The organism is Streptosporangium sp. NPDC049644, assembly GCF_040675205.1.
GTDB lineage: Bacteria > Actinomycetota > Actinomycetes > Streptosporangiales > Streptosporangiaceae > Streptosporangium > Streptosporangium fukuiense.
In genome coordinates, this window is record NZ_JBFAOJ010000034.1 from 1 (window position 1) to 56618 (window position 56618).

Below are 56618 nucleotides of genomic sequence, written 5' to 3' on the forward strand. Positions count from 1 at the left end.
GTTGTGCCCGCTCAGGTGTATCGGCCCGGGCGGTTTTTAGGCCGCATTACGGGGGGGGCAGCCGTACGGCTGCCCCGCGTCGCAGTAGTGCGGGTAGTTCGCGGTGTTCTGCTCAACGATGTGGACCAGCCCGCCGGTCTCGTGGTTGACGTTGGCGAGGAAGGCGGCCGCCTCCTGCTTCCTGACGGTGTCACTGCCGGTCTTCGCGAAGCCTGGGTAGGCGCTCAGCGCGGCGGTCAGCCCGCTGTAGGTGTAGAAGGGGTTCCGGTTCGGGAACATCTGGTTGAACTGTGCCTGGCTCACCACGAAGCCCGAGGTGGGCGGGTCGGTGGGCGTCGTGCCGCCGCAGGTGTACGGGTCCCAGTACCAGTGGCTGATCACCGGGTCGTAACCCGGGTTCTCGTGCACGGCGATGTAGTACCCGCCGTCGGTGAACCTGACGATGCTGCCGACGGGGTACCAGGTGCCCGCCGCCCAGTTCGGGTGGTCGCAGTTGCCCGTGGGCGGTGTCGTGCCGCCGCCGCAGGTGCCCTTGTCGGTCCAGACGGCGGCGGTACCCGGCCTCTCGTTCTGGGTCCACCACTGCGCGTACCAGTTGTGGCCGTTGTAGGAGGCGGTCGTGCCGCCGGTGTAGACGGCCGAGGAACTCCACGCGGCCGCGCAGCTCTCGGCGGAGGCGGAGGACGTCGGCAGGACGACCGCGAGCACGCCGGTGACCGCCAGGGCGGCGAGGGCGGCCATGATGCGCTGTCTCAACACTTGATCACTCCCATGGGGGGAAACCGGATGGTGTGGGGTGTCCGGACGGTCGGACTTTCGCGCGGTGACGACCCGCGTCATCGCGTTCGCGCAGCTCATGCCTGGATCGGGCGGCTCTGCCGCGAGGCGCGGGATCGCTGACTCGATGTTTCTCTTAAGAAAGTTTCCTAAGAGTTGTCGTGATACTAGCCTTGACAGATCGCTGTCACAACCCGTTCGGACGGTGAGTCCCGCCATCGCGGGCCGGGCGCGTGCCAAACGCGGGAATCTCGCGCGCCGCCGGTTCCCCGGGGCGCGATCCGCCCGGTCGGTCACCGCTCGCGGCTCCTTTGCCGCCGGCAGGCGCGCGACCGGGCGCGGCGCGGGGCGGGGCGGGGCGGCCGTCCGAGAAGTAGGGCGTCGGGGCGGCGCTGACCCGCCCCGACGTGAGGTGCTCGAAGGTTCGGGGCTACGGGGTTGTGATCATCGGCACCGCGAAGAAGACGACCATGGCGATCGCCACCGCGATGATGAAGCCGACCACTTCCCAGGCCCAGTCGTGGTGGGAGACCTTCGCCTGCGCCTTGTGCCTGCGTGCCGCCCGGCGGCCCGCGCGCCTGCGGGATCCGGCCCGTCCGGAAAGACGGACTCCGCTCTCCGCAAGACGGATTCCGCTCTCCGCCGTCCCGGCCTCGCCGGTCTCCGCCTCCGAATCGCCTCCCCGCGCGATCGTCGACTCGCTCCACTGCGCGTCGTACGACATCGAGGTGTGGTCCTGGGGCGCGGTGTAGTTCGGCGGCACGGTGTGGTGCGGGGCGTCTTCCGGCTGGTCGACCCGCATGATCCAGCTGGGCAGGCGCAGCTGGGCACGGCCCGTCGGAGTGCTGAGATGGTCAGGCCGGGGAGACCAGGTGGGGAGGGCCGCCGGGTCCTCGCCCGAGGTCTCGTGCCGGGTCTCGTCGGCCTGGGCGTCTGTCGCGGTGCCGGTCTCGGTGCCGGTCTCGGTGCCGGTCTCGATGCCGGTCGCGGGGCCGGAGGGGGCGGCGTCCGCGAACCAGTCGACCTCGGCGGGCCGAACGGGGTCGGTGGCCCAGCTGGGCATCGGCGGTTGTACCCGACCGGTTTCCGGGTCGGGGACCGGTGCCGGGGTGGCCCAGGTGGGCATCGGCGGTTGTGCCCGACCGATGTCAGGGGTCTCCGCCTGCGCGGCCCTGACGGGGAAGAGAGGCCGGTGACGCTCGGCGTCGGAGAGCGCGTCGAGCTGGTCGGTCTGCAGGGGCCAGCCGGGGAGCGGGTGCGCGGTGGGGTGCGCGGTGGGCATGTCGTCCAGCACGTCCCCCGGCACGGGCCCGGGAGCCGGGACGCTCGCGAGGGGCGTGCGAGGGGCCTCGACGGGTGCGGGGTCGGCGAGTGGATCAGTGGGCGGGTCGGCGGGCGCGGCCTCGGGGCGGGGCGCGGCGGCGACGAGCCTGTCGGTGTAGACGCGGGCCGCCCGCGCCTCGGGGCTGAGCGGGCGGAACAGGTTCTCCCGTACGGGGGGACCGTCGAGCACGTCTCCGGGGATGGGCGCCGACAGCGGCGCCGCCCGGCGCGGTCTGGGACGCTGGAGCCGGCGGCGAGGCCGCAGGCCCGCGGTGTCCAGGGCGGTGAGCACCGAGCCGCCGAGCTTGGGCAGCGGTTCGGTGCTGGCCTCGTGGGTGGAGACCACCTCGGGGTCCCTCGGCGCGAAGGGGTCGGGGAAGCGGTCGCCCGCCGTGTGGTCGTCTGGCACCGGGAAGGCAGGGGCGCCGTTCTCCGGAGACGGTGGCGGCCAGCCGGGTGACGTCGGCCACAGTTGCCTGACCAACGGGGGCGCCGACCGCTTGCCTGCGGGGGCGAGCGGTGCCCGTGGCCCGAGCACGGCGGCGCGCAGCCCGGAGGGAGGAGTGGCCCAGGGGGCGAGGACGAGCACGTCGCGGACCGGGGCGACGGCGAGGGCGCCGAACACCTCGGTCAGGTGCGCGGGGATCCGGGCCGAGGCCAGGGCGGCGCCCAGCGACTGGGCGAACCTGCGGCAGGCGCTCACCGTCAGCTCGTCGGCGGTGTCGACGGCCACGTCGAGCACCCAGGACAGCTCGGCGGCGTTCATCTCGCAGACGCCCGACAGGTACAGCACCTCGCGCTGGTGGGTGCGCAGCTCGCTCAGCACCCGCTCGACGAGGGCGGGGACCGGGTCCAGGCCGGTGACCGGGGGCGAGTAGACGATGTCGCGCAGGAAGATCTCGCGGCGGGCGAGCGCGTACAGCGCGGCGCGCGGAGGGTGGGTGTCCGTGACACTGGACAGAACGGTCACCAGGACGTCGAAGGCCGAGTCCGCGCTGCCCAACTGGTCGTGGGAGTAGGCGTACAGCCCTGCTGCGTGGCGGTCGTAGAGCTCGGCGATCAGTTCGCCGCGCGAGCGTTGACCGAGGAGCGGTTGGGTCACGGGACCGGTTCCTCTGGTGGTTCGTCGAGCGTGGTGAAGAGCGGGGGCGGCTGTGAGGCCTGTGACGTACGGTGCCAGAGGGATCAACTCCAGCAATGTGGGTAATCATGTCAAGTCATGGGCACCTCCCGCACTACTGAATGCCCTTTTGGTGAGAAATACACATGTCGATCTACCTGGCAAAGCCGGGAAGACAGATCGGAGAAGTGGGGCATAGGCTGACCTGAGCCAGATTTTGGGGGCGGTTGGGGCTAGGGGGCCGTAACCCGGCGACAACAAGAGGTTGTGCATGATCACATTCAACGGTGTCACCAAGCGCTACGCCGACGGCACCGTAGCGGTGGACGACCTCAGCCTCGAGGTGCCCACCGGGGAGATCACCGTCTTCGTCGGCCCCTCGGGGTGCGGCAAGACGACCTCCCTGCGCATGATCAACAGAATGATCGATGCCACCGAGGGCCAGATCCTCCTGGACGGCGTCGACGTCAAGACCATAGACCCGCCGACCCTGCGCCGGGGCATCGGCTACGTCATCCAGCAGGCAGGGCTCTTTCCGCACAGAAAGATCGTCGACAATGTGGCGACGGTCCCCCTGCTGCTCGGCTGGGAGCGGAAGAAGGCCCGCGACCGGGCGATGGAACTGCTGGAGCGGGTCGGGCTCGACCTGAAGCTGGCCGACCGCTACCCCTTCCAGCTCTCCGGCGGCCAGCAGCAGCGCGTCGGCGTGGCCCGCGCGCTCGCCGCCGACCCGCCGGTGCTGCTGATGGACGAGCCGTTCAGCGCGGTCGACCCGATCGTCCGGACCAGCCTGCAGGAGGAACTGCTGCGGCTCCAGGCCGAGCTGAACAAGACCATCGTGTTCGTCACCCACGACATCGACGAGGCGGTCAAGCTCGGCGACCGGGTGGCCGTCTTCCGGGTCGGGGGCCACCTGGCCCAGCTCGACGACCCCGCCACGCTGCTGGCCAGGCCCGCCGACGACTTCGTCCGCGAGTTCCTCGGCCGCGACCGGGGCATCCGGCGGCTCTCGTTCGTCTCGGCCGAGGGGGTACGGCTCCGTGCCGACCTGCTCGTCCCGGTCTCCACCGACGCCGCGTCGGCCTCGGCGCGCGCCGCCGGCGAGCCGTGGCTGGCCGTGGTGGACGCGGGGAGCCGGCCGCTGGGCTGGGTCGCGGTCAAGGACCTGCCCGGGTCCGGCACGCTCGCCGAGCTGGAACTCGCGCCGTACGGGACGTTCGTCAGCGGGCGCGACTCGCTGCGCGGCGCGCTGGACGCGACGCTGCTCTCGCCCTCGGGCAACGCCGTCGCGGTGGACGGCGAGGGCCGGGCCGTGGGCGTCGCCACCCGCGAGGCACTGGACGAGGCGCTGGCCGAGGTGGCGGGAAGTGTCGGCGGGTCCGCAGGGGGCAAGGGAGGTGTCGGCGGGTCCGCCGGGAGTGTGGGAGGTTCCGGCGGGCCCGTGAGGGGCGCGGGGAGTGTCGCCGGATCCAGCGGGTCCGCGGGAGGCACGGGGGACGCGGGTGAGTGAGGAACCCCTGGTCCGCTGGGACTGGATCGGCCGCAACTGGCCCACGATCCAGGGCCTGCTGGAGGACCATATCGTGATGGCGCTGGTGCCGATCGTCGTCGGGCTGCTCATCGCGCTCCCGCTCGGGCTGGCCGGAGTCCGCTGGCGCTGGCTCTACCAGCCGACCGTCGGCGTGATGAACGTGATCTACTCGCTGCCCTCGCTGGCCGTCTTCATCGTGCTCATCCCGGTCACCGGCCTCGCGACGCGGCTGACCGTGATGGTCCCGCTCACCTTCTACGCCATGGCGGTGCTGATCCCGGCGGTCGTCGACGGGCTGGGCTCGGTGCCGGACCACGTACGCCAGTCCGCGGTGGCCATGGGCTTCACCCCGCTGCGCAGGCTGCTCCAGGTCGAGCTGCCGATCGCGGTGCCGGTCGTGCTGGCCGGGCTCAGGGTGGCCACGGTCGCCAGCGTCAGCCTGGTCAGCGTCGGCGCGCTGGTCGGCAGGGGCGGGCTCGGCTACCTGTTCATCGACGGCTGGCAGCGGCAGTTCTACACCCCGATCGTGGTCGGCATCGTGCTGGTCGTGGTGCTCGCGGGCGTCGCCGACCTGCTGCTGATCCTGGCGCAGCGCCTGCTCACCCCCTGGTCGCGGGCGAGGGGGTCCGCGTGAACTGGCTGATCGACTTCTTCGGCGACCCGGTCAACTGGTCGGGTCCGGACGGGATTCCCGCCCGGCTGCTCGAACACCTGGAGTTCGCCGGGCTCTCGCTGCTGCTGGCCATGCTGATCGCGCTCCCGCTGGGGCTGCTGATCGGCCACACCGGCCGGGGCGCCCTGCTCGTGGTCTCCATCGCCAACGCGGCCCGCGCCCTGCCGACGCTCGGCCTGCTCGTCCTCATCGTGCTGCTGATGGGGGTCGGCACCATTCTGCCGGTGTTGATCCCGCTGGTGGCGCTGGCCGTGCCGCCCATCCTGGTCAACACCTACGAGGGCATCCGCGGGGTGGACCCGGACCTGCGCGACGCCGCGTACGGCATGGGACTGCGGGGCGGGCAGGTGCTCGGCCGGGTGCTGGTGCCGGTCGCGCTGCCGCTCATCCTGCTCGGCCTGAGGCTGGCCGCCATCCAGGTGGTGGCGACCGCGACGGTGGCCGCGTACGTGGGCCTGGGCGGCCTCGGCCGCTTCATCATCGACGGTCTCGCGACCAAGAACTTCCCGAGCACGATCGGCGGAGCGGTTCTCGTAGCACTGCTGGCGCTTCTCGTTCAGCTCGGGTTCACCCTGGTACAGCGCGCAACGGTCTCCCCGGGGGTGAGCGAGCGCCAGACCATCCGATAGTCTCCATTACCCCCCGTTTTGGAAGGGAATAGCACCATGAAGCGCCTGTTCAGCACCGCGGCGATCCTTCTGTCCGCGGCGCTCACACTTACCGCGTGCGGCGGTGGAGATCCCCTCACCAGCGCGTCCCCGGCTCCCGCCGAATCCGGGTCCGCCTCCGAGCCGGCGGCCGGGGGGAAGGTCGTCATCGGGTCGGCCAACTTCCCGGAGAACGTCCTGCTGGGCGAGATCTACTCGCAGGCCCTGGCCGCCAAGGGCGTCGAGGTCGAGGAGAAGTTCAACATCGGCAGCCGCGAGGTGCTGTACGACCAGGTCAAGAGCGGCGGCCTGACCATCCTGCCGGAGTACATCGGCTCGCTCCTCGGCTTCGTCGACAACACCGCCACGGCGAAGTCGAAGGACGATGTGGTCGCCGCGCTCAAGGAGAAGCTCCCGGCCGAGTTGGAGGTGCTGACGCCCGCCGCGGCCGAGGACAACAACTCGCTGACCGTCACCAAGGAGACCGCGACCAAGGAGGGCCTCACCACGATCGAGGACCTGGTCAAGGTCGCCAAGGGCTACGCGGTGGGCGGCCCGCCGGAGTTCAAGAGCCGCCAGGAGAAGAACTTCAAGGACACCTACGGCCTGGAGTTCAAGGAGTGGAAGAAGACCGGCGACGCCACCGCCGACGCCATCAAGGACGGCACCGTCCAGGTCGGCAACGTCTTCACCACCGACCCGAAGATCATCATCAATGACCTGGTCTCCCTACAGGACAACAAGAGCGCCTTCGCCGCGGAGAACATCGCCCCCCTGGTCAACAAGGCGGGCGTGAACGACACGGTGAAGACCACCCTCGACGCGGTCTCCGCCAAGCTGGACACCGCCGGCCTGGTCGCGCTGATGAAGCGCGTCGCGGTCGACAAGGACGACGCCGAAGCGGTCGCCAAGGACTGGCTCACCCAGAACGGCCTGCTGTAACGATTCCCCCGACCGGCCCCGGACGTCTCGTCCGGGGCCGGTTCGCGTTTCGGAGAACGACTCGGGTGCTGTGTTCGGTGGAAGGGGATTCGGGGCCGCTCATCGATACCGCACCGTACGGAGTGACGGGGTGGGAGAGGAGTGAAACGGGCATGCCGCACCGCGGTATCAGGATGACCTCTGAGAGGCCAAGGTCATCAGGCGTTGCGCGGCGGTTCGGGCGCCATCAGTGCGCACCCCGGCGGCAACGACCCGGGTACGGGCCGCCACGTTCGGTCGGAGAGCGTGCCTGAGGGCACTCGTCAGCGAGTCGGCGGTCGGCGCGCCGGGCGCGTGCGCGGCTCCGATCCCGAGATCGTGGATTCGCCGCGCCCAGTAGTGCTGGTCGTAGATCTGGGGGATGACGACCTGGGGCGCACCGGCTCGCGCGGCCGCGGTCGTGGTGCCCGCCCCGCCGTGGTGGACGACGGCGGCGACCCGCCTGAACAGCGCCTGCTGGTTGACCTCGCCGACGGACAGGCAGTCGGATTCGTCGTCCACCGGTGACAGGCCGGCCCACCCGCGGGAGACGATAGCCCGGTGCCCGAGCGCACGGGCCGATTCGACCATCACCCGGGCGAGGTCCTGCGGCGCGTGCATGCTGCCGAAGCCGAAGTAGACGGGTGGCTCGCCGGCGGTCAGGAACGCCTCCAGCTCAGGAGAGAGCGGCCGCTCATCGGGGAGGATCCAGGCACCGGTCTGGAGCACGGTCCGGTCGGCGGGTTCGGGCCACGGCCCCAACGCCGGGTCGGCGGCCAGCCAGGGCCGGTCGGTGAAGACGTGGCTTCGCACGTCGCCGACCGGGGCCAGACCGGCCGGTGCCCGATGGAGGTTGAGCGCGGCGCCGAACAGCTCGTTGAAGCGTTCGGCGTCCCGAGCCCACAACTCGCGGTTGTCGGCCGTCGCGGGCGGCGGCTGGCCCGGTGCGAGCAGCGGGGGGTGGTGGTGTGGCGACGGCAGAACCGTCGGGCAGTAGGCGGTGAAGACGTAGGGGATCCCCATCGTCTCCGCCACCGAGCGGGCGGCCAGCTGCAGGGCTGTGGCGGCCACGATGACGTCGCAGTCTTCAGCCGCCGACGTGACCGTGGCGAACTGGGCGGCGACCGTGGCCTCCGCCATCCGACGCCGCTGTTCGGGAGAGGGCGGGGCGGGCGGAACCGATGGGGCCGGTCGGCCGACGGCGGTGGCGCGCAACTCGGGACCGACGGGCACGACGGGGATGCCGAGGCCGTCGATCCATTCGCGGAAGTCGGGCGGCACGCACATGCGGACCTCTTGACCGAGATCCCGCAGCTCCAAGGCGAGTGCCACCAACGGCTGGACATCGCCACGCGACCCGATGGTGGACAGCAGTACACGCATGTTGAATTCCCCAGTGACGGCTTGGATCACGACCGACCGGCCGCATGGCGAATGTGAGCCCGAATAGGCGTCCGCCTTGGGCCGGGCCGGCGCACGGCTCCCGATTCTGAGGGACCACCGGGGCCTTGCCGCAAGCCCCCCATCCGGCTATACGTTGAAAGTGGCGACAAGGATGGAGTGCTGCTCCTAATTGGGGGAACCGCCTGCGATCACGCGCCGGGCACCGGCCACCGCCTCCTTCAGGACCTATCTCACCGATCAGCCGGACCCCGGATCGCTGTGTACTCATGGCGGCCCACCCCGTCGCGTTCACAGCTCACCGACGCCTTCAACGGCACGGCGTCCTTCGGGCGCACCGCGCTCGGTGCTCGGTTCCGCACATCGACCATCCGGCGCGCCGCAGAAGGTTCGCGATCAGGTCACGAAGGCGGCCAGGTGGCCTGGCGTTGGCTAGCCTCACCGGCATGCCTCTCGCCTCGATTCCCAGGACGAAGCGCGACATCGACACTCACACCGCGTAACCCGCTCCCCCTTGCCTGGAGTCCGGCCAGTAGTGCGCCGAGCGGCCGGAGGCGGAGACGATGGCAGCACCGTCGAGTTCGACGGTCGTCAGCTCGATGCCGCCCAGCGGCCACTCCACGGCGAACTCGAAGTCCTCGGCCGGAGGCAACGGCCAAAGCCACAGCCCGAAGCCGCTGAATCCGAACTCGCCGCCGCGCATGCCGCTGCCCATCGGAGACCAGGACAGCAGAGGCCCGACCGGCGGATCGCCGGAGGCGCTCTTTGGGGGCCGTGCCCATTCGAGGGCGGTGGCCTTCGTACCGTCGGCGAACCGCACGCCCAGCCGCAACAGCGAGTCCGGTCGCCTGCCGCGCCCGAACGCCTGGGCGATCGGGGCCCCGGCCAGCTGCACGTACCACCAGTCCTCACCGGACAGGTCACCCTGCCTGGACACCACCTCCACATTCAGCATGCAGCCGGTGCTGAAGACCCGGATGGTCGGCAGGAGCACCACGACGTTCGCACTCCGGGCCACCACCCGCTCGACCGCGAGCACCGCTCCGATCTCCAGGGAGGACGGCGCGGACCAGGGCGGGAGCTCGGGGCGGGCGACGGGTTCCTGTTCTGTCGGTACGGGATCGAAGAACATCACTTCACGCTACTTAAAAACCGCCGATGCTGACAGGCGCCTTGTCGGCCCGGTCTCTTGTCGCCGCTCATTCGGCCAGGTCGGGTGAGCCGAGTGCGGGCATCCCGTCCGCTCGCCTGGTGTCACGCTGTGCCGCGACTGTGCCCGCATGCCGGCCACGGCCTGTGCTCGGCCTGCTGGCGGCGCCGCCCCGAACGGCCCTTCTCTGACTCGGCGACCTCATCGGCCGGTCCCTCCCCTCGACCAGTAGCGGCGCCTCTTCCAGCGATGGACCACCGCCCCGGCCGCCTACCCGTACCAAGCTCGGCTGACCGGCCTGGGGGAGGCTTATGCTTGCTGCGGCGAGCCCGGATGATCACGATGTGATCTCCCCGGACGCGGTCCGGACACACAGTGCGGGGCGTCCCGCGGGATACCCCTCCTTCGAGAGGCGGCCATGCGGTCACCGACCTACCTGCACGACCTTCTGGTCTCGACCATCTTCACCGAGGGGCTCGATGCCGAGATGGACCTGTGGGCGCTGGGATTCAGCGCCATGTGGATCAAGGGCGCGGACCTCGACGCCCTCGCCCGAGCCTTTCACCTGGACCTCGCCACCCGGACCCCGTGCCACCTGAGCGAGATACTCGATCACAACATCGACGACGGATCCACCTGGGTGGCCGAGGTCGGAGGCTGGATCGGCATCGTGCCGGCGCATGCCGACAGCGAGCGTCTGCGCTCCATCACCGAAGGCGGCCGGGAGGCCCTCGGCCTCCTCATGGACATCAACGGCAACGCCTACTTCGACTACGCCCGCGACGGGCACATGGTCGTCTCCTTCGACCCGACCTGGCCGGAGAAGCGGTATGGCGACGACCCGCACGCACTCGATCACCTGATGGACGGACTGCGCTTCCAGATCAGCGATGACGACGTCTTCGACAATCTTGTGGAGGATCCGGAGAGCATCAGCTCGGCCCTGGCGCTGATCGGACGCATCACGGAAACCGACATCGCCGCCGACTGGTTCCTGGCGCAGCACTCATGCATCAGACCCACCTCCTGACGGCTCGCGCTCGGGGCAGGATGGCTGTCCTGGGAAACCCCCGTCGTGACCTGCTGGAGACGGGAGAACAGCCGACAGCCTTGGGTTCAGACACACGCGCTTTCCTCGCGTGACTGAACCCATGCAGTCTCGGCGTCACCTGACACACGTTCGCGCGAACATGTGTGCTTTCCTCCATGGGGACGCGTCTGAACCGTCATGTTTCCATCGACTCGCGCAGCCACAGGGGCGACGACACTGACGTCCTGACCCTCTCGCCGTCCGGCATCATCGGAGTCCTCGGCCTCGCCACCGTTGAGCAGCCGTCCGAGTGGCCGTCCCCGTAGTCATGGGAAGCCGGGGGTCATCGAAGTCGAAAGTATCGGCTGGTGCCCGTCCATCTCATCACGAACCACCATTTGACCCCCTGCAGCCGCTGCCGCCTGCTCAACCAATTCGGCAAGCGGGAATGTGGGACGAAGATCCAAATGTCGGAGACGACGGTGCCGGCGTGCTCGCGAACCTCTGGGACTGTGAAGGCCGCGAGTAAGGCTTCGCGGCTGCCCTGGACCGTGGACATCGCGGGCCGGTACATCCTGTTCGCACCCGGTGGGGAACATACGGACCGGCACCGAAGGTACGCCGGTGCCGCCTGTCAAAGTCGCACACGATTTCTGTCGGACCAGCGCGCCAGGATTCCTGCATTCCATCCCCAGAGAGACAGGACTCCGATGAGCGGCTACAACTGGCTCGATGACACCGCGTTCTGCGCGACGTTCGTCCGCGGCCTCACCCCGCACGAGGCGCTGGCGCGCCTCGGCATCGAGGTGTTCGACGGCGACGACGAGGAAGGCGAGATCGAAGAGGGCCTCATCTGTGCCCGCCCGGCCGAGGGCGGAACCATTCTGAGCGAGTCGAACGGCTTCGCCGGCACGCTGGAGGAGGTGCTGCGGCCCCTGTCGGCCGGGACGGTCACGGCGAGCGTCTTCGTCAACGTGAACCTGGTCGCGGACTTCGACCACTACGCCGACGGGCGCAGCATCCTGTCCTTCGACCCGCTGTACCCCGGCGACGAGGACGACAGCGCGAAAGACTACCTGGCCGACCGGATCGAGCTCGGTCTGGTCGGCGACAAGCCGGAGGGAGGGCTCGCCGCCGCGCTGCAACTGGCCGAACGCATCACCGGGGTGCGACCGAACGCCTCCAGCGACATCGTGGCAGCCCACGGTGTCCTCGACTACTGAAGCCTTCCTTAGCATCCCTTTCCACAGCTCGGCAGGCGGCCCCGAAGTCCGTTCCGGCCCGGAACCGCCTACTGATTTTGTTCGCGAGAACGGGAGCCGGATGTCGGTCACTTTCGGCGCCACTTCGCTGACCTACCGCGTGCGAGTGTTCGTGGGGGCGAGCGCCACTTTGTTGACCATGGCCGAGATCCCGGCGAGGCAAGCACACGTCGCCAGGTGACTCTCCGTAGAACTCGGCCGCCGTGATGAACGATGTGCGATGCGCACTTCTGCCGAGATGAGGGTGTACGGCGCTTGACTGCCTCGCAATGCTTAAAGTCCCTAACATGATCTGCTGAATAGATGTTGATCAGCGCCACGACGTGAAAATCAGCTTCGCTCGGTGGAGCACGAGTGAGGCGTGGGTCGTCGACGACCTATGGGATCTGATCGAACCGTTGCTGCCACCCTGGCCCGACAAAGCACCTGGGTCGCGGTCGGCCCCGGACGAGGTCTACGCGCCGACCGTGGGCGGGTTTCTCCCCGGGTTCGCCGCGCTCCCGCCGTCCGCATTCGGGGATTCGGCCGTCGGGGCCGATGCGATCGACGGCATCCGGGCCGTTGAGTCCCGGCTGGCCGAGCTGGAGAAGTCAGCTCAGCGTGGCCGCCTTGCGCAGCAGCACTGAGCGTTCGCGCTGGTTGGCGCACAGCCGGGCGGCCAGCTCCAGCTCGGCGCGCGCCTCCGGTCGCCGGCCGAGGCGGGCCAGCAGCTCCCCGCGTACGGTCGGAACCAGATGCGAACCGGGGAGCCGGTCCGAGGCGATCAGCTCGTCCACGATGGCCAGGGCCTGCGCCGGACCCGAGGCCATGGCCACGGCAACGGCCCGGTTGAGCTCGACCACCGGCGAGGGCGCGACCCGGCCGAGCGCCTCGTAGAGCACCACGATCAGGTCCCAGTCGGTCGCCTCGACCGAGGGCGCCGCCGCGTGGGCGGCGGCGATCGCGGCCTGCAGGCCGTAGGGGCCGAGGCCGCGAGTCGATGCCTTGGCCAGCGCGGCCAGCCCACGGCGGATCGCGGAGAAGTCCCACCGCCGACGGTCCTGGTCCTCGAGCAGGATCGGCGAACCGTCCGGGCCGGTCCGGGCCGGGAAACGCGCGGCCGTCAGCTCGCACAACGCCAGCAGGCCGTGCACCTCCGGCTCGTCCGGCTGCAGCGCGGCCAGCGTGCGGGCCAGCCGGATCGCCTCGTACGCGAGGTCGGGGCGCAGCAGCCGGTCGCCCGACGTGGCCGTCGACCCCTCGGTGAAGATCACGTAGAGGACGCTGAGCACGCCGCCCAGCCGCTCCCGGCGCTCGGCGGCCGGCGGCAGCTCGAACGGCACCCCGGCCGCCGCGATCGTCTTCTTGCCCCGGGTGATGCGGGCCTGCACGGTCGGCACGGGTACGAGGAACGCGCGGGCGATCTCCTCGCTGGACAGGCCGCCGACCACGCGCAGGGTCAGCGCCACCCGGGCCTCGGGGGAGAGCACCGGGTGGCAGCTGACGAACATCAGCGCCAGCACGTCGTCATCGATCTTGTCGGGATCGATTTCTTCGTCAACCGCCAAGTCGGCCGCCAGCAGGGCGTATCGGTCCTGGAGGGTGGTCCGGCGGCGGATCGCGTCGATCGCCCGCCGCCGGGCCGTGGTCATCAGCCAGCCGGCCGGATTCGCCGGAGAGGCGTGCGGCCACGACACCAGCGCCTCGGCCACCGCCTCCTGGGCCGCGTCCTCGGCCAGCCCGAAATCGCCGGTGAACCGGGTCAGCGCGGCGACGATCCGCGCCGACTCGATCCGCCAGACGGCCTCGACATCGGCCGTACCCATCAGATCCGGCCGTTGCTCTCGCGCCCGGCCCAGTCCTTGATGATCACTCGTCGACCTGCGGGACCTCGTCGCTCCCGGGCACCCGCCGGATCTCGATCTTGGACCCGGGGGCCGTCGGGACCCGCTTGGCCCACTCGACCGCCTCCTGTTTCGAGGCGACGTCGAGCAGGAAGAAGCCCCCGAACAGCTCCTTGGTCTCGCCGTACGGTCCGTCCGTGACCACCGGGGCCTCGCCGCTGAAGTCGACCACGACGCCCTGGCCCGGATCGTCCAGCCCTTCCGCCGCGAGGAGAACACCGGCCTTGACCATCTCCTCGATGAACTGGCGGGTGGTGGCCATAATCTCGTCGATGTTGGCCATCATGGCCGCGTTCGACTCGTCGGTGCTCCGCATGATCAGCAGGTACTTCGGCATCGCGTTCTCCTCGTCCGGCGGGGCCGCCTCTCGGCCCTCGCACCCACACGTCGAACGAGCGGCCCGCGGATCGACACGGCCCCGGAGAAATCTCTCGCCGCGACGCAGCCGATTCCTCCGAACAGTTCTGGTTGGGAACGCAGGGTTGCGATGTCGGCCAGGCGGCCGCCTCCCAGGGCGAGGCTGACGGCGAGATCAGCGATGATCTTGCCGGGGTCATGGATTGCGCGGGCTGGTTTCCATCGTTGCAGCTGCTTCGACAGAGCCTGGTCCAGGACGGTGACTCGCAGTGTTTCCAGCAACAGCAGTGCGCCTGAGTGGGAGATGAGCCCGGAGCCGTCGGAGGACATGACGATCTTGGGTCGCGAAGCGATAGTCTTCACGTGAAAAGTGCCTCTTGAGCCGGTGTGGGCGGGACCTTAGACAAGTCCGATCATCCCACTTCAAAGACACTTTTCTCATGTAAATGATCAGGGCTGGCGATATTCACCGTGAAAGCCCCCGGCCGGGCTTGAGACACAGCAGCCCGGCGGCCGATACCAGGCCCGAGCCCTTGGCCGACACCCGCACCACCGGTGTGTGCCCCCGCCGCGCCCAGGGGCGCGGCTCGGCGGCCGGGTCACGTGCCGAGCCGGCCGCGCACCCGGTCCGCGAACCAGCCGGGCCGTTGCAGCGGGATGCCGTGCCCGCAGTCCGCCACGATCTCCAGCTCGCTGCCCGGCAGGGCTTCGTGCAGCACGCGGGCCGACTCCCGCATCAGGCTCCGTTCACGCCCGCCGGCGAGGATCAGCGCCTCGCGGGGGAAACGCGACCACGCGGGCGGCGGCGTGAAGCGCAGGTTCTCGCCGACCGCGGCGAGCAGAGTCTGCTTCGAGACGCTCGCGGACGTGCGGACGTAGTCGTCGAGCAGCGGGCCGGGGACGAACAGCTGCTTGGCCTGCAACCTGGCGAACCACCGCTGCCGGGCGAGCCCGGCGGTGGCACCGAGCAGGCCGAGGGTGAACCCGGCGGCCGCGATGGGCTTGGCCTGCGCGCTGACCACGACCACGCGTTCCACGAGTTCGGGCCGGTGTGCGGCGAGCAGGACCGTCAGCTGCGCGCCCAGGGAGAACCCGGCGACGGAGACGCGACCGCCCACGTCGTGCAGGAGCTTCGTCAAGGCTTCGACGGTGCAGGCATGGGAGTGATACGTCTCGTCAGCGCTGCGGTCGTGGCCGGGCAGGTCCGGGACGATCACCCGGTGGTCGTGCGCGAGACGTTCCCGCACCGGCTCCCACATCCAACCGGCGACACCGCCACCGTGCAGCAGGAGCACGGGCGGCGCGTCGGCGGGACCATACGTCTCGACATGCATCTGGAACCGCTCCCGTCGCGTCGGCCGATGACCATGGTGGCAGAGGGGGGTCCGTCCGGCCGACGGCGCCCCAGATCAGGACGCCGACGGCGATCCCGATGGACAGCACATCCCTGACGCGTTTCCTGTCGATGTGGCAACAAAGGCTTGCCTGACCGATGGTGTCTTGGTGTCATCCAGCACATATGTGCTTTCCAGGGTTTTCGTGGAAATTCTTCTCCTGGTGCTCGCTCAGCAACCCGGCGCCGCCCCGGTTGAGCGGAGTTCGAACCAGATGACGGTTCCGGTGGAGTCGCGGTGAAAGCCCCAGCGGGTGGCGAGGTCGTTGACGAGCATGAGTCCTCGGCCGCCGGTGGCCTCTGGGCAGGGCTTCCTCGTACAGGGAATCTCTGAGGCGCCGGGGTCCTGGACGGTGATCAGTACGCCGTGGGAGATGAAGGACACCGTGACGACGAACTCTCGTGGCGGGTCGACCGGTCCGGTGTCGAGCGGTCGGGCATCGACTGGTCCGCTGGAGTGCTCGACGGCGTTGGTGGCGAGTTCGCTGGTCAGGAGTACGGCGTCGTCGCGGAGCGGGTGGTCGTCGCCGAGGAGTTCGGCGACGAAGACGCGCGCGGGCCTGACCTGCTCGGGAGTGGCCGCGAACCGCTGGGAGATGACGGGCGTGTGGCCCAGGGGTGCCGACCAGCCGGGGATCCGTCCCAGGTGCGGTGACCGTACGGCGCCGTCGGCCGTTGTGCGGAAGCGGTCAGCGAGCACGCCGACGAGTACGGCCAGGAGTCGTGCTGCCATCTCGGTCACCTCCCATGCTCTCGTCGCTCGGGACTGGGGCGTCTGTCCCGGGGCGGTAGTTCTCGATGTTCTGTATCTGTGCGGCGAGTTCGGCGGGGGTGTCGGCCTCGATCAGGCCGATGTGCTCTCGGCACCAGGCGGGGGAGAGTGCCCAGTAGCGGCCGGTGGCCTTGCCGTACCAGAGGTGCCACCCGGTGAACCGCAGCGCCGGCTTGTGCAGCGCTCCGGTCTCCTCGACGGGCTCGTGCCGAGAGGTGGTGTCGACGGAGATCATGCCGTCACCGCCCTGCGGCGTGGTTCGCGCCTGCCTGGTCCGGGCCGTACACCCGGCGGCGATTCTCGTTCGTACGGCGGGGCGGCCGTCGTCGAGGCCGGTCGCGCGTGGCGTCCACGGCTGAGGAGAGAGCCCGTGAGGGGGCGGTTCGGCGGGCAGGCGGCGATGGTGGGAGCGGGCAGCCGACCGCAGAGTCCGAGACGACGCCGAGCCGTCATGCGGGTGCGGACCTGGGCGGCGGTGGGCTGTTCCCACAGGTGACCGGGCCGATGCGGCAGGCTGTCCGCGTCATGGGCGTACGGGGGATGGCCGCACCAGCGGCAGCCCAGGGGCGAGGGCGGCCGCTCGGCCTGCCGGCGAACCCGGATGATCTTGCAAGCTCTACTAGGGTTGAGCACAGTTCGCACCTCCAGTGTGCGGGCGAGGCTCTGCCAGGCGACGTCACTCGCCTGGTAGGGCCGTTTTTATGGGGTTTTCGCGGCTTGCTTTCTGCGCTCAGCTAAGGCGGCTCCCTCTGCGTGGGGGCATCTGCTTGATGGCCGATCAGAGTGTGCGGAGGGCAGAGGTATCTCCTGCCGCCGCTCACGAAAGGTGACGCTATGAACGCGGAGAGGCACTGACATCAATGCCGCTGATACTTCGGCGCAGAGGGGGGTCAAGCCGGTCGCGCCGGGTTACCTTGAGCCCATGGCCTACTCAGATCCGGCGGCGGAGAGCGTGGGAACCCGTGTGCGGCGCGCTCGTAAGCGCGCGGGCATCACGCAGAACGAACTGGCGCGGCGCGTCGGCCGAGCCCAGTCCTGGGTATCGGCGATCGAGAACGACAGCCTTGCCCTGGACTCCATCGCGCTGGTCAACACCCTCGCCAAGGCCCTGCGCATGCACCCCAACGAACTCACCGCGCGCCCCTACCGAGGCGACAACCCGAGCCAGGACCGCGGGCATTCGGCGATCCCCGAGATCCGCCGCCAACTGGAACGCTACGACCTCGCCCCTGAGTGGGCCGAAGCGGTACGGCCACTGCCCGAACTTCACGCGGCGACCGAACGCACACGTTGGTTACGGCGGGAGGCGCGATATGCCGAGTTGGCTGAGGAACTACCGGCTCTGCTCTCCGAACTACAGGCAGCCACCCATCTGTACGCGGAGCCTGATCGGAGCGCGGCGTTCAGACTGCTCGGACTGACTTACCTGGCAGCCGACTCGGTGGTCTACAACCTCGGCTACGCGGACCTCTCCCTGGCCACCACCAATCGGGTCCGCTGGGCCGGGGAGCAGGCGGGCGACCCCTATCACGAGGCCGTGTACACCTACCTGCGAATACGCAGCCTGTGGGCCAGTACCTCGTGGAACGACGCGCTCACCCTGCTTGACAAGGCGTGCGCGAACATCGAGGACGACTACACGGCAGGCCAAGCCGAGGCACTGGCCGTCTGGGGCGGGCTCCAACTACGGGCCGCGATCACCGCAGCGCGCAAGAACGACGCCGACGAGGCTTGGTCACGCCACCGGCTCGCGGCCGAGGCGGTCGCCCGGCTTGGTTCACGCCAGCGCACCAACTACTACGACCTGTCCACCAACCAGGCCAACGTCGATATCCACGGGGTCGCCGTGGCTGTCGAGTTGGGGGACGGGCCGAGGGCTGTGCAGCGCGGAGAGGCGATACGGCTCCCTAAAGATGTGCAGGCCGGCCGCGCAGGTCACCACCATCTCGACCACGCCCGAGGACTGCTGTGGTGCGGCAAGCGCGACGACGCCCTGGCCGCACTCGAACGCGCCGAGAAGATCGCCCCCATGCTCATCCGCAACCACCCGATGGCCCAGCAGGCCGTACGGACCCTCCTCGACCTGGAGCGCTACAGCTACCGCGAACGCATCCGCCGCCTCGGCACACGCATGCACATCCTTTGAGACGTTCGATGTAAGAGGCGGCGGCATCCATGAGGAACAGCGGCTAAGCCCCGGTTTTGGACATCCGCTGATAATGGGACATCGCTCCGTCAGTGACCGGGTGCGGTGGGGAGATCGTGGCCGGAAGCGGTCATGGTCGACCCCGTCCGGTGCCGTCCGCTGTCCTGCCTGGTGAAACCCTGGTCGGGTCTGGCCTTGCCGGGCGGATGCTCCACCTCCGCCCGGCTCCGGGATGATTGCCGCATGAACGAGTTCGTCGAGGCCATGGCCCAGGTGGTGACCGGGGTGACGATCGTCACCGTGAAGGACGAGCGGGACGACGTGGGGGTCACGGTCGGCACGTTCACCTCGATCTCGCTGGACCCGCCGCTGGTGATGGTGAGCCTGGGCAACACCGGATACCTCAACGAACTGCTGCTCCGGCACGACCGCTGGGCCGCCAGCGTGCTGTCGGCCGGGCAGAAGACGATCGCCAGCCGGTTCGCCGCGGCGGGACGTCCCGGTGCCAGACTGTTGCTCGCGGGCATGCCGCATCACCGGGGTGAGCGGAGCGGGGCCCTCGTCGTGGACGGCGGTGTCACCGCGCTGGAGGCCGAGACGGTCAAGGTCGTCCCGGCCGGGGACCACACCCTCTTCGTCGCCAAGGTCCTCGGGGTCGACTACGTCGACGCGTCCGTTCCGCCGCTGACGCGCTACCGGAGCCGCTACCGCTGAGCGGAGCCGTTACCGCTGCCCCGGTGGTTCGTCGCTCGTTCTTTCCACGCGGGAGACGAACGCCGCCCCTGTCGATCTGATCGCATGGAGCCGGGCGACAGAAGCCACCCGGCTCGGGGCGGCCCCAGCCGAGGCCACCGCGCCGGACGTCTCGTCCGAACGCGGCGGCTTACTCACCGGAAAAGCGTGGTCAGCGGATCGTCCAGCTGCCCGGCAGGATGAGCGGCCCGTACGAGGGCAGGCCCAGCTCGCCGGCGAGATGGGCGAGGGGGCCCCACGCCTCCACGCGGACCCGGGCCAGCGCGGCGGCCTTGTCCTCGCTGGACTCCGCGGGGCGCAGCCGCTCCAGCGGGTTGAGCTTGGGGTAGGCGCGCACCGGGGCGTCGGCGGGCAGGCCGGCCTTCCTGCGGGCCACGGCCAGCGCGTCCTCCAGGCCGCCGAGCTCGTCGACGAGACCGTTCTCCAGGGCGTCGGCCCCGGTCCAGACCCGGCCCTTGGCCAGCTCGTGGGCGCGCTCGCGGGTCAGGCCGCGCCCCTCGGCGACCTTGTTCACGAAGTCGTCGTAGACCCGGTCGAGCCAGGCGTTGATCCGCACCCACTGGGCCTCGGAGAAGGCGTTCGTGGGGGAGAACATCCCGGAGTTGGCCCCCTCGCCGACGATCTCCGAGGTGACGCCGATCTTCTCCAGCAGGCCGCCGATGACCGCCTTGCCGCCGAACACGCCGATGGAGCCGGTGAGCGTGCCCGGCTGGGCCACGATGACGTCGGCGGCCATCGAGACCATGTAGCCGCCGGAGGCGGCCAGGTCGCCCATCGAGATCACGATGGGCTTGCCGGCCTTGCGGGTCAGCACGACCTCGCGCCAGATGGCGTCGGAGGCCACGTACGAGCCGCCGGGGCTGTCGACCCGGAAGACGACCGCCTTGACGCTGTCGTCGCGGCGGGCCGCGCGCAGCGCGGCGCAGATGGTGTCGGAGCCCATCGCGCCGCCGCCGCCCATCGGGCTGCGGCCGCTGCGGCCGAGCCGGATCGCGCCGTTGCCGCGGACCAGCGCGACGGCCTGCTCGCCCGGGTGCGGGAGCTTCTTCGCGGTCAGCGCCTTGGCGTAGCGGCCGACGTACAGCAGCAGCGAGTTCTCGCCGACCTCGTGCTTGACCTCGTCGTAGACCTCGTCGCGGTAGGCCATCCGGTCGACGAGCCCGGCCTCGACGGCCTCGGCGCCGATGAACGGGCCCTGGTCGATCAGCTCGCGTACCCTGGCGGGCTCCAGCCCGCGTCCCTCGGCGACGCCCGCCACGACCTGCTCGGTGACCGACTCGGTGATGCGGCCCATCGACTCGCGGTGGGCGTCGGTCATGTGGTCCTGGGTGAAGGTGTTGGCGGCCGTCTTGTACTCGTGCCGCTGGCCGAGCTGGTACTCGACGCCGAGCTTGCCGAGCGCGCCCCGCAGGAAGCGCTGCTCCATCGCGACGCCGGTGAGCCCGACGTCGCCGGACGGCTGGAGGTAGACCCGCTCGAAGGCGCTGGCCAGGTAGTAGGGGACGGTGCCCCCGCTGAACTCGCCGAAGCTCTCGGCGAACGCGACGGTCAGCTTGCCCGAGGCCCGGAAGAGGGCGACGGCCTGGCGGAGCTCCTGGACGACCGCGAGTCCCGGTGACTGGGTGCCGATCTTGACGATCAGGGCCTTGACCCGGTCGTCCTTCCTGGCACGCTTGAGCCCGGCCAGCACGTCGGCCAGGCTCGTCTTGCGCATCGCGAGGATGGCACCCAGCGGATCCGCCGGAGGAGCGTCGGTCAGGCCCTCGGTGAGGTCGAGTTCAAGGACCAGCGGGGCGGTACGCCGCTGCTTGAACCGGTCGACGGTATCGATGATCACCTTGGTCGCGTCCATGCCCTTCACCCTAAGCGACACATACCGGGCTTATGCGGATCGGCGAAGGTTCGACTGCTTTCTGGGGAGGCAGGGTGGCGGGGCTCGCCGGTGTCCCGCTTTCGTCGGCCCCGCCGGGCGTTCGCCTGCCTGCCGGGTACGTGGTGGACGATCCCTCACCGGCGGTGCCGGTGTGGCGAGGTTCACCTGCCTGCCGGGTACCCGGTTCCTGCTGCACGTCGGGTCAGCTTGCTATTTCGTATTAATCCGAAATAGCATCGCCGTCGTGATCGAGCCGGATGATCTCGACGAACTCCTGCGCGCCGTGGCCGGCAGGCACCGTCGGCGTATCCTCTCCGAGGTCTGGGAGCGTGAGCGCGGCGCGGGAGAACTGGCCGACGAACTCGGCCTGGCCCCGGCCAGCATTTCGGAGCACCTGAAGGTGCTGCGCAAGACCGGCTTGGTCACGATGAGAGTCGACCGGACGTATCGGCTCTACCGGGCCTGCCCCGAACGGCTTCACCGGCTTGCCGACCTGCTCGTGCAGGCTTTTCCGACCACCGTCCAGGCCCGGGACGGCGAAGAGACCCAGGAGGACATGACATGAACGAACAGACTGCGCGCCCGGCGAACGCGGTGGCGCATTTCGACATCAGCGGCCCGGACGACGCGGGTCTGCACCGCTTCTACGGCGATCTGCTGGACTGGCAGATCGACCGCAAGGGGCCGGGGTACGCGCTGGTTCGGACGCCCGGCGGGCTGGGCGGGGCGATCGTCGAAACCGAACAGGCCGGCGTCGCCCTGGGCGTGGTGGTCCCGGACCTTGAGCAGGCGGTCCGCCGCGCGGCCGAACTGGGCGGCGCGGTCGCCATGCCGCCGACCGACAACGGCTGGGTGGTCAAGGCGCAGGTCAAGGACCCGGCCGGCAACGTCCTCACTCTCATCCAGGCATGAACAACCCGGTGGCGCCGGCCGGATCGACGTGGTCGGTCATGGTCGGCCTCCTTCGTGTTCCGAGTGATACGGTCGCGCTTCATCACCGTTGTGACCAGCGGGAAGTCGTACGTTCACCGCCGGCCGCACTGATGGACTCGGCCGATGGGCGCTCACTGCCCGACCTTCACGCCGGGTTGTCCGTGGATGTACTCCAGCGGCCTGATCGCCCGGCGCCCGGGAATGTTGGCCGCACGGCTGTACCGGCCGGTCGGCAGCACCGTACGGCCGAAGCTGGACTCGAAGATCAGCGCGGTGGCCGTGTAGAGGGCGATGCAGGCGCCCACCACGAACAGCCATCCGCCGATGATGACCGGCCATGTGGAGCCGGCGAAGAATCCCGCCGCGATGAACCCGGCCCCGACGGCCAGGACCGCCAGCAGCAACCCCACGGTCGCGTTCTCCGCGAACGCCGCGATCGCCGTCAGGCCGGTGACCAGGCACAGGACCAGGAACCAGAACGCGAAGCCGGGGTTGCCCACCCCGATCACCGGGGTGAGCGCGATGGGCATGGCACCCACGGCGACCAGGCCGAACAGCAGGCCGAACGCCAGCCAGAAAGTGCCCCACAGGCCGTGTACCGCCGTAGCCAGCCCGTCCCGCGCCCGGTAGGACCACATGGCCGCGAGGAACTGGGCGAGGCCGCCGAAAGCCATCACGAACGGGAAGACGATGAGCGGCGTGACCGCGGTGCCGTACCAGCGGGCCAGCCAGGCGCCGACGATCAGCGTCGCACCGGCCAGCCCGAACAGCCCGAGGATGGACGGCGCCGCGATGGGCTGCAGGAAGATTCGAGCCCTGTTCTCCCAGGCCGCGTAGTCCTGTAAGTCCTCCTGCTGCACCGGGGGACCGTTGGAGCCGGAGTACGGGTGGAAGTCTCTTGGCTGGGACATGACGTTCTCCCTTCGAACGGACTCACCTCACGGGTCCCCTACCCCCGTGCACCCGGCGCGAGATCCTTCACTCATCCCACTTAGGCCATATGTTGTGAAATGAATCGCCACCTCACCTGAGGCGGTGGGTATCGTTATGTTTCGTGAAACGGCGTTGGAGCCGTCGTACTCCCCCTCCGGGATCCCCGCAGTGCCTTCTCACGCCGCGGTCTGCGCCTTGATCAGGGGAATCTGCCCACCGGCGAGCACCATCGCGATCTGGCGGGGGGAGAGCCGGTGGCGGACGACGACGTCGGCGCCCATGGTCGTGTCGCGTACGACGATGTCTCCGCCCCTCTCCAACGCGGCCCTCAGGTCCCGCAGGGACAGCTCGTCGCCCTGGCCGACGCGCTCGTAGTCCGCCGGGTCGGTGAACTCCAGGGCCAGTACCCCGAAGTTGGCGAGGTTCTGCCAGTGGATGCGGGCGTAGGATTTCGCGATCACCACGCACAGGCCGAGGTAACGAGGTGCTATCACGGCGTGTTCGCGAGACGACCCTTGACCATAGTTGGCGCCCGCGACGATGACGTGCGGTCCGGCTCGGTGTGCTCGGGCGGGATAGCTCTCGTCGATCTGGCCGAAGGTGAACTCGGCGAGCCGTGCGACGTCGCTGCGGAAGGGCAGGACACGGGCCCCGGCGGGCAGGATCTCGTCGGTGGAGACGTCATCGCCCAGTTTGATCAGGACGGGGCCGCGCAGCCGGTCCGGCAACGGATCGAAGTCGGGCAGTCTCCCGATGCTGGCCGCCTTGACCAACTCGACCCGCCGCGCCTCGGCAGGGGCGAGGGGCGGCTCGAACATGCCCTCGGGCGCACCGGCCCGCGCGGGCGACGTCAGGGCGGGATAGTCGATCCCCAGCAGGCCGGGCAGTGTCCTCGGGTCCGTGATGCGCCCGGTCAGCGCGGCGGCCGCCGCCGTCTCCGGAGAGCACAGCCACACCGAGTCCTCCTTCGTTCCCGACCGGCCCGGGAAGTTACGCGGTACGGTGCGCAGGCTGTTGCGGCCGACCGCGGGCGCCTGCCCCATGCCGATGCAGCCCATGCATCCGGCCTGGTGCAGCCGCGCGCCGGCCCTGATCAGGTCGAGGGTGGCCCCCATGCGGGTGAGGTCGGCGAGGATCTCCCGCGAGGTCGGATTGACGTCCACCGACACCTGAGGATGCGCCTGGCGGCCCGCCAGGATGGCGGCGACGATCGCGAAGTCCCGCAACCCCGGATTGGCCGAGGAACCGATCACGACCTGGTGGACGTCCTCGCCGGCGACCTGGCGTACCGGGACGACGTTGCCCGGCGAGGTGGGCGCGGCGATCAGTGGTTCGAGGACCGACAGGTCGATCTCCTCGCGAACGTCGTAGCGGGCGCCGAGATCGGGAAGGATCTCGGCGAAGTCGCCGGCTCGCCCTTCGGCGGCGAGGAACGCGCGCACCTGCTCGTCGGCGGGGAACACGGACGTCGTCGCGCCGAGTTCCGCGCCCATGTTCGCGATGACGTGCCGGTCCATCGCCGACAGCGCGGTCAGCCCCGGTCCGTGATACTCGATGATCCGGCCCACCCCGCCTTCGACGCCGTGACGGCGCAGCATCTCCAGGATCACGTCCTTGGCCGACACCCACGGCGGGAGCGTGCCGGTCAGGCGCACTCCCCAGATCTCCGGCATCGTCAGGTACAGCGGTTGCCCCGCCATCGCCATGGCGACCTCCAGGCCGCCCACGCCGACGGCGAGCATGCCCAGCGATCCGGCGGCACAGGTGTGGGAGTCGGAGCCGACCATCGACGCGCCCGGAACTCCGAAGCGCTGCATGTGCGTCGGATGCGACACGCCGTTACCGGGCCTGGAGTACCACACCCCGAAACGATGGCAGGCCGAACGCAGGAACAGGTGATCGGCCATGTTCCGTTCATCGGTCTGCAACAGGTTGTGGTCGACGTACTGCACCGATGTCCGGGTGCGAACCCGGTCCAGGCCGAGCGCCTCCAGCTCCAGCATCACCATCGTCCCCGTCGCGTCCTGCGTCAGGGTCTGGTCGATGCGCAGCCCGATCTCTTCCCCGGGTGTCATCACGCCGTCCACGAGGTGGGCGCCGATCAATTTCTGGGTGACGTTGAGTCCGGTCATGGCTAACCTCTGTGAGCGCAGACCTCAGGTGCGACCGAGTGGCTCGTCGATCCCGGCGTGCCCGCACAGCACGCCGCCGTTGCCCTCACAGCCCACTGTACGGCGAGGTCGGAAACGGACGGGTCGAGGGCCGCCGTGTCACTTCCCTGGCCGCATGGGACGCGCTGTCTGGTCCGTCCAGTGCGACGTCCCTCACCGGAGGTACAGATCCACCTCGGTCCCGGCTCAGGAGGGCAGGCCTGGCGATCTCGGTTTCCCCGCAGCGCGTTCGCGACCTCCGTTGAGAACGGAGCACTAGGCGGCCCGGCGGGCGTTCACCTTCTTCTTGAGCAGCGAGGTGGACGCGGCGGGAGTGGTGCCCTTCAGGCGCTGCTTCTCCACCGAGGTGAGGACCGTCTGCAGCGTCGCCGTCTCCTTGATCTTCGCGGTGAAGTTCACCCCGCCGTTCGCCCAGTTCAGCCAGGCGGCCAGCAGCTCGCCCTCCAGCTTGGCCTTCGACGTCTTCTTGGCAGGCTTGAGCACCTTGTACGCGGTGCCCAGGGTGGAGGCGCGGGTGACCTCGGAGAAGACCTTGCTGGCCTTGCTCACCAGACCGAGGTAGCAGCCGAGCGTCGCGTCCGGGATCGTCCCGGAGCCCCGGCTGATCTCCGTCGCCCACTGCGCGGCGGTCAGCGTCTTCGTGGACTTGCCGCGCGTGCACACCGTGGAGGCCGCAGGGGGAGTCGTCGGGGGGACGGTCACCGTCACGGTGACCGTCACCGTCGGCAGCGGGATCGGCGTCGGCACCGGGTCGGTCGGCGTGGGTGTGGGCGTGGGACCCGAACTCGGTTCCGGACTGGGCTCCTCGGACGGGTCCTCCGACGGGTCCTCAGGGGAGTCGGAGGAGTCGGGGGGAGGGGTCTGGGTGATGGGATCGCCGGGGGTGCCCCCGGCGATCGCGGCGTTCAGGTCGAGGCGGGGGGTGGTCACGCTGCCGTAGGTGATCGGCCGGCCCGCGGTCTTCAGCGCGGCCTCCAGCGCGTCCGGGGTGCCCGGCGCCTTCTGGGCCACCAGTGCCAGGGCGCCGGTGACGAACGGGGTGGACATCGAGGTGCCGCTGTAGACCTGGTGGCCGCCGCCCGGCACCGCGGAGTCGATGTCAAGGCCGGGAGCGAAGAGGTCGAGCACGGAGCCGTAGTTGGACCAGTAGGGGATGTCGTCGTCGTCGCCCGTCGCGCCCACGGTCACCGCGCCGGAGAGACAGCCGGGAGCCCCGGCGCCGGACAGGCCCTCGTTGCCGGCGGCGGCCACCACGGCCACGCCCTTGGCACGGAGGCCGTCGATCCCGCCCTTCAACGCCGACACCTCCGGCTCGGCGTCACACGCGTTCTCGTAGAGGCCGCCGCCGAGGCTGAGGTTCACCGCGGCGATGTTCCTGCCGCCCTCCCTGAGCTTCGCGACGTGCTCCAGGGCGAGCAGGATCGCGGAGTCGAACGCGACCAGGCAGGCCCCGCCCGCCTCGCCGCAGTCGTTCAACCTGCTGAAGACCTGGATCGCCACGATGTCCGCGTCGGGGGCGACGGCGTGCGCGATGCCCGCCACATGGGTGCCGTGGTCGCAGAGGTTGACCTGCTCGTGGACGCAGGCGGGGGTCTCGGCGTCGGCGGATCCGGGGTCGCTCGTCTGCCCGTTCGGGCACAGCGACCGCGTGCCCCCGTCCGTCGCGGAGAAGCAGGCCTGCTCCACGACCTTGCCCCCGAAGTCGGGATGGTCGGCGTCGATCCCGGTGTCGATGATCGCGATCGTCTGGCCCGCCCCCTTGACCCCGGCGGCGTGCGCCTTGTCCGCGCCGACCACCTGCAGGCCGGAGGCCAACGAGCCCAGCGAGGTCAGCGAAGTCAACGCGGCGGGGGAGTAGACGCGGTCGCGGCGGATGGACAGGACGCGCGGGTCCTCGGCCAGCTTGGCGAGCGACTCGCCGCTGCCCTCGACCACGATGAACGAGGTGTCGGAGGGTTCGAGGACGACCTGGGCATCGGGGAGTCGCTCCGCCTCCCCGGCGACCGGCGCCGCCGCCTCGGGGGCCGCCAGCTCGACGATCACCCGGGTCCCGTCGCTCTCCGCGGCCAGCCCCGCCTCCAGCTTCGGCTGGGGTTCGCCATCACCGCCGCCATCGGGCGGAGCCTCGCCGTCGGCGGGCGGGGCCGGTACGTCGGCGGGCGCGGTCTCATCCGGGCCGGGGGACGGACTCGCGGAGGCGCCCGGGGGAGCCGGAGGGTTCTCGGCGAGGGCGGGTACCGCGGGTGCGATGGTGAGGACCAACGCCAGGGCCACCAGGGCTCGAACTCGCACACGTCCTCCGGGGGGATCAAAGGGCGTTTCGGAGTCTAAACAGCCATATGCGACGCGTGAATACTTTGCCCCGGATTTTGAGGATCTTCTCAGAAACTGCTCGACCCCCCGCGGCCTGACGCACACGGAGGGTCGAGTGATTGGGATATTACTTGAGACCGTTGGACATGGCGGTGATGAGCTCACCGTTCGCGGTGTCGCCGCTGGTCTCCCAGAAGAACGCGCCGCCCAGACCCTGGTTCTTGGCGTAGGTCATCTTGCCGGTGATGGTGGCGGGGGTGTCGTAGCCCCACCACTGGCCGTTGCAGAAGCCGTAGGCGGTGCCGGCGACGGTGCCGGTGGCCGGGCACTTGGTCTTGAGGACCTTGTAGTCCTCGTTGCCCTGCTCATAGGTGCCGGGGGCGGGGCCGGTGGCGGTGCCACCGGGAGCCGCCTGGGTCACGCCGGTCCAGCCGCGACCGTAGAAGCCGATGCCGAGCATGAGCTTGTTGGCCGGCACCCCCTTGCCCTTCAGCTTCTGGATGGCGGCGTCGGAGTAGAAGCCGGGCTTCGTGGGGTCGGGAAGGGCGGTGAGGGGCGAGTGCGGAGCCGTCGGGCCCTTGGCGTCCCAGGCGCCGAAGAAGTCGTAGGTCATCGGCATGAGCCAGTTGAGATTCGAGACCGCGCCGGCGTAGTCGGCGACGTCCATCTTGCCGCCGGTGGAGCCGTCGGCGGTGATGGCCGCCGTGACCAGGTTGCCGGTGCCGAACTTGGCCCGCAGTGCGGAGATCACGTTCTTGAACGCGTTCGGGCCGCTGTTGTCACAGGTGAGACCGCAGGAGTTGGGGTACTCCCAGTCGATGTCGATGCCATCGAACACGTCCGCCCAGCGCGGGTCCTCGACCAGGTTGTAGCAGGAGTCGGCGAACGCGGTCGGGTTGGCCGCGGCCTGGGTGAAGCCGCCGGACCAGGTCCAGCCGCCGAAGGACCAGATGACCTTGATGTTCGGGTAGGCCTTCTTCAGCTTGCGGAGCTGGTTGAAGTTGCCACGCAGCGGCTGGTCCCAGGTGTCGGCCACGCCGTCGACGCTCTGGTCCGCGGTGTATGCCTTGTCGTAGTCGGCGTAGGAGTCACCGATGGTGCACCGGCCGCCGGTGGTGTTGCCGAAGGCGTACAGGATGTGCGTCAGCTTGCTCGCCGAGCCGCTGGTGACCAGGTTCTTCACGTGGTAGTTGCGGCCGTAGACGCCCCACTGGGTGAAGTAGCCGATGAGCTTCTTGGCAGAGGGGTCGACGGTCGGGGTCACGGTCGGCGTGGGGGTCGGGGTCACCGTCGGGGTCACCGTCGGGGTCGGCGTGGGGTCGGGGCCGCCGGTGCCGTCGCAGCGGGCGCCGTTCAGCGTGCAGTTGAGCACGCCGGACACTCCGCCGGGTGCGCCGTTGAAGCCGAAGCTCACCGAGGCGCCCGAGGCCAGCGCGCCGTTCCACGACTTGTTGACGAAGGTGTAGTGGTTCCCGCTCTTGGTCAGGTCCGCGTCCCAGGCCGTGCTGATCGACGAGCCGGTGGGCAGGTCGAACTCGACCTTCCAGCTGGTCAGCGCGCTCGTGCCGGCCTTGACGACGACCTTGCCCTCGAAGCCGGAACCCCAGTCGGTAACGGTCGAGTAGGTCGCGGTGGCGGGTGTGGCGGCCGTGGCGTTGCCGATCCCCAGCGGGATCAGCAGCGCCGCCGCTGCGATGAAGGAGCCGATGGTAATTCGTCGCAAGGGTCGCTCCAGGTCAGAGAGTGCCTAGCCCCCGTATTCATAGGAAAGTTTCCTATTAATTTCTTGAGCGTAGGTTCTCCTTCGTCGACGGTCAATGCCTCGGTCGCGGATATAAGGCCGATTTAAGGTTTTGGGAGAAGTGATGGCGGGGTGGGTGCGGCGGGAGGGGGGTCTGTGCCGGAGTGTCGCGGAACGACTGTGAAATGCGAAACGGATTTAAGGCATTAAATAGACATAAAGCGGGCCGGTCACACAGCGGCGTGACCGGCCCGGGTAATCATGTTCGGCGAGGTGAATCGCCCCCCTGGGGTGCCTCCTGGGTTCGAATGGACACTCTCACGGGGAGCGAAGAGAGCGCGGAGAAGGGCTACCTTGCCCGGTTGACGTGCTTTTGCAGGTATCCGGTCGCGGCGGCGACCTGGACACCGGTCGCCTTGCCGTTGAGGCGCTGCCTCTCCGCGGCGGCGATCGCGCTCTTCAGCGTGGTGGTGCCGCGCACCCTGGAGGAACCGTCGTACGCGCCGTGGGCCCAGTTCAGCCAGGCGGCCAGCAGCTCACGGTCGAGCGCGGCCTTGCCTGCCCTGCCCTTCAGGACCCGGTAGGCACTGCCGAGCGAGCCCGACGCGGTGACCTCGGGGAAGACCTTGCTGCCCTTCTGGGCCAGGCTCAGATAGCAGGAGAGGGTGAGGTCCGAGAGCCTCCCGCTGCCCCGGCGCAGCTCGAAGGCCCACCGCGCGGAGGTCAGCGCCTTCGTGCCGCCGCCTCGCCGGCAGGTGCCAGCCTCGGGGAGCGGGTCCGGGGTGGTCGGACCCGCGTCCGTGCCCGTCGGGTCGGGCGACGGCGTCGTGGCCGGCGTCGTGGCCGGCGAGGACGTGGCGGGTGCGGTGGTGGGCGTCGCACTGGGCGACGGCGTGGCGGTGGGGGTCGGGCTGGGGGTCGGGGTGGGGGTCGGGGTGGCGGACGGTGCCGGACCGAGCGCGGCGTGCACGTCGATCCGTTTCGTGGTCACGTCGCTGCCCCGGTTGCGGTAGGTGACCGCCTTGCCGGTGTCCTGCAGCCGCGCGAGCAACTCGGCCGGGCTCGCCTCCGGCGAGTGCTCCCTGAGCAGTGCGAAGGCACCCGCCACGTGCGCGGCGGCCATCGAGGTGCCGCTCCGGGTGGCCCAGCCGCCGCCGGGGACCGAGGACCTGACCCCGACCCCCGGGGCCAGCAGATCCAGCAGGATTCCCCGGTTGGAGAAGGGTGCCATGGCGTCATGGTCGTTCGTGGCGCCCACCGTGACGGCCTTGCGGACGCAACCGGGGACGCTCACCCTGCCCTCGTACCCCCCGTTGCCTGAGGCGATGACGGTCGGGACGCCCAGCTTCAGCAGCTCGGCGATCTCCTCGCTGACAGGCTCGACGTCGCACGTCTCGTTCTCGTCGTACGGGTTGTCGCCGGGCTGGCTGACGCTCATGGTGGCCGCGGCGATCCGATGGGTCCTGGTGAGGTCGATCACGTAGTCCAGCGCACGGAGCTGGTCGGAGGCCCAGGCCAGCACGCACGGGGCCTTGCCCTTGCCGCACTGCTCCTCGTCGAGGAAGCGGCTGAACACCTGGATCGCGATGATGCCCGCGCCGGGGGCGACGCCGTTCGCCTGTTCCTTCCCGAACCGCTTGCCCGCGGCGATCCCGGCGACGTGCGTGCCGTGGCCGCACAGGTTTCCGCGCGGGCCCACGCACTGGGCCGTCTCGGCGTCCGCCGAACCGGGGCCGACCTGCCTGGTGCTGCCGTCGGGACAGAGCGTGCGGCTCCTCCACTCCTCCGCGTTGTGTGAGAAGCACGCCTCGGCCACGATCCGGCCCGCGAGGAACGGGTGGTCGCGGTCGATGCCGCTGTCCAGGATGGCGATGTTCTGGCCCGCTCCGGTGGCGCCGGCCAGGTACGCCCTGTCGGCGCCGATCACCTTGGTGGTGGAGGCGAGCGCGGGAGCGCTGAGCCGGTCCTCGTGGACGGACGCGACGCGCCGGTCGCCGCCGAGCGCGGCGAGCGTCGGCCCGTCGACGTTCATGACGAAGAACGTCTCGGTGCCGGAGCCGGGCAGGACGCCGGTCTCCGGCGAGGCGGCCTCCGCGCTGCGGGCGACGGAGGCGACGGACTGCCCCTCGGCCACGCCGACGATGGCGCGGACTCTCTCCCCCGAGGCGACCCCGGTTGTGACGGCGGGGTCGATGGCGGGACCGGCCGAGTGCGGCGGTCCTGCCGCGAGAGCGGAGACGGGGGTGGCGACCAGGGTCGCCCAAACGGCGGTGAGCGCGATGGCGCCCGCCGTGAGACGTCGAAGTCTCACTCAACCTCCAGGGAAGGGGGCGCCCGCTGCCGCGCACGCCCGCTGATCACTTGGCGGGCGGGATCGAAGATCACCACGCCTCGCGATCTTGAGGGTAGAGGAGTATTCGATACTGTGTGCGAGTGTTGTTGAGTTGTGATCAGGCCGGTTCGGCCTCCTCGCGCTCCTCCGGCTCGTCGGCGGGCGACTCGGTCGCGGCCCGCCTCTCCGGTCGCTCCCGTACGATCCGCACAGCGCGCTCGTCCGCCGCGGGCTCCACGGTGGACTCACCGGGGTGGCGCAGCCAGAGGGCGCCCAGCGGCGGGACGCGCAGTGTGGTGGAGTACGGCAGGCCGTGGCGCTGCTCCTCGACGGCCTCGACGGCGCCGAGGTTGCCCACGCCGCTGCCCGCGTAGTCGTAGGCGTCGGTGTTGAGCACCTCCTCCCAAGAGCCGGGGAAGGGCAGGCCGAGACGGTAGTTCTCGTGCGGGGCGCCGGAGAAGTTGGCCACGCAGGCCACCGCCGAGCCGTCCTCGGCGTAGCGGAGGAAGGAGAACACGTTGCCCTGGGCGTCGTCGGCGTCGATCCAGCGAAACCCTTCGGGGGAGGCGTCCACGCTCCACAGGGCGGGAGAGTCCTTGTAGACCCGGTTGAGGTCGCGGACCAGCTGCTGCACCCCCCGGTGCCCGTCGAAGTCGAGCACCCACCAGTCGAGCCCGCGCTCCTCCGACCACTCCGACCCCTGGCCGAACTCGCCGCCCATGAACAGCAGCTGCTTGCCCGGGTGGGCCCACATGAAGGCGAACAGCGCGCGCAGGTTCGCGAACCGCTGCCACTCGTCACCGGGCATCTTGCCGAGCAGCGACCCCTTGCCGTGCACCACCTCGTCGTGCGACAGCGGCAGCACGAAGTTCTCCGAGTACGCGTACATCAGCGAGAACGTCATCTGGTGGTGGTGGTACTGGCGGAAGACCGGCTCGTGCCCGAGGTAGGCGAGCGTGTCGTGCATCCAGCCCATGTTCCACTTGAACCCGAAGCCGAGCCCGCCCAGGTGCACGGGGCGTGAGACGCCCGGCCACGCGGTCGACTCCTCGGCGACGGTGACGATGCCCGGCGCCTCGCGGTAGGCGACCGCGTTCATCTCCTTGAGGAACTCGACCGCGTCGAGGTTCTCCCTGCCGCCGTACTCGTTCGGCGTCCACTCGCCCTCGCGCCGCGAGTAGTCGAGGTAGAGCATCGAGGCCACCGCGTCGACGCGCAGCCCGTCGATGTGGAACTCGCGCAGCCAGTACACCGCGTTGGCGACCAGGAAGTTGCGCACCTCCCTGCGGCCGAAGTCGAAGATGTAGGTGCCCCACTCGGGGTGCTCGCCCCGCGCGGGGTCGGCGTGCTCGTACAGCGGGGTGCCGTCGAACCTGGCCAGTGCCCAGTCGTCCATCGGGAAGTGCGCGGGCACCCAGTCGACCAGTACCCCGATGCCCGCCTCGTGCAGGCTGTCGACCAGATGGCGGAAGTCGTCGGGAGAGCCGAAGCGGGCGGTCGGCGCATAGTAGGACGTCACCTGGTAACCCCAGGAACCGCCGAACGGATGTTCGGCCACCGGCATGAACTCCACGTGCGTGAACCCCATGTCCACCACGTAGTCGACCAGTTCGACGGCCAGTTCCCGGTACGACAGGCCGGGGCGCCAGGAGCCGAGGTGCACCTCGTAGACGCTCATCGGCTCGCGCACCGCGCCGCCGCCGGCGCGGCGCCGCATCCATTCCTCGTCCCGCCAGCTGTACTCCGACTTCTCGATCACCGACGCGGTCGCGGGCGGTGTCTCGGTACGCCGGGCCATCGGGTCGGCCTTGGCCCGCCAGATCCCGTCCGAGCCGAGGATGCCGAACTTGTAACGGTCGCCGGGGCCGAGACCGGGGATGAACAGCTCCCACACGCCCGACCTGCCGAGCGAGCGCATGGGATACGCGGTGCCGTCCCAGTGGTTGAAGTCGCCGATGACCCGGACGCCGCGGGCGTTGGGCGCCCACACGGCGAAGGCCGTGCCCTCGACGTCCTCGTGCCGCATGACCCGCGCGCCGAGGGTCTCCCAGAGCCGCTCGTGGCGCCCCTCGCCGATCAGGTGCAGATCCATCTCGCCCAGCGTGGGCCAGTGCCGGTAGGGATCGTCCGTCTGGTAGGGCTCGGCATCGGGGTAGGCGATCCGGAGCCGGTAGTCGGGGATCTTGTCGAGGCCGGGGATCGTCACCGCGAAGACGCCGTGGGCCACGTGCCTCATGTCGTGGGCCCTGTCGTCCACGAGGGCCTGGACCTGCTGTGCCAGCGGGCGCAGCGTCCGTATCGTCACGCCCTCGGGACCCTGGTGCGCCCCGAGGATCGAGTGCGGATCATGGTGCGCTCCGCCCGCGAGCCGGTCCAGGTCCAAGTGCGCGTTCATGAGTCAACTCCCGTAGATCGATAGCCCCTACCTTGCCCTACCCGGGTCTCTCAACCCATGCCCTTGTCCACTATCACCATGCGTGTGAGGAAAAGGTGCGGAGCCGAATGGGAGAAAAGTGACGATTGCCGACTATGTGGAGCGTGCCGGAACCGGGCGTCAGTACGGGTTCTTGGCGGTGACGTCGCGGGGGGTGATGCGGAATCCCTGCCAGTGACTCGGCATGGGATCGGCGTCCTCGTCGCGGGGGACGTGGTGGTAGCCGACGTTGACCCACAGGACCGGGTCGGTCAGTCGCTCGCCGTTGGTGTAGCGGTCGACGGACTTGGCGCACCGGGGAGTCGGGTTGACGCTCGCCAGGCGCTCGCAGGAGCGGTAGTCGGTGACGTAGAGATCGGCCCGGGTGAAGGCCTCGTCGGCGGGGCCCCGGTACTGGGCGCTGTCGGAGTTGTTGATCTCCCAGGAGACGCGGTGCCCGTCGGCGTTGCGCACCTTGCGGTCCACCACCCGCCACCAGCGCATCGGCCTGCTGACGGCCTTGGCCTCGGTGCCGAACGTCGTCCGCTCAAGCCGCCGGTTCGCGGTGCCCGAGCCGCTGAAGTCGTACTGCTCCACGACGTCGTCGGCCCGGCCCGCCACGTCGAAGTCCAGGCGCCAGAAGATGTTGTGCGTGTGGCTCGCCTCGAACCTGTCGTCGCCCACCCCGATGGGCCAGCCGTGCTCCGGCGTGGTGGTGAAACCGGCGAGCGACCCGGTGGCCCCCACCCGCGGGGTGATCGCGCCGTCGTCGGAGAAGGCCCATTCGGCCAGGTAGGTGTACCAGCCGACCTGGAAGGCGGCGAACACCACCAGGTCACGCCCCTGGGCCGTCAGGTTCGGCTGGTCGGGGACCGACTTCAGGTACGCGTGGCCGCGGGCCCTGGTCGTCACGCAGACGAACTGCTCGCGACGCTCGCCGAGCGGGCAGTCGGCCGCCCGGAGCGGGATGGCGGTGTAGCCCAGCGACCCGATGTCGTGGTAGCGCGGCCGGCCCCTGTCGTAGGGCACGTGGATCTGGGCCAGCGAGGTGCTGCGCAGCACGGCGATCGCCCGCTGGTTCCTCGGTGTGTAGACGACCCTGGTCAGGGTCAGCCCCTCGACGTTGCGCATCTCCCAGCAGAGCTGCCAGCGCGCCCCGTTGGGCAGGGTCTTGTCGATCCGGTACGGCGCGTTACACGGTGCCGTCGCGGGCTGCGCGGCGGTCGTCTCCGCCGTCTCGGCCGGGGCGCCGGACGGTGCGCCGGGCGAGGGGAGCGGCGGTATCGGCGCGGCCTGTGCCGGTGCGGCCTGGGGGGCGGTGAGGGTTCCGGCGAGCAGGGCGCAGGAGAGGGTGAGGCGGAGGAACACTGATTACCACTCCAGGGTATGGATCTTCTTGGCGGACAGGTCGACGACGAGCCGGCTGGTGTCCAGCCAGGTGCCGTCGGGCAGCCGGACGAACAGCCGCAGGCACCGGTGGACCTCGCACTGCCTGGCCGGTCCCCTCTCGCCGGACGGGGTGAAGATCAGCCCGCGCAGCCCCAGGTCCGCCGCCGACCCCAGCCGCCCGCCCCCCGCCCCGGCGTACGCCTCGCGCGCGACCTTGCCGTATCCCGCGTGGGCCAGCAGGAGCCCGGCGGCCGTCGTCTCCTCCTCCTTCGACGGCGGCGGCTGCACCCCCCGCGCCACCGTCTCCCGTACGACGGTGCCCCGGCCGAGGTCGACGGTCCGCACGATGAGCCGGTCACTGCCGTAGTCGTAGAGATACGCGTCGGCACGGCGGCGGTCCGAGACGTCCTTGTCGTCGTCGCGCTCCACGTAGAGCAGCTTGATCCGCCCCGCGGCCAGGTGCGACCTGGAGCCCGCCGACGCGATGGCGGTGGCCTGGGCGACCTCCTGACCGGTCAGTGGATCCTCCCGCGCGGGCATCCGCGGGGCGGACCGCGCCGCCTGCGACCCCTGCTCGCCGGAGACGAACAGCAGCGCGCCGGCGACGACGGCCACCCCCGCCCCCGCGATCGCCGTCACGATCAACCTTCGCCCCATGAGCGCCCTCTTTACTCACCGTTGACTTTTCATTGCGAAGGGTAGCGATCGGGAAGGGGGAGGGCGGGTCTAAAGGCGTATTGCGTTTTTGGTGGGTGTTACCGAGGTTTGCGGAACTTGACGGCCTTTTGTTCCGCGAGGTTTTGGGGAACCGTCCCGGCCGCCCGGGGTGCTTCACCGGCGGGCGCCGGTCCGGCCGGCGGCGGGGGCGGCGGGGTGCCGATCGCCAGGATCGCGCCCGGTTGCGATAGCGACATATGGCCACTAATGGTTGCAAACCACCCAAACGCCCATCAATTACGTGATGTACTTACTTGACAGGCTATTGATCTTTGCTATATATCACAGTTCTGGGCTGAATGGCATAAGTCATATATAACCTTCATGTGAATATTTGCTTACAGAATTTAAGCACGCCTGATATGCCGTTTTGGGGCCTTGACGAATATTCGACCTCTAGCGAGGATTCTTGCCAATTGCGCACTTCATTCCAGAATGACCAACTATCTGGGGTGTGCGCGAACTGGAGGAGTTTTTCATGAGGAGCCCCCTCAACGGGAGGAGAGCCGGTCGCGTCGCGGTCGTACTCGCCCTGCCCCTTGCCCTCAGCCTCAGCGCGATGCCTGTACTGGCCGATCCGGCACCGCAGGCCAGTGAGGTCGCCCCCGACCGGCAGTCCAGCACAGAGCAGAACGGCGTGGCGCTGCTGCGCGTCATCGTCCCCGACCAGGAGGCCGTCGACCGGCTCAACACCATGGGCGTCGACCTCGCGGAGTACAAGAGGTCCGTCGACGAGGGCCTTGAGGTGCACGCCGTGCTGAGCCCGGAGGAGGCGCAGGAGTTGCGCGTCCTCGGCTTCGACGTGCGCGGTGCCATCTCCGACCAGACCGACGTGGCCGAGAACAGGGCCGCACGGCAGGAGGCGCTCACCAAGGCGGCGGAGGCGGCCGCGGACACCGACACGCTGACCCCGCTCCGCGCCGAGTGGTTCACCAGCCTCGACGGTGAGTACTTCCTCGCGGTGGAGGTGAAGTCGAGCGCCACCGACGCGCAGACCGTGCTCACCGCCACCTGGGACAGCGGGAAGAACACGGCCCCGGACTCGGGCGGCACCACGACGATGTCGCGCTTCACCGACGCCGGCCAGTACATGTACCACCGGTTCAACTCGCCGCTGGCCCTCACCGCGGTTCCCACCAAGGTCACCGTCACCAGCAACCGGGGCGGCTCGGTCACGGTCCCGGTGACCAAGTGGCTGGGTGAGAGGCGCAAGGCGCCGAGCAAGCACTACGTCGCGGACTTCGTCGACCGCTACATGGACCCCACCGAGCTCACCGGCCGGATCACCGCCCTGGCCGCGGAGTTCCCGAAGATCAGCCAGATCGTCGACCTGCCCAACAAGACGAACGGCTACCGCCGGGCGGCGCAGGCCCAGTTCGGCACGGTCGCGGCGAGCACGCTCTACGTGAGCTCGAAGGCCTACGGGCACGAGGGCGGCAACGACATCAGCGTCGCCCTGGTGAGGCCGGACGCCGCCTCGGCCGCGCTGAGCGTCTCGGTGAGCGGCAAGGACGTCGTGGTCAACCTCGGCACCGACGGGTCCGGTGCGATCAACAGCACCGCCGTCCAGGTGGTCACCGCGCTCAACGGCGACGCCGCCGCCTCCGCGCTGCTGACCGCCGCCACCTACCGGGGCAACGCCGGCGCCGGCCTCGTCGCCGCCGCCGCGGCGACGAAGCTGACGGACAACCTCAAGGCGCCGGCCACCGTCTCGCGCGACCCGTTCCAGATGAAGGCGCTGCGCATCGGCAAGAAGCGCGACGGTTCGAAGACCGGCGTGTTCCTCTACTGCCAGGAGCACGCCCGCGAATGGGTGACCCCGCTGGTCTGCCTGGAGACCGCCGAGCGGCTGCTGCGCAACTACGCCCGTGACGCGGAGACCAAGAAGCTGGTCGACGACCTCGACATCTTCATCCTGCCCACGTCCAACCCCGACGGCGGGCACTACAGCATGTACGACTACAACATGCAGCGTCGCAACATGTTCAACCACTGCGACGTGAACAACGGCGACCCGGCCCGGCGCAACTCCTGGGGCGTGGACCTGAACCGCAACTTCTCGGTCGGCTCGGTGTTCGACGGCTACAGCGGCGCCTCGACGGTCTGCACCAGCGACACCTTCGCGGGCCCGGCCGAGCTGTCCGAGCCGGAGGCGCGCAACCAGGTCTGGCTCACCACCCGGTTCCCGAACATCAAGTTCGCGATGAACACGCACTCCTACGGCGGCTACTTCATGTGGCCTCCGGGCGCCTACAAGGCCGCCGGGCGCGAGCTGCTGCCGCGGGTCGACTACGGCACGGAGAACTTCTTCTGGAAGGCGTCCGACCACATCCTGTCCGCGGTCCAGTCCTGGCGCGGTACGGCGATCTGGCCGGGCCGCACCGGTCCGGTGCCGGACGTGCTGTACTCCGCGGCCGGCAACAGCGCCGACGAGCACTGGTTCAACCGGGGCATCATCGGCTGGGACTTCGAGGTCGGCGCGGACGTCTACAACCCGGAGACCAAGCGCTTCCAGGCGGTCGGCTTCCAGCCGCCGTTCGAGGAGGGCCACGAGGAGGCGATGGAGTTCGCCGCCGGCCAGATCGGCATCCTGGAGGTCGCCAGGTCCTTCTCCGGCGACAAGAAGCAGCCGAAGTCGGAGCTGAGCGTGACGGGGCAGACCGGCACCTCGGCCACCTTCACCTTCAAGACCGACGAGCCCGCCAACGTGTACTACACGCTGGACGGCAGCCGCCCGACGCTGGGCTCCACCAAGCTCGCCGCCGCGGGAATGCGCGAGAGCGCCCAGCAGATCACGATCGACAAGACCACCGAGATCCGCTGGTTCGCCGTCGACATCGCCGGCAACGTCGAGAACAACTACAAGCCTGACGGCAACGGCAAGAACTACCGCAAGGAGAAGGTGAAGGTCGGCGACGCCCGCTGACCCCGCCTGACGCCCGCACGGCCGCCGGTCCCCCGACCGGCGGCCGTCGCCCGTTCACAGGCCGTTGGCCGCCTGAGAGAACAGCCGACCCTGCCCGCTCACAGGCCGTTGGTCGCCGAAGACGAACGGCCGGCCCTGCTCGCACGCCCGCCGCGAGATCGACCGCCTTCGCCAGGGGCTCCCGCGTCCCCGTCCGCGGCCGGAGCCCGTCTACTCTCCGGGCACGCCCGGCAGGAGATCCCACTCCTGCCAGGAGATCTCCCTGCCGGGCCAGCGGACCGAGGCGTACGGCCACGCCTCGCGCAACCAGGCGCGGACCACCGGCTCCAGTTCCTCCTCCAGGCCCGTGCCCTCCTCGTCGGCCCGCACCCAGAACGACACGTCGGCGTCGGCCCCCTGCCTTTCCGGAGGATCGATGTAGACGCAGCCGAGCAGCCGGGACCCCTCCGGGTCCAGCACCGCGTAGTTGAACGATCTGCGCAGCAGCGCCTCCTTCTGGTGCCAGGCCAGATCGATCAGGTTGTCCTCCAGTGTCATGTCGTCGAGCGGCCAGCCGCCCCACAGCGGGAAGCGCTCCCGCAGCCGGGCGGCGCTGCTCATCACGGCGTCGAAGTCACGCACCGCGTCGTGCACCGTGATGGGCCGGATGCGGAACCGGTCATGCTCCACACCTGCGGGAATCTCATGGGTTCTTGGTAGGAACGACATACGGAACAGCCTGACGCGCCCGTCTTGGCACCTGCTGAACTCCCGCTTGCCGGAACTCGGGGCCGGGTCCGGACGGCCTTCCCGGGCGGATCGGCCGGGCCGTCTCCACCGCCTGCCGGCGCGGGCAGGCAGGCGAGTCCAGGGGCGCCGGGCTGGGCGTGTGCCTGTTTTCGCTGGTTGGGCTATGGTCGGCAGCATGGCGACCTCGTGGCGAACCCCACGTGAGTCCACCGCCCTGTCCGTGGTGGTGGGCTTGGTTCTGGCCGCCCTCCTGCTCGCCGCCCTGGCCCCGACCTCGTACGGCGGCGGCCCCGCCCTGCGGTCCCCCGGAGCGACCGGCGACGTCTGGGAGCCCGGACACTGGCTCGAACAGTCGTCGACCATGCCGCGGGCGTCCGCCGGCGCCTTCGAGCACATGCCGGCCCTCCGGCGGCTGCACCAGCGCTCCGCCTCCGATCTGGCGAACCTGCTACCGCTCCTGTCCCCCGCGTGGCGGGATCCGGACATGGTGCGCAGCCCCCAGCTGGCCACCCACCGGACCTCGGGCTCGCGCAGCCCGCCCCTGATCTAGCCGATCCATTCCCCTTCACCTGTCGGGCCACGCGCTCGACCGGCGGGTGGCGTACGCGCGCCGGTGTTCACCGAACGCCCGGGGGCGCGCATCGCCGTCCGCCGCGTCCGCGTGTCACCGGACAGAGCCGTGGAACGGCCGCGACTCTGTGCACACCCCCGCCCCGGCCGATACCCCGCAGGTTCCGTCGGGCCGTACCCCGGCCCGTTTCACGCCATGTCCGCGAGGCCGTGACCAGGCCCCGCCGGGCGAACTCGACGACGAGCGCGGCCAGCTGCGCCGCTTGGCGTTCTCAGCTTTGGAAAGGACTTCCGATCATGTCAGTCAACAGTGAGGGCACCCGTCTCAGCAGCGTGCAGGCCCGGATCATCCGCGAGGAACTGGACGAGCAACTCCTGTGGCGTACCACCCGGGTGAACGAGCTCGAAGCCTCGGTGGAGGACGGGGAGGTCGCGTCCCGGCAGGACGAGCTCGTCGCCCTCGCCGCCGCGGGCCGCGATCTCGCGGAGACCAGGCGGGCCCTGGAGAGCCTTGACGCCGGTACCTACGGCCGGTGCGCCGGCTGCGACGCGGACATCCCCTTCGAGAGGCTGAAGATCCGTCCGCTCGCCCGGTACTGCATCGCCTGCCAGCGGCGCCACGAGGCCCGCTGACCCCCGGCGGCCCCGCCCGAAGCCCGCCACCGGACCGGGCGGGGCCGCCACACCGGCTGGGAGATCGGCCGGTGCCGGATCACCAGGTGATCCGGCGAGTCCTTCACATGATGTCTCGCCTGAGCGGTGCTGCGACGGCGACGGCGGTGGCGATCAGGGCATAGGCCAGCAGTACGGCGGCGCCGAGTGGCGCGGAGAGCAACGCGGTGGCCGAGGTGCCGGTCTGGCCGGCGATGGCGTCGGCCAGGTAGGTGAATCCGGTCAGCGCGGCGGTCGCGCCGCCCGGCAGGTAGGGGTAGACCGCCTTGACACCGGGGATGAGCATGAGGACGGTCTCGATCATGTACAGGTAGGCGCCGACGGCGACGAGTGCCGCCACCTGGTTGCGCAGGATCGCGCCCACCGCCGCGCCGAGCAGGGTGTGGACGGCCATGGCCAGAGCGATGCGGGCCAGGAGCGCCAGGACGGTGCCCGTGGGCAGGCCAAGGGCGACACCCTTGAGCGCCGCCGCGGCGAAGAGGGCGCCGGCGGCGACGGTGCAGGCGATGAGGCCGTAGGCGAGCCCGCCTCCGGTGTAGGTGAGGAGCTTGGCCACCAGCCAGGTCCACCGCCGGGGGGCGAACAGTGCCGTGGTGGTGATGGTCCGGTGCCGGTGTTCGGTGGTCACTGCGGCCGTCCCGAGCAGGGCGGGGACGAACATGGTGAACCCGAGCAGGCCGAGCACGACGTGCACGCCTTCGGCCGTGTCCAGGCCAGGCATGGGCGGAGTGAAGTTCTCCGGCCCGATGAGCGCGAGCAGCCCGGTGAAGGCACCGCTGCCGAGAGCGGCCAGCAGACCCCACAGCCACAGTCTGGTGCCGGTCAGGCGGCTCCATTCCGCCGCGATGAGAGCGATCATCGGTGGTCTCCGGTGAGATTGAGGAACGCCTGCTCAAGGGTGGGGCGTTCGGGGACGATCTCGTGCAGTGCGATGCCGCGGTCCGCCGCGGCGGTCGCGACCTGCGCGGTGGTCATGTCGTGGACGCGCAGGGTGTCCGGTCCCAGGACCTCGGTGGGGACCGTGAGGTGACTTCTGAGCCGGTCCGCCTGCGGTGACCGGACAAGCACGGCCGTCCTGCCGTACAGCTCGGAGATGGGGCCGGTGGCGATCAGTCGTCCCTGACGTATCACCACGACGTGGTCGGCCGTCTGCTCGATCTCGCCGAGGACGTGGCTGGAGATCAGGACGGTGCGGCCCTCGGCGGCCAGGTCGCGCAGGAAGGCGCGCATCCAGGCGATGCCCTCGGGATCGAGGCCGTTGCCCGGCTCGTCGAGCAGGAGCACGTGGGGGTCGCCGAGCAGGGCGGTGGCCAGGTTGAGGCGCTGGCGCATGCCGGTGGACAGGGTGCGGGTGGCGCGGTCGGCGAAGGCCGACACCCCGGTCAACTCGGCGACCCGCAGGGCACGGGCTTCGCTGTATCCGCCCATGCGGGAGTAGATCCGCAGGTGGCGCAGGGCCGTGTGGGCGGGGTGGAATCCGGAGCCGTCCAGCACCGCGCCGACGGTCGCCGACGGCCTGGCCAGGTCGGCGTAGCGCTTTCCGTCGATGGTGGCGGTGCCGGAGGTGGGCGCGACCAGGCCCAGCATCATCCGCATGGTGGTGGTCTTGCCCGCGCCGTTCGGCCCGAGGAAGCCGGTCACCGTGCCGGGGACGGCCCGGAAGGTGAGGTCGGTGACGGCGGATACCGGGCCGAACGTCTTGGTCAGGCCGCGTGCCTCGATGCTCACTGTCGCACCCGCGTCAGCCGGCGCCGGATCTCCTGGGCGTCCTGGACGCTGAGGATCAGCTCGTCGACGCCCGCCACCCTGTGCTTCAGGACGATCCGCACGCCCGGAACGCCTCGGCGGGCGGCCACCAGCCGCTTGACGCCGCCGAAGGACGTCCACGTGCCGACCTTGGTGTAGCCGCTGACCACCAGCCCGGAACGCAGCCCCTTGGCCGCGGCGAGCGGCCGGTCGAGGTGGTGTACGTCGGCGATCGCCTCCAGGGGCACGTCCACCTGGCCGGTCTTGACGAACAGTCGCGTCCACGACGGAAAACGCACGCTCAGCGTTCCGTCGTGAATCCGTACCTGGATCATGCTGCCTCCTCGACGAGTTGTATCTGTTCTATTAGTTGTATATCAGATAGGATGTCGATGTGCACCTGACACTTGACCTGGACAGCGAGGTCCCGATCTACCAGCAGATCAGGGACCGGGTCGTGGAGGCGATCGCCCGCCGGCAGGCGCGCGAAGGCGACCCACTACCTTCGACGCGGCAGCTCGCCGCGGACTTCGGTATCAATTTCCATACCGTGAACAAGTCCTATGACCTGCTACGACAGCAGGGCGTCATCCGGATCAACCGGAAGAGCGGCGCGGTCATCCGCCGCGATGCCGACACCGGCCCGCCCGAGACCGGATTCATCGACGACTGGGAAGAGAGAATGCGGGTACTCCTGGCGGAAGCCACCGTCCACGGCCTGGACCGCGACGACGTGATACGACGCTGCGCGGCGATCGTGGCCGGCTTCGGGACACGGCCGTGACGCTGTCCGTCGCCGCCGACCTGGCTCTGGTCGCGCTGGTCACCTGCCTCATGCTGGTGCTGCCCGCGCTGGCGCGGCCGACGCTGCCGTTCGGGGTGCGGGTGACCGCCGAGCGGGCGGGCGACCCGGCGATCGTCACCCAGCGGCGCACCTACGCCCGCCTGGTCGTCGTGGTGGCCGTCGTCGCCGCGGCGGCCTCGATCCTCACAGGGCGGCCGGCGGTGACACTCGGGGCACTGGTCGCCGTCGATCTGCTGCTGTACTACCGCGCCCACCTCAAGGTCCGCGCCGCCAAGAGCGGTGGGGGATGGGCGGGCGAGCGGCGTCAGGGCATCACCATGGACACGACCTTCCGCACCGACCCGGTCCGCGTGCCGTGGGTGTGGGGGGCGCCCGCCCTGGCGGTCGTGCTGCTCACCGCGGGGATCGGCTGGTGGTCGTCCGGCACCGTGGCCGGATGGCTCGAACCCGTGTTGACCCAGGTCGGGCTCACCCTGCTGGTCGTCGTCGTGATCCTGATCGTGTTGCGTGCCCGGCCCGACCTCGACGCGGCCCGGCCCAGGTCCTCGGCTCGCCGCTACCGCGTCTACCTACGCGGTGTGGCCGCCTTGTCGCTGCTGTCCGCCGCCTGCCTCGATCTGAGCCTGCTCGTCTGGGCGTTGCGGCAATGGGGGGTCGTCGGGGATACGGCCGGGTGGCTGGTGGCCGGGTGCCTGCCGTTGGTCGCCCTGATCGGCGGATGGCTGGTGTGGGAGACGAAGGTCGGCCAGGCAGGGCACCGCCTGCCCGCCCTGCCCGGTGAACAGCAGGAGGACACCGGGATGGCGCAGCGCGACGACGACCGGCACTGGTTCCTCGCGGGCACGATCTATGTCAACCGGCGCGACCCCGCCCTTCTCGTCCACGCCCGGCTGGGCTCCTCCAGCTGGACGCTCAACCTCGGGCACCCCGTCGCCTGGCTGCTGCTCGGCCTTGTCGTCATCGGCCTCGCCGGGCTCGCCCTGGCCACCGTGTTCGGCGGCATCGACCTGCCACAGAGGCGCGGCATCCGCTGACCGCCGAGCGGGTCGCCCGCGCACGAGTGCAGGCGTCGGAGCTGGAAAGCGCGCCATGGGGCCCTCGTCCGAGACACGGAACCGCTCTCTCTCCATGCCGTTCGGGACCCGGGCATCGGGCGGTACGGCGTCTTCGGCGGGCCGGCCTGGCAGGAGGCGGGGGCGGGCCGAGGCGGCCGCCTACCTGATCCCCGCCGCGCTTTTCGGGCAGATCTCGCGGTAGGACGATTCAGGGATGAGTCTCGTCCACTCCTCCCTTGAGAGGGTGGTCCCCACCCGGGCGCACAGGGTGGCGACGGCCTGCTCGGGGTCTGTGGGAAAGGCGGAGATCCAGGTCTCCTCGTTCTCGGTCCTTCCGGTCGTGTACAGGACGGACCCATCGGGGGCGAAGGTCACGTCATCTCCCGGGGTGGTCAGCAGGAGACCCAGCTGGTGCCGGCTCGCGACGTCCCAGATCCGCACGCCGTCGTCCGCCGCGACGGCGAGCAGATCGTCTCGGCTGGAGAAGGCGAGCGAGTCGACGCCGTTCTTGTGGCCACGGAGGCTGAGCCCGACCCGGCTGAATGTGGTCGCGTCCCAGAAGGTGACCTGGCCGTCGTTGCCGCCGACGGCGATCAGGTCGCCGCCGGGGCTGAAGGCCAGCGTGCTCGTCTGGTTCGTCTCCGGGCCGAACCTCTCGGGAAGGATCTCGCCGGAGGTCAGGTCGATCGCGTGTCCGGGGTAGGTGCCGAGCGCGAGCAGATGGCCACCCGGTTGGAAGGCCAATGCCCCGGTGGGCCTGTCGATGTGATCGACCTTGATCGAGTGGAGCTGCCGCCCGGTCGCGACGTCGTACAGCAGGACCGTCTGCCTGGGCTTGGTGTCGTCACCGGTGACGAAGGCGATGCTCTTTCCGTCGGGGCTGAACGTCATGCTGTGCAGAAAGTACTGCCAGCGTCCGTACGGCGCTTTGCCGGGTAGCTCGAAGACCACCGGTGCCTGGCCCGCGGGTTTGGTCAGCGTCACGCGGGAGCCCTTCTGCAACGCCACGATCCGTGCGCCGGGTCCGACTTCCAACGTGTCGAAGGCGTCGTTGGGGATCGACCCGATCGGTTCGCGGCTGCGTGAGTCGAGCAGGGTGGTGGTTTCTCCCATGGAGACGACCGTCGAGCCGTCGCGGCTCAGCGACGCCTCCTTGACGATCGCCGGGTGGGTGTCGGCGCGCAGGTCAAGAGTGAGTACGGCACCGCCGTCGCCCACGAGCCTGAGCGAGGAGGCGTCCGAAGTGAACCGGAAGTCGAAGACCTCCTCGTAGGCGGGCTTGTAGCGCTGGAGCAGGGTGTGATCGGCGACGCGCCACAGGCACACGGCTCTGTCGTCGTCGAATCCGGCGAGGAAGCGCCCATCGGAGCTGAAGCGCAGCATGGCCACGCCGACCCCGTCGTAGTCGTTGACGCTGTAGCCGTCAACGCCGTACCTGTCCTGGAAGACCTGCCCGGTGTCGAGGTCCCACAGTCGCGGGCCGCTACTGTGGCCGGCAACGGCCAGGTACTTTCCATCGGGGCTGAAGGCGATTCCCAAGGTGTCGGTGTTTATCGCCTCGCTTCCCGCCGACCTCGTCCCCAGAGTGCGACGTTTCTTCGCCGAGACCAGGTCCCAGACGACGGTGTCCGAGTCCAGGCCGAAGTAGGCCGCCAGCCGGTCGTCGGGGCTGAACGCGACCAGTCGCCGACTTGAGTGGGTTCTGTGGAGCACGACCTGCCGGGCCACGTCCCAGACCTCCAGATCGAACGTCAGCCATTCGGGCTCTCCCCTGTCGAGAACCAGTCGTCTTCCGCCGGGACTGAACTCCACCGCCTCGACCCCGGAGCCGAACTCGGCGCCCACCTGACGGCCTGTTCCGGTGTCCCAGAGTCGTACCCTGCCCTTTTCGGTGACGACCGCCAGCGTGTGGCCGTCCGGACTGAGCGTGACGGTCTTGAACGACCTTCCCGCTGAGGCGCCCCTGCTCATCGGCACGGTGACGTCCGGTCCGGAGCCGCTCAGCGTCCGCAGCCGCCTGCCCGTGGCGGCGTCCCAGACGCCGCCGCCGTCCGGCCCGAAGGTGACGAGTTCCGTGCCGTCCCGATTGAGCTCGTACACGACCGCGCCGGGGACGGTGACCACTGACCGTTCCAGCTGATCCAGCGCCTCGTACAGGCTGCCCCTGGCCTCGGGAACCTGCCCGAGCCGCCAGGAGGCGATGCTGAGCAGGGTGGCGTTCACCGGGTCGGTGGGCCGCAGGACGCCTGCGCGAGCGGCGACGAGGCTGGCGACGACGCGATCTCGCTGGGCGACCGCCTCGGTGGTCTGCTCGTCGGCCACCCGACGCTGGCTCTCGGCCAGACCCGCGGCCGCCAGGGCGACGACCAGCAGTCCCGACAGAACCGCCAGGATCAGCCGGCGCTGCCGCCCCTGCCGCCTCATCAACGCCGAACCCGCGTCGAGGAACGCCTGCTCGGTCACGGTCAGCGTGACGTGGTGGCGCAGGGAGTCGCCCTCCCAGCGGGTACGAGCCTGCTGAGCCGCAAGGAGACGGGTGCCCTGGTAGAGGAAAGCGGGATCGCGGTCATGCCCGGCCCACTCGCGGGCGTCCTCACCGAGCTGCTGAAGCACCAGCAAGGTGGCGCGGTCCTCCTCGATCCAGAGACGTAGCTGGGGCCAGGCGCGGATGAGGGCCTCGTGGGTGAGCTGCACGCTGTCCTCGTCGACCGTCACCAGCCGGGCGTGGACGAAGTGGTCGAGGACCTGCCGTGCCTCGACGTGCCCCGGCGAGGCGGCCGGTGGAAGCAGGTCGGCCAGAGGGATCGTTCGCCGGGTGCTCTCGGTGTCCTCGCCGAGCCGTACCAGGCGGGGCAGGAGCCGCCGGGCGATCCGATGGCCCGCGGAGTCGAGGCCCCGCAGGGTGGTGTCGGCGGTCTGCGCCAGCGACCTGGCGATTCCCCCGGTCTCGCGGTATCCGGCCAGGGTCAGCGTCCGTCCCTCCCGGTTCTGCCAGGTCGCCAGCAGGGCGTGGGAGAGAAGGGGGAGAACGCCTCCCATGCCCATCGCGCTGAGCTGCGCGCCGGTCCCGAGATCCTCCAGGAGGAGGTCGACGAGCCCGTCCTGGAGGATCAGCCCCGTCAGCGCGGCCGGTCCTTCGACCGCCTCGCTCAGCTGCGCCGTCGTCATCGGGCCGACGACCAGGGGGTGATCCAGGGCGGACAGGAGTTCCGGGTGGGCCGTGCAGTGTCCGTAGAAGTCGGCCCGCACTCCGATGACGACCACGGCCGGGGCGTCACCCTCGGTGCCGACGGATACGGAGTGCAGTGCCTCGACGAAGATTCGACGCTGGTGTTCGTCGGGACAGGCGGTGAAGACCTCCTCGAACTGGTCGACGATGATGACCGGACGTTCGGTCCGGTCGCCGAGGATCCGCACGAGCGCCTCACGGAGATGACCGGGCTGATCCTGGAGCCGTCGCCGGAACTCCTCGGGAGATGAGTCGCCGAGAACGGCGAACCGCTTGGCGAGCGTGCCCACCGGATCGTCACCGGGGTTCAAGATCATGAACCTGGTGCCGGTCTCGCCGGAGTGCGATCCTCGCTGGAGGGCGGGGACCAGACCGGCGCGGAGCAGCGACGACTTGCCCGACCCGGACGGCCCGATCACCACGAGCGGCCCCGTCCGGGACGGATGTCCGGTCACCCGGTCGACCAGGGCGGTGATGAGATCGGTACGGCCGAAGAAGAGTCCGGCGTCCTCCGGGCCGAACGCGGCCAGCCCCCGGTAGGGGCTGAAATCTCCCACCTGTTCTCTCGGGTCTTCGGGGGATCTGCTCCGGTAGGCGGGATTGGGGACGATCGGCTGCCGGTCTCCGTAGTCGGCGGCCTGGCGCCGAGGCCGGGGAAAACCCCGCGCGGGAAGAGTGCGCGACAGCGACCTGTAGAGATCGTCCAGGGTCAGCAGTGGCGGGGCCGTGGGGTCTCCATTGGTCAGCAGGTGGATGAGGGCACCGGTGAAGGCGGTGTGCCGCTGCCCCTCGGGCGCCCACGCGGCCTCGTTCCTGTTGGTGGAGGTCAGCAGATACATGCCCTGCCGGGCGGTGTCGAAGACCTGATCGATGTCGGCGCGGCCGGTGGTCCCCTGTGCTCGTCCGGCGAAGCAGCAGTCCAAAGCGATGAGCGTCAGACGGGCCGGGGAACCGGCGACGACCTCCCGGACGACCGAGTACGGCAGGGCCTGGTGGCTGGGAATCCCCTCGGTGAGATCGACCGTCGAACGGGTGGCCAGATGCAGATCGTTGTTACTGCCGACCAGGCCGTGGCCCAGGTAGTAGACGAACAACACGGCTCGCGCCCGCTGTGCCGCTCGGACCAGCGCGGCGCCGAACTCCTGCGGGCCGGAGGGATCGATCAGCACGGTCAGATCGGCCGGGTCCAGCCCCGCCCTGTCGACCAGGCACTGTCCGAGATCGCTGATGGTGCCGGGGACGGCGGGAACATCGGGCAGGCGGGAGCCGGTCGGGTACGTTCCCGAACCGACCAGGAGGACCTGGGTGCCGGGTGCGGCGAGCAGCAGGCCGAGAGGTGGTTCAGTCGCCGCCATCATGGGCCTCGGTGCTCTTGAGCACCTCGACCAGTTGCGTGGTGAGTGCCTGTGTCTCGACCAGATTCAGAGCTTTGACACCCTTGGCGGTCATCTCCACGCGAGTCTCGTTCTCACTGCGGGACAGGGTCAGACTCACTTCTCCGCCGCGCGTTCGCAGCCAGGCGATCAGCACACCCGCCAGCGAGGCCCCCACCCCTCCCGTACCAAGGGCGACCTGCAGCCCGTCGACCACGGGACCGAGAGCATCGGGCGGCGGGTCACCCTCCCTGACCCGGACCTGTCCGCGCAGCTCGGGCTCTTCCTGCAACCAGGAGTGCAGGTTACGGAGTTCGTCCGCGGAGTTCTCGGCTGTGACAGTCACCAGCACGTTCAAATTGGCACTCCAGAATTCCTGGGCCCCCGCACCGCTACTGCGACCACCGCGTAACTCGACGCGATTTCCTCTAGGTGGTATGGCCACCAGTTTGACCTAGGCGCCTATGGAAAGTCACCGCCTTCGGCATTTTTAGCGGTTCTCAATCGAGGTCAAGTCTCCGGCACAGGAGATCATGCGGGGGCGCCACCCACCTCTCGGCCGGGTACTCCTGGCGAGCTCGCACATCGGGCCGCGAGGATCGCCGCCGAGCGGGCGGTGAACGAGCGATGGGAGCGACGTGGCGATGTGCGGGAGGGCCACACCGGCGGCGCCGATCCGGCGCGCCACGCGTGAGCCGATGCGGCCAGGTCAGTCGGCGAGGGCTGCCGCGATCAGCCGTCCGGTGCCGGAGAGCGGGGTGATCAGTTCGTCGGAGAGGCCGTAGCGTCGCTGCCAGTCGGCGGGGTCGTGGTGGCTCACCCAGACGCGTTCCCGGTCATCGGCCCAGACCAGTGCCTTCGACGGCAGTTCCAGGCCGAACAGCGGATTGGCGACCATGGCCGGTGTGCCCGCCCGAGGGGGGCACACCGGCCAGGGTGGCCACGCGAGCCGAGCACATCATGGCGCGTCGGAGAGATCGCCACCGAGGAACAAGCGAGATCATCTGACGTGTTGGCCGATGAAGGACCTGACGACCTGGAGGTTTTCCCATGAGCAGTGAGACTCCGAACATCGGGCGGTACGGCGTCTTCAGCGGGTTGGCCTGGCAGGAGGCGGGGGTGCGGGCCGAGGCGGCCGCCGAGTTGGAGGAACTCGGCTTCGGCACGATCTGGCTCGGTAACAGCGGTGTCGAGAAGGCCGCCGACGTCGTGGGTGCCACGTCCCGGATCGTGGTGGGCACCTCCATCCAGAGCATCTGGCACCACGACGCCGCCGACACCGCCGAGCGGTACGCCGAGCTGGAGGCGGCCCACCCCGGGCGTTTCCTGCTGGGTCTGGGCGTCAGCCATCCCGAGGCCACCGACGTCTACCGGCGCCCGTACGGCGCCATGGTCGCCTACCTCGACGCCCTGGACCGGGCCCCGGCCCCGGTGCCGCAGGGCCGCCGGCTGCTGGCGGCGCTGGGGCCGAGGATGCTGGGCCTGGCCCGGGACCGGGCGGCCGGCGCGCTGCCCTACCTCGTCACCGCCGAGCAGGTCGCGGCCTCCCGCGAGGTCCTCGGCGAGGGGCCGCTGCTCGTTCCCGAGCTGGGAGTCGTGCTGGAGACCGACCCGGAGCGGGCCCGCACCCTGGCGCGCGGCGGGCTGAAGCTGTACCTGGGGCTGCGGAACTACGTCAACAACTGGCTGCGCGGCGGCTTCACCGAGGACGACCTGGCCGGCGGCGGCAGCGACCGGCTGATCGACGCGCTCTTCGCCTGGGGCGACGAGGAGCGGATCCGGGCGCGGGTCGAGGACTTCCACGCGGCGGGCGCGGACCAGGTGGCGCTGCAGGCCATCACCGCGTCGGGTTTCGACCTGCCCCGCGAGGAGTGGCGCCGCCTCGCCGGGATACTGCGCTGAGGCTTCCTCACGCTGTCGGCGTGAGCCCGGCGAGGCGTCCGGTCAGGAGGAACGTCGGCTCGTCGTGGAGGTGGCCGAGCATGCCGGCCACGACGGGAGCATGTGCCTGGAGGGCGAGCCGCCGGACGGCGGCGGACCGGCGATGGGGACGGACGCTCTCCGTCGCCCGGGACAGGTGGTCCGGTATCCGATGATCACGAGCCCGTCCAGGCCCCGCAGGTGCCGACGTAACCCGTCGGGCCCTTGTTGCAGGCTCGGAAGTGCAGGTCGGAGTACAGGCCGCTGGGAAGAGCACTCGTGGTGAACCCGGTCGTGTGGTCGTCGGCATCATAGGTCACGAAGACGGTTGCGGAGTGGTAGGTCCACGTACTTCCGGAGTACCGGTACCCCTTGAACTGGAGTGCGCCGCCGTAGTTGTCGTTGTAGCAGTCGATGTCGTAGTCCGACAGCGACCCGTTCAGATACACGTCGTACGCCTTACGGCCATTGAAGGTGTTGATATAGGTATAGGTGTAATCGAACGATGCCTGCGTGCAGTCGTTGGCGCTCCTGATCACGAAGTATGTCAGGGCGGAGTGATTGGCGGACGCCGAGGCGGGCACGGCGAGCGCGCCGATGAGGGTCAGTGCGGCGGCCAGCGGGGCGATCCTGCGGGCGAGGCGAGTGCGGAGGGTGGGCATGCGAGACTCCGTACGTGGATGGTGAGGTCCGACTGGGACATCGCTTTCTGGTGCAGAGCAAAGTTAGGTCGTCGTGGCGCGCGGGATGTGACCGCCAGCGCACGTTCCTATGGAGATCAGTGCACTACCCGCCGTTGTCCCGCGTGTGCCTGTAGTCACCGGGCGAGACGCCGTAGGCGGAGCGGAAGAGGCGGCTGAAGTGAGTGCGGTCGCCGAACCCCCAGCGGGCGGCGATCATGTGCAGGGGCAGGCTGTCGAACCGAGGGTCCGTCAGATCGCGGCGGCAGCGTTCCAGTCGGGCCTGGCGGATGTGGGCCCTGACGGTGGGGCCACCGCGTGACTGGAACAGCCGATGCAGGTAGCGCAGGCTGATGTGGTGCGCCGCGGCGATGACCTCCGGGCTCAGCTCCGGGTCCGAGAGCCGCCGCTCGATGAAGTGGTCGATGCGCTGGAGCAGGACCTGCAGGTGGGTCTCGGGGGTGAGCGCGTCGGACGCGTCCAGGCGGTGCGCGAGGGTGGCCGCCACCAGGTCGAGGGTGATGCCGGACAGGGCGGTCTCGTCCGCTCCGGTGTAGCCGTCCGTGTCCCTCATCAGCTGGGACAGGTGGGCGGCCAGCACCGCGCCGATGCCCCTCCGGGTGCAGATCGGCACCGCGGCGAGCCGATCGACGTTGTCGGCGGCCAGGCCCGGCAGGGCGCGCGGGAACTGCACGACCAGTGACCGCGCCGGCTCTTCCTGCGAAGATCGCCATCCCTGGCTGGGGTGGGAGGTGCCGCAGAAGGCGAACTCCCCGGCGCGGTAGAGGATGGAGCGACCTCGGTAGGCGAGGCCGGCCGAGCCGTTCAGGTTGAGATTGAGCAGATACATCTCCGGATCGTTCTCGCGGATCAACTTGAGAGTTCGGGCCACCTGGAGTGAGGGGTAGGAGAGCAGCGACACCTGGACCTCGCCCAGTTGCCACACGCGCATCGTGGCCGCGAAGTTGTCCTCGTGTTCGCTGCGGCCCCAGGCGCGCACGTGCGTCCGAGTGACCATCTCGAACCAGCAGGGGAAACGGTCCCTGGCCGGCAGGTCGTGGGTGTGGAAGGTCATCGCACTCAATGGCTTCTTCTTCCGGCCGTGCCGCCGCTCCCTGCGGCCTCGGGGGAGACGCGTCAGAGTATCGACTTCCCGCTGGGGAACCGGTGGAATCATCATGGCGGTGTATGGTCGCGGGCCGTCGACTCGTTCCTGTTCGCGGTGATGCCGCGCAGGGGGACCCGCGGCTCGGGGAAGCGTCGAGGTTCGTGTTCGAGACAGCGGACGATCATTCCTGCCCACGTGCCGCCGGACCGGATCGGTGTGAGCGCGGACGGGCGGAGCTCGTCGAACACGCCGGGAGCCGGCGGTTCGCTCACCGGCGCCACGGTATCCCCGTGGTAACCACCGCTCCGGATAGCGTCCGGGTCGGCGGCCGGAACCTGGGATCCGGCCCTGACGACAGGAGTGTTCCGATGAGCGAGATCGTGATTTTCGGGGCCGGCGGCCGGGCCGGGCGTGCGGCCGTGGCCGAGGCGCGCGGGCGTGGCCACCGGGTCACCGCCGTCGTCCGTGACCCGGCCGAACACGGAGACCTCGCGGCCGAGGGCGTACGGGTCGTCGCGGGCGATGTCACCGACACGTCCGCCATCGCCAGGATCGCCGCGGGTCACGACGGTGCGATCAGCGCCGCCTGCGACATGGGCGTCGACCCGCACGACTTCTTCACCGGCTCGGCGCGGGCCCTGGTCGACGGTCTGGGACAGGCCGGAGTGGGGCGGCTGGTGGTGGTCGGGCTGGCCTCCGCCCTGGAGACCTCCTCCGGGGTGAAGCTGATGGACACCCCCGGCTATCCCCAGGAGTACCGATCGTTCTACCTGGGACACGCCGCCGGGACGGACACGTTGCGCGCGGCCGAGACCACTCTCGACTGGCTGGTCGTCAGCCCGGCCGGCGACTTCGACCACGGCGGTACGCGCACCGGCCGGTACCGGACGGCCCCGGCGGACGCGGCCAGCCGCATCTCCTACGCCGACCTCGCGATCGCGCTGCTCGACGAGATCGACACCCCGAGGCACAGCCGCACGCATCTCGGCGTCGAGGAGGGCTGAGGGAGACAGTCCGGACGACTGGGTGCCCGGCTTCTGGAAACCGGAGGCCGGGAAGTCCTGGCAGGCGCACGTCGAGCCGGGCCCGCGGACACCTCGCCGGAGCGGCGGCCCGCGTTTCTCGGGAAAGACAACGGGCAGCACCCTAATATGCGCCCTAAAATGGATAATTCGGTCACGGTGACTCTCTGTGAGGACGGGCCGCTGTTGATCCGAGGGGTGTTCACGCTGATGACTCAGGACGGGGCCGTCATCGACCCGGGCCGGGCGACGGTGGCGCTGTGCCGCTGCGGGCGTTCGGCGGCCAAGCCGTTCTGTGACGGCTCGCACAAGCGGGTCGGTTTCCGGGCGGCGAGCGAGCCCGACGCGGCGGCCTGAGCGCGCGCCCTGAGCCGGCGGGAGGAGTGCGCGGCGGTCCGCATCCGATGTCCGGCGTAGGGGACCCCGCCGCGAAACAGACGGGCCGCCAGTGCCAGCCAGCTGCACACGGCCCTCTCCAGCAGCCACACCGGGGCGAACAGCGCGGCGGTGAAGGGGAAGACCCGCCGCCCGCCGCCCCTGCGGCGGCCGATCTCGGCCAGCCCCACCGCCAGCCCGGCCGATACGGCGGCACCGGCCAGAACCTTCCGGGAACGCCGGCGTGGCAACCCGGCGGCCAGGGCGGGAACGACGGCGAGGAAGAACGCCATGCGGGCCGGTTGGGCCAGGTCGTCGTAGGCCTGCCGGACGCGCTGGGACCAGAACCGGTGCGGCTCCGGCGGCAGACGGCGGACGTAGAGGTCCAGGGGGCGACACTCGCGACCGCCGTGGGCGCGGATCGTGCGGATGAGTTCCAGGTTTTCGAACAACACGTTCCCGTCGTAGCCGCCCATCTTCAGGAAGGTGGAGCGGCGTACGCCGAACGTGCCGGGGTAGTCGGCGCCGAAGCCGCGGTTGAGCAGGGTCCGGGCGGTGTCCCAGCGGGCGTGCCAGGGCAGGGGGGCGAAGTAGTTCTGCGGCCGGACCAGGTCGGCCCCCTCCAGCAGGGTGTCCAGCCTGGACAGTTCGGCCTCGCCGTAGCGGACGTCGTCGTCGGCGATGACCACGTGTTCGGCGTCGGCCCGGCGCATCCCGGTGATCACGCCGTTGACCTTGCCGTTGGCGAAGCCGAGATCCTCGTCGGGCCGCAGGTGCCACACCAGGCCGTTCCACCGGTGCGCGTGCCGGTCGAACAGGGCGGCCGGGGAGCCGTCGACGACGATGACGCGGACGCTGCGGCCGAGCCGGCGCAGGTAGGCGGTCAGCTCGTCCAGGCCGGAGTCGTCGTCCCAGCGCAACGGCAGTACGTAGTCCAGGTCCATCATCGGCTCCCCGCCACCAGGCCCGCCTCCCGCAGGGAGGAGGCGCCGCGCCGCCAGTTGCCCATGACGTGCTCGGCGAAGAGCCGCTCCAGGGTGAGGGCGCAGGCGGTCCCGTACAGGACGTCGCCGGCGCGTGCGGGGTACTGCCGTACGAACCCGCCGCACATGTCGTGCGCGGCGATCTGCTCGTGGACGGCGTCGGCCTGCACGTGTTCGTCGTAGAAACGCCTCGCCTCCTCGTCCCCGCCCAGTCTCCGCAGGCCCATGGAGTAGCGGCGGTTGGGGATCGAGGAGGTCATCTCGAACGCCGCCAGGTGGCCCAGCAGCGCTCCGAGGTGCCGCCGATGGAGTCCGAACAGCGACATCGCGTTGGAGACGGCCAGTGTGATCGCCGGGACCCGGTCCAGGTAGGCGCCGTAGGAGTCGTCCATGCCCAGGTGGCGCATAGTGGTGCGGAACAGCTCCGAGTGCATCCGCCCGGCGTGCCCGCCGCCGTACTCGTCCGCCTGGATCTCGACCAGGGCCGCCTTGGGGCCACCGTGCAGCCGGGGGATCGCCCAGGTGTGCGGGTCGGCCTCCTTGAGATGGTAGATCGACCGGTGCGCGACGAACTCGCGGAACTGCGCGAGGTCGGCCTCGCGCTGCAGGAAGCCCGACAGGTCGGGCCCGGTGGCGGCGGCCGTCAGCTCGGCCAGGGCCCGGCGAATGGACGCCGAGAAGGTGGGAACAGGGCGCGGCGCCGCCCGCGCGAGACCGTCCTCGAACCGCCGCTCCAGCGCCCCTCTGACCGCCAGCAGCGACGGCTCCCACTCCCACTCCTCGTCCACCTCCGCGAAGCCGCGATAGTGCAGCTCGTAACAGGCGAAAAGCGCGAGCTGGAGATCCTCGTCCTCCAGGGCCGGTGTCCTGGCGGGCACCGGTGGCGGGCCGAACTCATGAGGCGGGCACGCCAGCCGCTCGAAGAGAAGCGCGGTGAGGGGGCCTCGAGGCGCGGGCAGTTGCATCCTGGTCTCCCGAAGGTCTCCCGAAGCGACGATGGATCAATGAAGAACCGGCGAATGGTTCAGTTGAACAAATTGCATCCCTTTTGTGGTAATAACACCCTCTTTGGGCGATAAGTTGGATTTTTAAATGTTCCCTCATCTGCAGAGAACTAACGCGGCCGCGCGGCGGGTTCGCGCCATGTGCCGGGCGGAGCCGGTTGTCTCAGGCGGTGGCCGGCGGGCAGGATCGCACCGATCTCGTCTCACCGGTTTCACCCGGCGGGTCGATGGCGGGCAGCCGGAGCACGAAGCGGGCACCACCGGCCGCGGAGTCCTCGACATGGATGGTGCCGCCGTGTGCGTGGGCGATCTCGCGCGTGATCGCCAGGCCGAGCCCGGCACCGCGCGGGTCGACGCGGCGCGACTTCTCGGACCGGGCGAAGCGCTCGAAGATGTGCTCCCGCTCAGCGGGCGGGACGCCGTCGCCG

The 56618-nt window shown here is 69.9% G+C and carries 50 protein-coding genes and 2 pseudogenes (1 of these 52 running past the window's edge); 20 read left to right on the plus strand and 32 right to left on the minus strand.

Annotated elements, in window-relative coordinates; genetic code table 11:
• Positions 1-36 precede the first annotated feature (36 nt).
• Together AB0J58_RS20360 and AB0J58_RS20365 are read right to left on the minus strand one after the other, a co-directional pair.
• Complete coding sequence (locus AB0J58_RS20360; protein ID WP_364217716.1) at positions 37-759, minus strand: glycoside hydrolase family 19 protein; 723 nt, start codon at positions 757-759, stop codon at positions 37-39.
• A gap of 448 nt (positions 760-1207) precedes the next feature.
• On the minus strand, positions 1208-3202 hold the full coding sequence (locus AB0J58_RS20365; protein ID WP_364217718.1) for a hypothetical protein: 1995 nt from the start codon (positions 3200-3202) through the stop codon (positions 1208-1210).
• Positions 3203-3491: 289 nt separating this feature from the next.
• On the opposite strand from AB0J58_RS20365, the gene AB0J58_RS20370 reads away from it, so the two are divergent.
• From AB0J58_RS20370 to AB0J58_RS20385, 4 genes are read left to right on the plus strand one after another with little or no spacing between them, the layout of a single operon-like run.
• On the plus strand, positions 3492-4730 hold the full coding sequence (locus AB0J58_RS20370) for an ABC transporter ATP-binding protein (protein WP_364217720.1): 1239 nt from the start codon (positions 3492-3494) through the stop codon (positions 4728-4730).
• Positions 4723-5385 carry an ABC transporter permease subunit gene (locus AB0J58_RS20375; protein ID WP_343973111.1) on the plus strand — a complete coding sequence of 221 codons (663 nt, stop codon included), beginning with the start codon at positions 4723-4725 and terminating at the stop codon, positions 5383-5385. The genes AB0J58_RS20370 and AB0J58_RS20375 overlap by 8 nt, the downstream gene beginning before the upstream one ends.
• Positions 5382-6053 (plus strand): ABC transporter permease subunit, encoded by a 672-nt coding sequence (locus AB0J58_RS20380; protein WP_343973108.1) that lies wholly within the window; start codon positions 5382-5384, stop codon positions 6051-6053. Before AB0J58_RS20375 ends, AB0J58_RS20380 begins: the two co-directional genes overlap by 4 nt.
• Before the next feature lie 36 nt (positions 6054-6089).
• The gene (locus AB0J58_RS20385) at positions 6090-7013 is read left to right on the plus strand and encodes an ABC transporter substrate-binding protein (RefSeq protein WP_364217722.1); all 924 of its coding nucleotides are present in this window, start codon (positions 6090-6092) and stop codon (positions 7011-7013) included.
• A 168-nt stretch (positions 7014-7181) separates the two neighbouring features.
• Here the strand turns inward: AB0J58_RS20385 and AB0J58_RS20390 are convergent, their stop codons facing one another.
• On the minus strand, positions 7182-8414 hold the full coding sequence (locus AB0J58_RS20390) for a glycosyltransferase (protein WP_364217724.1): 1233 nt from the start codon (positions 8412-8414) through the stop codon (positions 7182-7184).
• A gap of 508 nt (positions 8415-8922) precedes the next feature.
• Entirely contained in the window at positions 8923-9564 is a 642-nt protein-coding gene (locus AB0J58_RS20395; RefSeq protein WP_364217726.1) for a hypothetical protein, read from the minus strand.
• Between the two features lie 436 nt (positions 9565-10000).
• Between AB0J58_RS20395 and AB0J58_RS20400 the strand changes: the two genes are divergently transcribed.
• The 4 genes from AB0J58_RS20400 to AB0J58_RS20415 all read left to right on the plus strand — a co-directional run bounded on the left by AB0J58_RS20400 (position 10001) and on the right by AB0J58_RS20415 (position 12500).
• Positions 10001-10612 carry a DUF6461 domain-containing protein gene (locus AB0J58_RS20400; RefSeq protein ID WP_364217728.1) on the plus strand — a complete coding sequence of 204 codons (612 nt, stop codon included), beginning with the start codon at positions 10001-10003 and terminating at the stop codon, positions 10610-10612.
• 176 nt (positions 10613-10788) lie between these two features.
• Positions 10789-10938, plus strand: coding sequence for a hypothetical protein (locus tag AB0J58_RS20405; RefSeq protein ID WP_364217730.1), 150 nt, complete (start codon positions 10789-10791; stop codon positions 10936-10938).
• Positions 10939-11322: 384 nt separating this feature from the next.
• On the plus strand, positions 11323-11835 hold the full coding sequence (locus tag AB0J58_RS20410) for a DUF6461 domain-containing protein (protein ID WP_364217732.1): 513 nt from the start codon (positions 11323-11325) through the stop codon (positions 11833-11835).
• Positions 11836-12197: 362 nt separating this feature from the next.
• Entirely contained in the window at positions 12198-12500 is a 303-nt protein-coding gene (locus AB0J58_RS20415; protein WP_364217734.1) for a hypothetical protein, read from the plus strand.
• Here the strand turns inward: AB0J58_RS20415 and AB0J58_RS20420 are convergent.
• From AB0J58_RS20420 to AB0J58_RS20445, 6 genes and pseudogenes are all read right to left on the minus strand, one after another.
• A complete protein-coding gene (locus AB0J58_RS20420) occupies positions 12465-13679 on the minus strand; it encodes a sigma-70 family RNA polymerase sigma factor (RefSeq protein WP_364217736.1) in 1215 nt (404 codons plus the stop codon). The genes AB0J58_RS20415 and AB0J58_RS20420 overlap by 36 nt on opposite strands.
• Positions 13679-14094: pseudogene (locus AB0J58_RS20425) on the minus strand (YciI family protein). Before AB0J58_RS20425 ends, AB0J58_RS20420 begins: the two are co-directional and overlap by 1 nt.
• Positions 14076-14477 (minus strand): transposase, encoded by a 402-nt coding sequence (locus AB0J58_RS20430; RefSeq protein ID WP_364217738.1) that lies wholly within the window; start codon positions 14475-14477, stop codon positions 14076-14078. Before AB0J58_RS20430 ends, AB0J58_RS20425 begins: the two are co-directional and overlap by 19 nt.
• 236 nt (positions 14478-14713) lie before the next feature.
• On the minus strand, positions 14714-15448 hold the full coding sequence (locus AB0J58_RS20435; RefSeq protein ID WP_364217740.1) for an alpha/beta hydrolase: 735 nt from the start codon (positions 15446-15448) through the stop codon (positions 14714-14716).
• 231 nt (positions 15449-15679) lie between these two features.
• A complete protein-coding gene (locus tag AB0J58_RS20440; RefSeq protein ID WP_364217742.1) occupies positions 15680-16240 on the minus strand; it encodes an ATP-binding protein in 561 nt (186 codons plus the stop codon).
• Entirely contained in the window at positions 16197-16514 is a 318-nt protein-coding gene (locus AB0J58_RS20445; RefSeq protein WP_364217744.1) for a hypothetical protein, read from the minus strand. The genes AB0J58_RS20440 and AB0J58_RS20445 overlap by 44 nt, the downstream gene beginning before the upstream one ends.
• Before the next feature lie 687 nt (positions 16515-17201).
• Here AB0J58_RS20445 and AB0J58_RS20450 point away from each other — a divergent pair.
• Both AB0J58_RS20450 and AB0J58_RS20455 read left to right on the plus strand, forming a co-directional pair.
• A complete protein-coding gene (locus AB0J58_RS20450; protein WP_364217746.1) occupies positions 17202-18425 on the plus strand; it encodes a helix-turn-helix transcriptional regulator in 1224 nt (407 codons plus the stop codon).
• Between the two features lie 243 nt (positions 18426-18668).
• Positions 18669-19139 carry a flavin reductase family protein gene (locus tag AB0J58_RS20455; RefSeq protein ID WP_364217748.1) on the plus strand — a complete coding sequence of 157 codons (471 nt, stop codon included), beginning with the start codon at positions 18669-18671 and terminating at the stop codon, positions 19137-19139.
• A gap of 190 nt (positions 19140-19329) precedes the next feature.
• Here the strand turns inward: AB0J58_RS20455 and sppA are convergent, their stop codons facing one another.
• Entirely contained in the window at positions 19330-21030 is a 1701-nt protein-coding gene (sppA, locus tag AB0J58_RS20460) for a signal peptide peptidase SppA (RefSeq protein WP_364217750.1), read from the minus strand.
• Positions 21031-21295: 265 nt separating this feature from the next.
• On the opposite strand from sppA, the gene AB0J58_RS20465 reads away from it, so the two are divergent.
• Together AB0J58_RS20465 and AB0J58_RS20470 are read left to right on the plus strand one after the other, a co-directional pair.
• The gene (locus AB0J58_RS20465; protein WP_364217752.1) at positions 21296-21616 is read left to right on the plus strand and encodes a metalloregulator ArsR/SmtB family transcription factor; all 321 of its coding nucleotides are present in this window, start codon (positions 21296-21298) and stop codon (positions 21614-21616) included.
• Positions 21613-21963, plus strand: coding sequence for a VOC family protein (locus tag AB0J58_RS20470; protein WP_364217754.1), 351 nt, complete (start codon positions 21613-21615; stop codon positions 21961-21963). The genes AB0J58_RS20465 and AB0J58_RS20470 overlap by 4 nt, the downstream gene beginning before the upstream one ends.
• 152 nt (positions 21964-22115) lie before the next feature.
• Here the strand turns inward: AB0J58_RS20470 and AB0J58_RS20475 are convergent, their stop codons facing one another.
• The 8 genes from AB0J58_RS20475 to AB0J58_RS20510 form a co-directional block, all read right to left on the minus strand.
• On the minus strand, positions 22116-22895 hold the full coding sequence (locus AB0J58_RS20475; protein ID WP_364217756.1) for a GPR1/FUN34/YaaH family transporter: 780 nt from the start codon (positions 22893-22895) through the stop codon (positions 22116-22118).
• 198 nt (positions 22896-23093) lie between these two features.
• A complete protein-coding gene (locus AB0J58_RS20480) occupies positions 23094-25049 on the minus strand; it encodes an aconitate hydratase (protein WP_364217758.1) in 1956 nt (651 codons plus the stop codon).
• Positions 25050-25343: 294 nt separating this feature from the next.
• Positions 25344-27380 (minus strand): S8 family serine peptidase, encoded by a 2037-nt coding sequence (locus tag AB0J58_RS20485; RefSeq protein WP_364217760.1) that lies wholly within the window; start codon positions 27378-27380, stop codon positions 25344-25346.
• A gap of 148 nt (positions 27381-27528) precedes the next feature.
• The gene (locus tag AB0J58_RS20490; protein WP_364217762.1) at positions 27529-29124 is read right to left on the minus strand and encodes a glycosyl hydrolase family 18 protein; all 1596 of its coding nucleotides are present in this window, start codon (positions 29122-29124) and stop codon (positions 27529-27531) included.
• Between the two features lie 367 nt (positions 29125-29491).
• Positions 29492-31453 (minus strand): S8 family serine peptidase, encoded by a 1962-nt coding sequence (locus tag AB0J58_RS20495; RefSeq protein WP_364217764.1) that lies wholly within the window; start codon positions 31451-31453, stop codon positions 29492-29494.
• A 139-nt stretch (positions 31454-31592) separates the two neighbouring features.
• The gene (gene glgB / locus AB0J58_RS20500; protein ID WP_364217766.1) at positions 31593-33869 is read right to left on the minus strand and encodes a 1,4-alpha-glucan branching protein GlgB; all 2277 of its coding nucleotides are present in this window, start codon (positions 33867-33869) and stop codon (positions 31593-31595) included.
• 159 nt (positions 33870-34028) lie between these two features.
• On the minus strand, positions 34029-35255 hold the full coding sequence (locus AB0J58_RS20505; protein WP_364217768.1) for a copper amine oxidase: 1227 nt from the start codon (positions 35253-35255) through the stop codon (positions 34029-34031).
• Positions 35256-35258: 3 nt separating this feature from the next.
• Positions 35259-35933 (minus strand): hypothetical protein, encoded by a 675-nt coding sequence (locus AB0J58_RS20510; protein WP_364217770.1) that lies wholly within the window; start codon positions 35931-35933, stop codon positions 35259-35261.
• Positions 35934-36471: 538 nt separating this feature from the next.
• On the opposite strand from AB0J58_RS20510, the gene AB0J58_RS20515 reads away from it, so the two are divergent.
• On the plus strand, positions 36472-38919 hold the full coding sequence (locus AB0J58_RS20515) for a M14 family metallopeptidase (protein ID WP_364217772.1): 2448 nt from the start codon (positions 36472-36474) through the stop codon (positions 38917-38919).
• A 210-nt stretch (positions 38920-39129) separates the two neighbouring features.
• On the opposite strand, the gene AB0J58_RS20520 is transcribed toward AB0J58_RS20515, so the two are convergent.
• On the minus strand, positions 39130-39627 hold the full coding sequence (locus AB0J58_RS20520; RefSeq protein ID WP_364217774.1) for a GNAT family N-acetyltransferase: 498 nt from the start codon (positions 39625-39627) through the stop codon (positions 39130-39132).
• Between the two features lie 196 nt (positions 39628-39823).
• On the opposite strand from AB0J58_RS20520, the gene AB0J58_RS20525 reads away from it, so the two are divergent.
• Both AB0J58_RS20525 and AB0J58_RS20530 read left to right on the plus strand, forming a co-directional pair.
• Positions 39824-40198, plus strand: a complete 375-nt coding sequence (locus tag AB0J58_RS20525) for a hypothetical protein (RefSeq protein WP_343973013.1) — start codon at positions 39824-39826, stop codon at positions 40196-40198.
• A gap of 317 nt (positions 40199-40515) precedes the next feature.
• Positions 40516-40851 (plus strand): TraR/DksA C4-type zinc finger protein, encoded by a 336-nt coding sequence (locus AB0J58_RS20530; RefSeq protein WP_364217776.1) that lies wholly within the window; start codon positions 40516-40518, stop codon positions 40849-40851.
• 103 nt (positions 40852-40954) lie between these two features.
• Here AB0J58_RS20530 and AB0J58_RS20535 read toward each other — a convergent pair whose 3' ends face one another.
• Genes AB0J58_RS20535 through AB0J58_RS20545 form a run of 3 tightly spaced genes read right to left on the minus strand, consistent with a single transcriptional unit; the run spans position 40955 to position 42971 of the window.
• Positions 40955-41749 (minus strand): ABC transporter permease, encoded by a 795-nt coding sequence (locus tag AB0J58_RS20535; RefSeq protein WP_364217778.1) that lies wholly within the window; start codon positions 41747-41749, stop codon positions 40955-40957.
• Positions 41746-42618: an ATP-binding cassette domain-containing protein gene (locus AB0J58_RS20540; RefSeq protein ID WP_364217780.1), complete on the minus strand. Its 873-nt coding sequence runs from the start codon at positions 42616-42618 to the stop codon at positions 41746-41748. Before AB0J58_RS20540 ends, AB0J58_RS20535 begins: the two co-directional genes overlap by 4 nt.
• Positions 42615-42971, minus strand: a complete 357-nt coding sequence (locus tag AB0J58_RS20545; RefSeq protein ID WP_364217782.1) for a hypothetical protein — start codon at positions 42969-42971, stop codon at positions 42615-42617. Before AB0J58_RS20545 ends, AB0J58_RS20540 begins: the two co-directional genes overlap by 4 nt.
• A 59-nt stretch (positions 42972-43030) precedes the next feature.
• Here AB0J58_RS20545 and AB0J58_RS20550 point away from each other — a divergent pair, with 59 nt between their 5' ends.
• Both AB0J58_RS20550 and AB0J58_RS20555 read left to right on the plus strand, forming a co-directional pair.
• A complete protein-coding gene (locus tag AB0J58_RS20550; protein ID WP_364217784.1) occupies positions 43031-43420 on the plus strand; it encodes a GntR family transcriptional regulator in 390 nt (129 codons plus the stop codon).
• A complete protein-coding gene (locus AB0J58_RS20555) occupies positions 43417-44475 on the plus strand; it encodes a hypothetical protein (RefSeq protein ID WP_364217786.1) in 1059 nt (352 codons plus the stop codon). The genes AB0J58_RS20550 and AB0J58_RS20555 overlap by 4 nt, the downstream gene beginning before the upstream one ends.
• Before the next feature lie 180 nt (positions 44476-44655).
• On the opposite strand, the gene AB0J58_RS20560 is transcribed toward AB0J58_RS20555, so the two are convergent.
• The 3 genes from AB0J58_RS20560 to AB0J58_RS20570 form a co-directional block, all read right to left on the minus strand.
• Positions 44656-49083, minus strand: coding sequence for an AAA family ATPase (locus tag AB0J58_RS20560; RefSeq protein WP_364217787.1), 4428 nt, complete (start codon positions 49081-49083; stop codon positions 44656-44658).
• A complete protein-coding gene (locus AB0J58_RS20565; protein WP_364217789.1) occupies positions 49067-49444 on the minus strand; it encodes a hypothetical protein in 378 nt (125 codons plus the stop codon). The genes AB0J58_RS20560 and AB0J58_RS20565 overlap by 17 nt, the downstream gene beginning before the upstream one ends.
• A 363-nt stretch (positions 49445-49807) precedes the next feature.
• Positions 49808-50026 (minus strand): DUF302 domain-containing protein, encoded by a 219-nt coding sequence (locus AB0J58_RS20570; RefSeq protein ID WP_364217791.1) that lies wholly within the window; start codon positions 50024-50026, stop codon positions 49808-49810.
• A gap of 122 nt (positions 50027-50148) precedes the next feature.
• On the opposite strand from AB0J58_RS20570, the gene AB0J58_RS20575 reads away from it, so the two are divergent.
• The gene (locus AB0J58_RS20575) at positions 50149-51000 is read left to right on the plus strand and encodes an LLM class F420-dependent oxidoreductase (RefSeq protein ID WP_364217793.1); all 852 of its coding nucleotides are present in this window, start codon (positions 50149-50151) and stop codon (positions 50998-51000) included.
• A 194-nt stretch (positions 51001-51194) separates the two neighbouring features.
• Here the strand turns inward: AB0J58_RS20575 and AB0J58_RS20580 are convergent, their stop codons facing one another.
• From AB0J58_RS20580 to AB0J58_RS20590, 3 genes are all read right to left on the minus strand, one after another.
• Positions 51195-51680, minus strand: coding sequence for a hypothetical protein (locus AB0J58_RS20580; protein WP_364217795.1), 486 nt, complete (start codon positions 51678-51680; stop codon positions 51195-51197).
• 124 nt (positions 51681-51804) lie between these two features.
• Positions 51805-52773 (minus strand): helix-turn-helix domain-containing protein, encoded by a 969-nt coding sequence (locus AB0J58_RS20585; protein WP_364217827.1) that lies wholly within the window; start codon positions 52771-52773, stop codon positions 51805-51807.
• Positions 52774-52874: 101 nt separating this feature from the next.
• Positions 52875-53078 carry a hypothetical protein gene (locus AB0J58_RS20590; protein ID WP_364217797.1) on the minus strand — a complete coding sequence of 68 codons (204 nt, stop codon included), beginning with the start codon at positions 53076-53078 and terminating at the stop codon, positions 52875-52877.
• A 96-nt stretch (positions 53079-53174) separates the two neighbouring features.
• On the opposite strand from AB0J58_RS20590, the gene AB0J58_RS20595 reads away from it, so the two are divergent.
• Positions 53175-53810 (plus strand): NAD(P)H-binding protein, encoded by a 636-nt coding sequence (locus AB0J58_RS20595; RefSeq protein WP_364217799.1) that lies wholly within the window; start codon positions 53175-53177, stop codon positions 53808-53810.
• Positions 53811-53969: 159 nt separating this feature from the next.
• A pseudogene (locus AB0J58_RS20600) lies at positions 53970-54080 on the plus strand (hypothetical protein); the annotation flags it as partial.
• Here the strand turns inward: AB0J58_RS20600 and AB0J58_RS20605 are convergent.
• The 3 genes from AB0J58_RS20605 to AB0J58_RS20615 form a co-directional block, all read right to left on the minus strand.
• Complete coding sequence (locus AB0J58_RS20605) at positions 54044-55150, minus strand: glycosyltransferase family 2 protein (RefSeq protein ID WP_364217801.1); 1107 nt, start codon at positions 55148-55150, stop codon at positions 54044-54046. The pseudogene AB0J58_RS20600 and the gene AB0J58_RS20605 sit on opposite strands and share 37 nt — an antisense overlap.
• Positions 55147-56151, minus strand: a complete 1005-nt coding sequence (locus AB0J58_RS20610) for an iron-containing redox enzyme family protein (protein ID WP_364217803.1) — start codon at positions 56149-56151, stop codon at positions 55147-55149. The genes AB0J58_RS20605 and AB0J58_RS20610 overlap by 4 nt, the downstream gene beginning before the upstream one ends.
• A gap of 202 nt (positions 56152-56353) precedes the next feature.
• Positions 56354-56618: the end of a HAMP domain-containing sensor histidine kinase gene (locus tag AB0J58_RS20615; protein WP_364217804.1), read on the minus strand. The gene runs 866 nt beyond the window's last position; the window shows 265 of its 1131 coding nt (coding positions 867-1131); the start codon falls outside the window, past its right edge; its stop codon occupies positions 56354-56356.

What these genes read in the sequence shown, in the direction of transcription:
- AB0J58_RS20515 (WP_364217772.1), top strand. Translation starts at nt 36,472, where the DNA reads ATGAGGAGCCCCCTCAACGGGAGGAGAGCCGGTCGCGTCGCGGTCGTA.
- AB0J58_RS20535 (WP_364217778.1), bottom strand. Translation starts at nt 41,749, where the DNA reads ATGATCGCTCTCATCGCGGCGGAATGGAGCCGCCTGACCGGCACCAGA.
- AB0J58_RS20420 (WP_364217736.1), bottom strand. Translation starts at nt 13,679, where the DNA reads ATGGGTACGGCCGATGTCGAGGCCGTCTGGCGGATCGAGTCGGCGCGG.
- AB0J58_RS20390 (WP_364217724.1), bottom strand. Translation starts at nt 8,414, where the DNA reads ATGCGTGTACTGCTGTCCACCATCGGGTCGCGTGGCGATGTCCAGCCG.
- AB0J58_RS20520 (WP_364217774.1), bottom strand. Translation starts at nt 39,627, where the DNA reads ATGTCGTTCCTACCAAGAACCCATGAGATTCCCGCAGGTGTGGAGCAT.
- AB0J58_RS20530 (WP_364217776.1), top strand. Translation starts at nt 40,516, where the DNA reads ATGTCAGTCAACAGTGAGGGCACCCGTCTCAGCAGCGTGCAGGCCCGG.
- AB0J58_RS20410 (WP_364217732.1), top strand. Translation starts at nt 11,323, where the DNA reads ATGAGCGGCTACAACTGGCTCGATGACACCGCGTTCTGCGCGACGTTC.
- AB0J58_RS20475 (WP_364217756.1), bottom strand. Translation starts at nt 22,895, where the DNA reads ATGTCCCAGCCAAGAGACTTCCACCCGTACTCCGGCTCCAACGGTCCC.
- AB0J58_RS20450 (WP_364217746.1), top strand. Translation starts at nt 17,202, where the DNA reads ATGGCCTACTCAGATCCGGCGGCGGAGAGCGTGGGAACCCGTGTGCGG.
- AB0J58_RS20605 (WP_364217801.1), bottom strand. Translation starts at nt 55,150, where the DNA reads ATGATGGACCTGGACTACGTACTGCCGTTGCGCTGGGACGACGACTCC.
- AB0J58_RS20405 (WP_364217730.1), top strand. Translation starts at nt 10,789, where the DNA reads ATGGGGACGCGTCTGAACCGTCATGTTTCCATCGACTCGCGCAGCCAC.
- AB0J58_RS20480 (WP_364217758.1), bottom strand. Translation starts at nt 25,049, where the DNA reads ATGACCGGACTCAACGTCACCCAGAAATTGATCGGCGCCCACCTCGTG.
- AB0J58_RS20385 (WP_364217722.1), top strand. Translation starts at nt 6,090, where the DNA reads ATGAAGCGCCTGTTCAGCACCGCGGCGATCCTTCTGTCCGCGGCGCTC.
- AB0J58_RS20545 (WP_364217782.1), bottom strand. Translation starts at nt 42,971, where the DNA reads ATGATCCAGGTACGGATTCACGACGGAACGCTGAGCGTGCGTTTTCCG.
- AB0J58_RS20560 (WP_364217787.1), bottom strand. Translation starts at nt 49,083, where the DNA reads ATGATGGCGGCGACTGAACCACCTCTCGGCCTGCTGCTCGCCGCACCC.
- AB0J58_RS20580 (WP_364217795.1), bottom strand. Translation starts at nt 51,680, where the DNA reads ATGCCCACCCTCCGCACTCGCCTCGCCCGCAGGATCGCCCCGCTGGCC.
- AB0J58_RS20435 (WP_364217740.1), bottom strand. Translation starts at nt 15,448, where the DNA reads ATGCATGTCGAGACGTATGGTCCCGCCGACGCGCCGCCCGTGCTCCTG.
- AB0J58_RS20470 (WP_364217754.1), top strand. Translation starts at nt 21,613, where the DNA reads ATGAACGAACAGACTGCGCGCCCGGCGAACGCGGTGGCGCATTTCGAC.
- AB0J58_RS20445 (WP_364217744.1), bottom strand. Translation starts at nt 16,514, where the DNA reads ATGATCTCCGTCGACACCACCTCTCGGCACGAGCCCGTCGAGGAGACC.
- AB0J58_RS20370 (WP_364217720.1), top strand. Translation starts at nt 3,492, where the DNA reads ATGATCACATTCAACGGTGTCACCAAGCGCTACGCCGACGGCACCGTA.
- AB0J58_RS20595 (WP_364217799.1), top strand. Translation starts at nt 53,175, where the DNA reads ATGAGCGAGATCGTGATTTTCGGGGCCGGCGGCCGGGCCGGGCGTGCG.
- AB0J58_RS20440 (WP_364217742.1), bottom strand. Translation starts at nt 16,240, where the DNA reads ATGGCAGCACGACTCCTGGCCGTACTCGTCGGCGTGCTCGCTGACCGC.
- AB0J58_RS20610 (WP_364217803.1), bottom strand. Translation starts at nt 56,151, where the DNA reads ATGCAACTGCCCGCGCCTCGAGGCCCCCTCACCGCGCTTCTCTTCGAG.
- glgB (WP_364217766.1), bottom strand. Translation starts at nt 33,869, where the DNA reads ATGAACGCGCACTTGGACCTGGACCGGCTCGCGGGCGGAGCGCACCAT.
- AB0J58_RS20585 (WP_364217827.1), bottom strand. Translation starts at nt 52,773, where the DNA reads ATGACCTTCCACACCCACGACCTGCCGGCCAGGGACCGTTTCCCCTGC.
- AB0J58_RS20455 (WP_364217748.1), top strand. Translation starts at nt 18,669, where the DNA reads ATGAACGAGTTCGTCGAGGCCATGGCCCAGGTGGTGACCGGGGTGACG.
- AB0J58_RS20510 (WP_364217770.1), bottom strand. Translation starts at nt 35,933, where the DNA reads ATGGGGCGAAGGTTGATCGTGACGGCGATCGCGGGGGCGGGGGTGGCC.
- AB0J58_RS20525 (WP_343973013.1), top strand. Translation starts at nt 39,824, where the DNA reads ATGGCGACCTCGTGGCGAACCCCACGTGAGTCCACCGCCCTGTCCGTG.
- AB0J58_RS20575 (WP_364217793.1), top strand. Translation starts at nt 50,149, where the DNA reads ATGAGCAGTGAGACTCCGAACATCGGGCGGTACGGCGTCTTCAGCGGG.
- AB0J58_RS20400 (WP_364217728.1), top strand. Translation starts at nt 10,001, where the DNA reads ATGCGGTCACCGACCTACCTGCACGACCTTCTGGTCTCGACCATCTTC.
- AB0J58_RS20395 (WP_364217726.1), bottom strand. Translation starts at nt 9,564, where the DNA reads ATGTTCTTCGATCCCGTACCGACAGAACAGGAACCCGTCGCCCGCCCC.
- sppA (WP_364217750.1), bottom strand. Translation starts at nt 21,030, where the DNA reads ATGGACGCGACCAAGGTGATCATCGATACCGTCGACCGGTTCAAGCAG.